The organism is Candidatus Woesearchaeota archaeon, from assembly GCA_021734105.1.
GTDB lineage: Archaea > Nanobdellota > Nanobdellia > Woesearchaeales > SKGA01 > SKGA01.
Genome location: JAIPJP010000002.1, coordinates 1 through 57,671 on the forward strand (window position 1 = coordinate 1; position 57,671 = coordinate 57,671).

A 57,671-nucleotide genomic window follows, 5' to 3' on the forward strand; every position below is an offset into this window, starting at 1 on the left:
CTTTTTTTACAAACATTTTTATTCTGTTAGTTCTTAGGCTGTTTTATGGGGCGAGGAAGACCATCTAAAAGCATTGTTCGTGACAGGCTTGTGGAGATTATTTTTGTTGCAGGCAAAATGACTGCTTATGATGCCTACAAACATTATATTAGACTTTTTGGCAAAGCATCTCAACGAAACATTTATTATCAGCTTCAGAGAGGAGAAGCAATGGGCATTTTTTCTCGAGAAGTCAAGGACGAACAAGGTGATTACACTTGGGGAAACACCGCTCAAAAAGTATATTATTCACTCACCGACCAAGCACAACCACGCATTAATAAAGAAGTAAGAAGTTATTTTTTAGAGGTGAACAAAAAAAGTGAAAACAATTAAACAACTCAAACTAACTGGTAAGCGAGTTTTTATTCGCTGCGACTTTAACGTTCCACTTAAAAATGGTAAAGTAACAGATAATTATAGACTTCTTAACGCGCTTTTAACTATTAAGTACGTGCTCAAACAAAAACCACAACAAATAATATTAGCCAGTCATCTTGGCAGGCCTGATTCGAAGTCAAGAACTAACCTGGCAGAATTTAGTTTGGCTCCAGTTGCAAAAGAACTTTCCAAACTACTTAAGAGAACAATTGAACTACACCCTATTATTGACGCGCCAACCAACCCCAAACAAAAAATAGTTCTTCTTGAAAATTTACGATTCTATGACGGAGAAAAAAAAGGCGATATCAAATTTGCAAAACAACTTGCAAAACACGCTGATGTCTATATTGATGATGCATTTGGCACCATGCACCGAAAAGATGCGTCTGTTTATGCACTACCTAAACTCTTGCCACATGCAGCAGGATTACTTGTAGAACAAGAAATAAAAAATGTTCATCTCAATCATAAAAAACCACTCGTAGCCATTTTTGGCGCAGCAAAAATAAGTGATAAATTACCACTTTTTAAAAAACTCCTTGCAAAAGTAGACAAACTCATTTTAGGTGGTGGTGTGGTCTTTACGTTTATGCGTGCAGCTGATATTGCTGTTGGACATTCACTCGTCGAAGAAGACATGATTCCTGAAGCAAAAAAATTGTTAAAAAAATATGGTGCAAAAATTATTTTTCCAACAGACTTTGCAGTTGCTACACCAGCTCATTTTAAAGGGAAAACGAAGATTGACAAAAAACAGATTACTATTGTTGACTTTGCAGAAATTCCAAAAACGAAAGCAGCATACGATGTTGGTTCTAAATCAGTGAAACTTTTTTCAGCAGTTTTAGGTTCGGCAAAAACCGTTGTATGGAATGGACCGCTTGGTGTCTTTGAAGTCAAACCATTTGATAAAGGAACAAATACTATTATTAAATTCTTAGCAGAACATAATATGACGACCATTATTGGGGGAGGCGATACTGCAAGTGCAGTGCATAAAACAAACTATGCAGAAAAAATGACGCACATCTCCACAGGTGGCGGTGCTAGTTTAGAACTTTTAGCGGGAAATAAACTTCCCGCAATTGAGGTGCTTAAGTAAATTATTTATTCTTGAGTAATTGCCCCGCATGAACAATATTTTTATAGAACTCAGGCGTCTTTTTTGCCATACCTAGTACTTCGCCTTCTTCATTTTGCACAATAACTTGTTTTGCGTCCATATCACCAGATAAAACATTATTTGGAAACGCGTCTCGACCACATACAAAGAGCCATGCAGCTTTCTCATTAAGCACGATTTTCTGGCTCGTATGAGGTGTAATTAAACGTAAGAGATTTATTGAAGGAGTAAAATGATGTTTGTTTCTCGTTCCCAAAAATAAGCCTGTTGCAACAGGCTCTTCTGGTGTCTTCTCCAAAAGCGGTTGGGCACTAGAATGAGGCATATATACGGCCTTATGAATACTTATTGCGCCATTTAACGGGATTTCTAATTGAGTAAATTTATGTATAAATGTATTCATATCTTGAATTGCTGAGTCCATACTTAAGGGTAAGAAACAAGTTTTTTTATATACTTGTGTTTTTTAACAATTCTTAATGGCAAAACCAAAAGGTCCTGCAAAACGAGCACAATATCATATTGACGAATTATCTGTTATTTATCAGCAAGAACGCCAAACGGCAGGGCTACGATCTGAACGTTATCTTTATCTTATTAGACGGTTAGGTATGAAATTTAGACTATCTCTTCCTCGAGACGTTAAACACTCTTATTGCAAACACTGTAAAACTCCTTTTTTACCTGGAAAAAATTGTCGTATGAGAACTCGTGGCGGGATTCTTGTGTTTTATTGCTTTACTTGTAAGAATTATACGAGATTACCTTTAAATAAAGAGCATACGAAGTAATAGTTATATCTTTTTTTTCTTTTTTTTACTTCTACGATGGGTTAATGCGTAATCTGTATGATGAATAAAGAAGAAATATAGTCCTGTGAGGACTAAAAGTAAACCGAATAAGAATATAATAAAATCAATAAGTTGAGGGATGATAACTACCAGGCCAAAAAGAATTAGGGTCGCACCTAGCACTCTAAAAGTCAGCTCTTGATAACGTTCTTTATCTTTCATAGTTCATTTGCTACAAGGGGTTTGCAGCCCCGTGAACTCATCCAACATCATTATATTGCCTGAAATGGCCATTTTCAGTGGTTTTAAGGCACGGGGCAAATTGTTTATTATTCGCTCGCTTTTTAAATGTTTTGAAATTAACTATTAGTTGTTACTATAAAGGAATAACAAAAAGGAAATATTTATAAATGAGCTCTTCATAAAAAGTGCTACAATGGAAAAAATTGTTATAGATTTAGGAAAAGGCGTAGTATTAGTTGCGCCTGTAAAACGCAAGATGACCGTTGATGAATGGAAACGGATGAGCTCTTATGTTAGTAGCTTAATTAAAGATTCTTTACTACGAGTAAAATAAAGAGGGCTAGTTATGGAATATGATGAAGAACACGAAGATTATGATCCGGATCTGTTTGATGAATTTGGAGAAGGTTTTGAAGATGACTTTGACGTTGTTGGGGAAAAAGTTTACGAAAAAGCATTCGAAGAAGCAAGCATGGATGCAAGCGCAACAGAATCTGTTGCGATAGATGAATCTGTTAATGAAGATGATTATGAGTTTGACTCTGTTGTTGGCGGTCGAGATAAAAAGCCAGTTATGAGTTTACTCAACAAAGGAAAATTATCTAAATACGAAATGGATGATCTTTTAAACACTATTGATGAATAGGTGAAATCTTTGCTACCTCCTATTGATTTTATTCAATTATTAAATGAGCTATCTCCTTTGCAGATTCAACAACGTTTTACTTTAGAAAAAAATTTGTTAACTCCTCCGTCATGCTTTACTTATATTACTCTTTTTGAAACCGAACTTCCTAGACCATTGGGCGTTATGGAACTTTTTTATTTTAGTTTTCAAAAAAATATTTGTTGGCAAGATGTATTACCTTTAGATAATGCTCGTTTTCTTACTTACGATACTTCTCGATTGTATACTTCTAATCACGAACCAAAAAGTTTTGGCTTAGGAACATTGGCTCATGTTAAAACTCTTTTGAAAGCTGTACAAGAAGACTCTTCAGTTTTAGAAACAACCATAGAAAGTTCAAAACAAGTTTCTTTAGAACGCATTGGTCATTTAGCAGCAATGGGTTTAACAACGCAACCGACACCCTTTAGAAATTATTTAGAAAAATCAATTAATTACGCAAACAGCAAAGGGTTTTTATTCTAAAATGACACAAACCAAAACGACACCATTTCTAGAAGACGTCATTTTAAAAATTTCTCCTCAGCTTTTATCTCAAAAAATTACTTTGAATTATAATTATTTTGTTGATCCTATTTCGTATGAATTTTTTTTTGATGATGTCATTAAATTAGGAAACGTTTTTTTTAATTTTGATGTGGTAGAAAATCATCTTTTTTGGTTGCAATTCTATCCTCTCAGTACAGCAGAAGCTAAATCTCTTCATAAAGGAAATCTTTATAATCCTCACAAGAAAAGTTATAAGTTGGGAACGCTTGCTCACGTTCTTTCATTATATGGAATACTTCAGGATATACCTGAATTATTTCAAGGTTCTATTTCTCATCCTGGCATTCCCTCAAGTGGACGAATAGCACATCTTGCGGCGATGGGTATAGATTATGAAAAAATATATTCTTTTAAAGATTATTTTAGCAAGTCACTTGAGTATGTAAACAGCAAAGGATTTATTTTTCCAGAGAAACCTTTTTAATGTTGACTTTTTTCTTTTCTTTTATGGCTATTATTTCACAAGGTGCAGAAGCAACACTTACACTAGTTGATGATAAGGTGTATAAAGAGCGAACACCAAAATCATATCGATTATCTCAAGTTGATGACGCGCTTCGACTTTCTCGAACCAATAGGGAACGCAAAGTTTTGATTAAAGCAAAAGAATTAGGCTTGCGCGTTCCAGAAGTATTTCCTAGTGATAAAAAATTCACTTTGGTTTTAGAATATATTAAAGGTGGTCGACTTAAAGATTGGCTTAATGGTGATGGAAAAGAAAATCTCTCTTGTGCAGAAATTTACTTAAAACAAGTAGGAATTTGGTTAGCGACGCTTCATAATAATGATATTTTACATGGAGATTTAACTACTTCAAATGTTCTTCTTTCAAAACAAGGTGAGTTAGTATTAATTGATTTCGGACTTTCTTTTTTTTCAAAAAAAATAGAAGATAAAGCCGTTGATTTACATTTATTTGAGCAAGGACTACGCAGCACCCATTACAAACATGCAGAAACATTTTTTCACTTTTTTTTAACAGGATATGGGGCAAGTACAACCTATACTGCGGTGTTTGATAGATTAGAAATAGTACGTGCTCGTGGAAAAAATAAACATTAATTTTTTTTGGGTGATTATTGCGTGTGCGAACATTTTTTTTACTTGTTTTAATCAGTAGTTTTTTATACTCCTTAAAACTTCTTCTTTTCTATGAACAGGGGGATTTTTGTTGTCATAGTCTTACTTTTTATTCCTTTAGTAAGTGCTGCAAATACGGATGACGTTTTATCTATTACACTTCTTTCTGTAAGTGAACAAGACAATGGTACATTTATTGGCGGTACTGCAGAACTTTATTTACAACTACGACCTGGACATGGTGCTATATTTATTGAAAGTTATCCTTTATCAAAACTAGATACGCAAGTAGCAACGCGACTTGCAAATGAAATTGCTTGCGAGTTTACTACACAAGATTGCAATGCTTATGATTTTTTTTACACATTACAAGCTGATGCTCCGCTTATTGGGGGTCCTAGTGCAGGTGGTGCAACAGCATTACTTACTCTTGCGGCTTTAGAAGATCTTGCACTTAAAGATACTGTTGCAATGACTGGCGCAATAAGCTCGGGAGGAATAATTACTCCTGTTGGGCGTGTGAAAGAAAAGATACTTGCTGCTTCACTATCTGGACATGAATTAGTCATTGTTCCAAACTTAAGTTTTTCAAGAAATACAACTCCTTCCACGACTTATTGGTTAAATGATTCTGAAATTAATAATTCAACGGATGATTCAGTATCATTAAATTTTAAAGAATTTGTTGATTTACCTATTGTGGTAGAACCTGTTATTACTTTACCTGAAGCATTAGCAATTGCAACAACTGATGCAGTCGATATTTCTTCATCTCCCTTTTTTGTTGATAAACAATATGCTCATCAAATGAAACTTACATCGAGCATTCTTTGTAATCGTTCATCAGAAATACAATCACAGCTAAAAAATGAAACAGTGAACACTTCGCTTTATTTTCTTGTTGAAGACTTTTTGAATAAGTCACAAACTGCATTACGCCAAGAAGATTATTATGCTAGAGCATCATTTTGTTATTCAGCAAATATTAACCTTCGAGAATTACTCGTTACGAATTTATCCCAAGATGTTAAACAAGAAAACTTACGGCGACTACAAACTTCAATTATTTTTTTAGAAGAACAAATTGATACCCGCGAACTCAAAGTTTTTTCGGATTTAGAAACATATTTTATAGTGAAAGAACGATTACTTGAAGCTCAATTTTATATTGATGAAATTAATACTACAAATATTTCATCACGATTACTTGCACTAGGCATAGAGCGATATTATAGTGGTGTTGCATGGAGTTCTTTTTTTAATTTGCCTGGAGAGCCACTTGTTATTAACGAAGACGAATTATTGCTTGCAGCACTCCAAGAATTTTCTCAAGTGGAAAGTAGAATTAATTATTTGAAACTGTATCTTCCTGATTATTTTTTACAAAGCACTGAAGAACAACTTACGCAAGCAAAAAAATATTTTAGGCAAGAAGAATATGGGTTAGCACTCTTTAAAGCAACAAAAACGCGTGCAGAACTAGATGCATATTTAGCAACTTTTGCTTTAACAAAAGAAAATATGAAACCGTTACTTACTGCAAAACTTGCTCGCGCACAAGATGTTATTGCCTCACAGCAAGAATTTCCTCTTTTAGGATATAGTTATTTTGAATATGGTACTGCCTTGGCAGACTCAGAACCATCCACTGCTTTGCTTTATAGTGAATATGCTTTAGCATTTAGCGACTTAGATGATTATTTTTCCTCACCTCAGACTCAACTAATACCTATTTCTTTTGAAACAGTTAATTTTTATGTGTTTTTTACAGGTTTAGGTCTTGGTCTTCTTATTCTTGTGTTAAGGGAAAACTTTATTAAGCGTCGCACAAAGAAATGAGTTATGAAAAGAGGTGTTGTGCTAGCTTTAGTAGTTGTACTATTACTTTTTACTAATACTGTTCTTGGTGTAGATCCCGCTCCTGAAACTCCAGGAGAAATTACAACGCCTCCCGTTCCAGATGCTAATGATACAGATACAACAATCACGCCAAGTTCTTCATCTAGTTCAAGGAATAATAATAATGTTGAGTATAATGATTCAACAATATATCCTGATGATAATTTTACTTTAATATCTTCTGCTTTAGGCACATCAGGAGAGTATACGGCTGCAACTACTGATGTTGTTACTGATACAAATGCACTAAGCGATTCAATTGTTTCTGGAGATAATGATGTTGACGCAACAGATAATGCATATGATACTGATTCTAGCGAAACAAACTCGCAAATGACTTCTTTTTCAGGTCTTACTCTCATACTTATTGTTATCGTTGTTGTTTTAGTACTTGGCTTTGCAGGATTTTTAATCTATTTTTTTCATTCTAAAAAATCAATACAAGCTACGAATCAAGCACAAGCAACAAATCCTACACAATCTATGAATCAGACGCAAGCAGAAGGTTTAGGGCAAGTTGAAGTATCGTTTGAACTTACACAATACGTGCTTTCTTGTCAAGCAGCTAACATTCCCAAAGAACAATTATTTCAAATATTACTAGAAAATGGTTATGATGCAGAAACAGCAAATGCAGCCTTACAACAATATGTGGTGCATTCCTAAATATTTACTTTTAAAGAGTAAATTTTATATAGTATTTAGCTGATAACTCCTGTTGTAGTTACTTATTGGTATACTTACTATACATATTATTGAGGTTGAATATAATGAAAAAACATGTTCTTTTAGCACTTCTTGTCGTTTCTTTACTGGCGTTTTCAGCGTGTACAACAGAAAACCCTTACGGTTCTTTGCCTGACGCTCCAGAGGGCTTTGATGAGTCAAATGGAAATCTTGCAGGTCAAGCAATAGAAGGTTTCTCTGCTGTTGAAATAGGTGTTGTGCCTGTTATTAATTGGGATGTAGACCCGTCTGATATTGAATTTTCCTCTTTAGATGATGTCCTAACTATGACTTTACATTTGGTTCCTGACGATGAAGTAGTTTATAAAAAAGGGTATGTTGCGTTACAAGATGGCTCTTGGGAGTCATTTACTTTTTCAGGTGATTTAATTGGACCTTGGGCGTTACGAAACGTTCAAAAAGAATTTTCCTTTTCACCTAGTGATTTTGGCCTTACATCGGATAACCTTTCTGAACTAGATAATTATATTCTTCTTTACTCTTGTAAAGCAATCTATAACGAGAATCAAACAGTGATTGAATGGGATTGTAATGAAGATAAATGGCAAGTACTTAAGTTTGATGCGCAATTAGTTATAGAACCCGTTTGCACTAATGAGCTTGATTGTGTTCATGATGGTCAATGTATACCTAATGAATATTACAATGAAACAACTGCCTATGGTTGCTTAAACGGAGTTTGGACTCATTTCCCTGATGGTCCTGAAGATAATGGCACAACTGAAGAACCAATTAGTTGTATTGATTCTGATGGTGGCATTAATCCAGACGTGAAAGGAGAGATTTCAGGGGATGTGCCTCCTAATTTAGGTATATTTGTTGACAGGTGTTTGGATGCAGGTGATAATTCTATGGGTTATAACCTTCGAGAAACATATTGTGATGTTAATGATAAGAATGCTGACGGTTATGCAGGTACTGCAGAACTTATTGCTTGTCCTCATGGCTGTGAAGATGGTGCTTGTTTGCCTGAATCAACCTCTGATGAGCTTATTGTTTGTTATCCTGATGTTGATAGTGATGGCGAAGGATACATTTATACAGTCGGTGATAATCAAGATGGTTATGATTGGGAAACTTCTCTTCTTGAATCGCAGATAACATCGTATCCTGAAAATCCATCAGCTCTGCCGGTTAATGTAACGCTTGATATATCATCATCTTGTGATGATTTAAGGCTTGTTGTTTCTTATGTGAACTCATCATCTGATTTGGCTAATGGTACGCCGTCCTCTACAACTGAAGCTTGTTCTGGAGACTTAACTTCTGATCCGAGTCATGATTTATCCTTGGATATGTTTTGTTCTTTCTTTTCTCTTGATAATTGTTCACTTTCAGGACTATGTACTGAAGTTAATGGTGCTTGCGCCCCAAAAGAAATTACTTCCTGTGGCGAAATTAGAGATTCAATCCTTTGTGGAGCTTCAGCGTCCGGTTGTACCTGGTCAGGAGACGAAAATAAAACATGCGCTAAAACGTGGTTTACTGATTGTAAGGATTGGAGTGATTGTCAGGATGGTCAGCAAAAACGAGACTGTATGTTAAACACTTGTTATGGTGCTGAGGCTGCTATTGATTCTCGAGCTTGTAGTGAAACTTACACCTGTAAACCAGACCCTGCAGGGTTTGATTCTCTTCTAGAAGTTAGCGGTGCGGATGACGATTTCATTACCAACTTTTTGGTTGAATCTAATGCTTGTCTTGTAGCTTCAAATACAACTGATGAAGCATCGCTGTGTTTTGAAAATTCTGAACATTACGCTACTGGAAGCGTTATATCGCATGCACTTGCATTAATTGATGCTTGTTTTACTCAAACTTCCGAAGGTGATTGTTTGAATGAGATGTATTGCGTTTGGCAGTAAGTACTTAGTGAGTCGTTTCCCAAATGGTCTTTTCTTTTTTTTCTCTTTTTTTTGGTTTCTAGTTTTTTCAGAAATAAAACCCTGAGAATAACTCGTTGTCACTCCTCATCTCAGCATTTGATTTCTTTTAGAAATAAAACCCCGAGACAAACTCATTTCATTCGTAGTCTCAGGCTTTTATTTTGCATAGCAAAATAAAACCCTGAGAAGACCACAAACAGAGTTTGCGGTCCTCCCGGGAAAAAGAGGTGAGTGTAAAAGTGAGATTCACTTCAAACCAACCTGCTTAAAACATGAAAAAACTTTCCCATATATAAATGTTTCTTGATTGTAACCATTTTAAAATGAATACAAAAATAAGATAATTTGCCAAGCAGAAGCTTTAAGAAGGCGAAATACATTCTAACATATATGGTGGATTATATATCTGATTTCACACAAAAGACTTATACTTCTAAAGCGTTTGCAACGCTTGTAGAACATCGTATTCGAAAAGACTGGAGAATAGGTAATATCTTTGATAAACGAAAAAAATATGCCCTTGTAGATGATAATACTCTTACTACTAACCTTCTTAAGGAGTTTGTACACAAGATTTTTGCTGGACATCTTACTATGAAATTAGTCGCTTCTGCAAACGAAATTTCTCAAGATCAAGAACTACTCATTAGCGATTGTTTAGATACTTATCTTGCAAAACGACTCGATGTATTTTTAGATAAAAAAGATTTTAAGGTCTTTTCTGAACTCGTTCCCTTGCGATCACTCACCAAACAAGAATGTGAACAACTCGCAACGATATGGAATATTTCTGGAACGTCCATTCCAGAAGAACACACGTTCATAAAAAATTTACATGCACAATACAAGCAAACAAAACAAAGCATGCTTAAAAGTTTCTTAGCGCTAGAAGCTATTGAAAAATCTTCGGAAAAATAGTCGTTGTATTCTTAAGCAAGTTTTACACATATATTTTTTATGCGACGAATCATATTTTTTACACTCTATATTATTATTCTTTTATTATTATATGTTCAATTACCAGAACGAATAATCTATGAAGATGATGAAGGATTCACTGAAGTATTTTTTTGTCAAGAAATAAATTGTAGTGCCTTTTTAGTTGATTTATTTGAAGCAAGTAATAATACTTTCTGCGCATTTTATGACTTAGACGAACCATCGATTATCGCAGGGATTAAACAGAATAATGCGCGTGTTTTATTATTTGAAGATAATTATGAATTTGATTTTTCAAAACAAATTGTTCCAGTAACAAGTAAAGGACTCATGCATAATAAAATATATTCATGGAAATATTATTATATTTCTCTATCTGATATGAAATATAAATTTTTAAATGTTTAAATATTTAACTACTAGTCGAGAATTGCCTTCGATACTCAAAAATACCTTCGCTGGAGTTATACATTTTTAGTAATTTTTCGTTATTCTTTCTATTGTCTCTTAATTTCTTTACAAAGTATTTGATATCTCCAGCAGGTTTAAATTGCTTAATTGCCTTTAGAAATTGATCTGATGCAATTATTGAACCTGTGAGGATGGTTACTGTCTTGAATTCCCTATCGAATGCCATTTCTTTCTCTTTGATATTGATAAGAAGTGCTTTAAAATGCTTAATCAAGTTGATTTGTTTCATAAATGCGTTTTGTCTTTGTGATGTTTTATAGAGAAACTTACTTGTTTTTTGTATATTCTTAAGACTTTGAACAATTTTTCTCTTTAAAAAGTCCTTATCCTTATCGTGAATCTTTATTTTTTCATTGTCTATCAAAGAACCAATATGTTTTGCAATTACTTGTCTTGTCTTAGAAATATCTATCAAATCAATAAATTCGTCCCATCTCATTTTATTGATTTTAGCTTTAGAATAGCTCATATTTTCTTTGTAGATTATTTGCTTCCTGAACAAATCTTTCATATCTTTTGTGAATAACTCTGCCAAATCAGGATTTAATCTGTTGAGATTTCTTAGAAATTGCTTAATGCTTTTCTCATGGAGAATATTTTCATAGAATTTTCTCATTAAATTAGAGTTTTCTTTTAAAGGATAGTAGAAGAGTAATTGAATGATGTCTTCAATTATTTTTTCTTTAAGTACTACGAATCGTATTGGTTTTTGATGTGGTTTGTCTTTAGGCGGTTCAATCCAACCTAATTCATTAAGAATTGTATAAAACCCTTTGATGTTACTTGTTCCATAAAATTTACGTTCACCCATGCAATCCATTAAATCGTTTTTACAAGTTACTTCTTCAGTAAGCATCTTAATAATGGCCTTAGTATAGAATTTGTTGTCAAGAATGCTTTTTTTAAGAATATATTCTTCTGAGCCACCTTCTTCGACTATTTGTTCTTTTTTCTCTCTAGTCATGTAACTCATTCCCTTCCGAGATGCATTCTTTTTTTGAGCCATAATAGTTAGGTTTGATTGTTTCCTTATAAGTATTTTTCTATTTGATATGAAATCGTGATTTTTTTTATTAACTCAGCTTCTTTTAATTTTACTATGGAATTATCCAAACTTAAAGAATTTATCAATTCTGAATTTGCAGAATTGTTTGTGAAATGGGCTAGAGAGTCTGATAATCAAATGAATGGGGGTGAGTATCATGAGTGAAGAACCTTTTGCAAAGAAAGTTGATACGAAGAAATATCTAACGCTATCTTTCTTTTGTCAAAGAAATGATTTCCGTGTTTGTCCAAATTGTGGTTGTGTTACAATTTTAGATGCTGACAAGTTAGACAATTTAACTACTAAAGAGAGGATTGATTTTGTTTTTGATAATAAATTCAAAATACATCTAGGTCTTTGTTCAGATTCATGTGCTAAAGAATTTTTAGGAGGTCTTTATGATGTCTACAAATGATAAAAATGCACATGAGCAAAAGGACAATTCTTCTTCGGAAGAATTTGTTCAATCTGATTTTGGTAAGTTCTATATTGAAGCACAAGAGGATGGAAATTATTTGATGAATTATAAAGAAGATAATTCTGATACTGTCTCCTCAAAGGTTATAGATGGGGTTTTTAACTTTTTAAAGTTTAGAAGGTTTGTAAGAGAAAACATGATTGACCTTGGAAGTCGTAATAATAAAGAAATGTATGATGAAATTTGTAAGCTAAAGAAACTAATTAAACTAAATAAAGAGAATACAATCAACCCAATAGACAGTTTCTTTGAAGATAGTGAGTTACTAGAAAACAATCAGTTGGTTATAGATGAACAGTTAGCATATACTATGTGCAACGGTTACAATACTATTCTTGTAACATATGAAAAGGGATTCGAATTTATTGATGAAGATGATAGATTTAGAAAATATCCCAAGATGAAGTCAAATTTATTGACGAAACGAGGTAAACAAAAATTAGAATCAAAACTAGTTAATGAAAATATCTTTAATGATTTAAAGCAATTGTTGCTAAAATATGCAGAATTGCCTGAAAGCGATTTGAATATTGTTTTATTTTACATTTTTCATTCTTACTTACACAATATACAAGGTAGTACAGTCTATCTTTATTTTACAGGAATGCCTGGAACTGGTAAATCTTCTATTCTAAAATTTCTAAAACTTGTTACTTGGAATGGTCAGTATGTTTGCAATCTATCTGCTTCATCTTTGTTTAGAGAAGTGCATGTGCTACAACCAACATTAAATATTGATGAAATTGACAAGGTTGGTCAAGACATGTATAGTTCTATTCAAGGACTAATTCATAGTGGGTACTCTAAAGGAGGTGTTGTTAAACGTACAGAAAGAACCACTCTGGGGAACTTTGTACCTACTGAGTTCCGTGTATTTTGTCCCAAAACGTTTACCAGTAATTCTCCAATTTTTGTAGATAGTTTCAAAAGTAGATGTATTCAGATAATACCTCAAAAAACTAGTAGGTTCATCTACCCAATAGACATACTTTCGAAAGAAGATTTGGATACCTTCTCGGACATTCGTGATGATATTTACATATACATGTTAAAATATGGTATGGATATTTTTGATATTTTCAAAGATGAGATTGAAAATCCTCAAAGAATATCTACTAGAAAGAATCAGTTAATTTCTGTTTTAAATTGTTTTAATAAGCATTTCAATGTTAATATGGATATTGAGAAAGCACTTCAAAAAAAAGAGGAATTTACACATCCATTCCAAGACCACTACTTTCTAATTTTGGAAATATTAGCTGAGAATATAAAAGATGGCTACTGTACTATACGGCCTAGTGATTTAGCTAAAAAAATGAATTACAAATTAGAAGGAGAAAACTTGCTAAGACACCATGTAACTTCCATCAGTGCTGGAATGAAAATGACCAATCTTGGTTTTTCAGAATTTAAAAGGCTAAATACCTCACACGGTTATCATTATGATATTCCGATGGAAAGAATAAAAAGAGCCATAATGATTAATGGATTTGACATTCAGATTCCTGAATAATATTTTTATTTGAAATTCTGGAAAGGTATTTTGTAAATAAACCAGTTCCACTGGTTATTATTTCTTCTTTATCTCCTTCTTCAAAAGCAAGTATTAGTCTTGATGATTTTTCTTGAGAATCAAGTAGCCCACTTATATTTTTACTAAGATTATTTCTTTGCAACGGATCGTCACATCTTCTAAAATCTCTTAGTAGTACATCAATCATGTATTGTCTTGTGTCTTTAACTCTTTTTATGATTGTATCTGGATGTATATCGAGTTTTTGATATGCTGTTGGAAGATATTCTCTGAATGTAAATCTGCTTATCTTTAATTTATCTAAATCATCTTCAGTAATGTCTATATATGGCTTTTTTGTTCTTTCCCCCAATACTTTCATTAGCCATATATGTGGGACAATAGAACGAGGTTTACACCCTCTTTTGGTTAATGATGAATTCTTAAATTGTTCAAGTGTTGCTTTTTGTTCATCTGATAATTTAGAATGATAAATTGTATTCTCAATTTGGTCTATGAACTTTTGTTCTAATTCTGCTTCCTCATCAATAAATTGATAATTCTTATTTAAGCTCTGAAGATGCTTCTTTCTTTCTATTCCTCTGGACATTCTAACCATATTTAAGCCCTCTATGTTTATATATGAATTTAATATTTCATATCAAATAGAGAGTTTCAATAATATTTCCATGAGTAAATAATATGCATCATAAATTTTGTGTGTTTGATAACCGCTATGTACTTACAGGTACTTGGAATCCAACAAACCGAGGAACAAATGTAAACGATAATTATATTATGTTTATTGCTTCACAAAAAATGGCTGCACGATTCTTGCAAGAGTATGCGTTTATCGTATCTGGTGAAGTCCAGCCAGAACCACTTTTTCTGCATCTTGTAGAACAGCCTATTCAACTCTATTTTTGTCCAACACATCATTGTGAAACTCGGGTGCTTAGTGCACTCTCAAAAGCAAATGAATCCATACAAGTACTCGCGTTTTCATTTACGAGTAAACCAATTGCAGAACTTTTAGTGAATAAATCATTGGCAGGAGTGAATGTGAGTGTTGTCTTTGAGAAAACAAGAATTACTCGGTATAGCCAATACGAATATTTATCTGCAAATGGTGTTTCTGTCTTTAAGGATACAAACAAATACACTATGCACGAAAAACTATTTATTATAGATAATAATACAGTAATAGCAGGATCGTATAATCCAACACAATCAGCAACAACAAGAAATGAGGAAAATATATTAATAATACAAGATAAAGAACTCGCACAAGAATTTATTAGAGAATTTACAAGAATACTAAACCTTGCAAAACAATAGTATTAAGGTTTCTCGTTATAGTTCTTTAAAAACAACTAGTTTTCTTCACAGCAAACTTTAAATACTCACCAAGGCTCTTTCTTAGAGCGTGAAAACGCAATAAAGAAATGAACAGAAGGGTGGATATATGGCAATACTAAACTTTAATTTTAATAAAATTCTTGTAGAAAGAACGGGAAAAGCATCTAAACAAATGAATATCAAATCAGGCATGAATATTACTGATGTTATTTCTTCAGATGTCGTTAAAGGAACAGGTCAAAAAGCATACGCAATCAAATTTACGTTTGAAGTAAACTACGAACCAAAAGTAGCACAAATACTCCTGGAAGGAGCAATAACTTATCTTGCAGACGAAACACTTGGTAAAGAAATAGAGGAAACGTGGGCAAAAAATAAGCTCCTCCCCAAAAGCATTACGCTTAATGTTTTTAACAGAATATTACATAATTGTAATGTTGAAGCCTTAATCTTAAGCAAAGAACTTAGTTTACCAGCGCCAATTCAATTACCAAAAGTAAAAATGGCTGAAAATACTCAAGCTCCAGCTTCAAAAGATGACTCTTTAACTACAGAAGCAAACAAATAATTTTTTAGGTGAATATGCATGACCGATGTTCAACTCAAAGTAGCAGAAGCATTCCAAGACGATATTAGTAAAGGACTTGTTCGTATAGATAAATCTTTTATGGATGAACTAGGTGTAACCCCTGGAGATGTTGTTTCTCTTGCAGGCGAACGAATGTCTGTTGCAAAAGTAGAACGAAGTCTTCCAGGAGATATAGGTCTTGCAATCATTCGAATGGATGGGCTTACCAGAAGAAATGCAGGAGCAAGAATTGGCGAGTATGTTAAAATTGAAAAAATTGAAGCAGTAGCTGCACAACAAGTTACCATAGCACCAGCACGAGAAGGTATCAAAATAAAAATAGATAATCCGGAACTTCTAAATAGATTTTTACTTGGACGAGTTATGCAAAAAGGAGATCTCATCAGTTTAGGCACACACCAATTTCAATTCGCATTCGGTGATCTTAAATTTGTTGTCGCAGATACCAATCCAAAAAAACAACCAGTTTTTATTGGATCAACATCACAAGTAGATTGTTTAAGCGAAGCAGTAGAACTTAAAGATGAACCTGTCGTGCCAGAAGTAACCTATGAAGATATTGGAGGACTTGCCGACGAACTTGTTAAAATCAGAGAAATGATAGAACTACCTCTTCGACATCCAGAACTCTTTGATAGATTAGGTATTGAACCGCCAAAAGGAGTGCTCTTACACGGACCTCCCGGAACAGGAAAAACGCTTCTAGCAAAGGCTGTTGCAAACGAAACGAACAGTAATTTTTATGTTATTAATGGACCAGAAATTATGAGTAAATTTTATGGACAATCAGAAGAAAACCTCAGAAAAATTTTTGAAGAAGCAGAAAAAAGCGCGCCATCAATAATTTTTATTGATGAAATCGACGCGATTGCACCAAAACGAGAAGAAAGCAAAGGTGAAGTAGAACGAAGAGTTGTAGCACAACTCCTCACTATTATGGATGGTCTTGCATCTCGAGGACGAGTCGTTGTTATGGCAGCAACTAATATTCCTAACTCTATTGATCCCGCACTTCGAAGACCAGGACGATTTGATAGGGAACTAGAACTTGCAGCACCAGACGTTTCTGGGAGAGAAAACATTCTAAAAATTCATACAAGAAATATGCCTCTAGGTGGAAAAGTTGATTTGAAAATTCTTGCGCAATTAACCCATGGCTTTGTTGGTGCAGACCTTGCATCACTTGCTAAAGAAGCCGCAATGAATGTACTTCGAAAGTTACTTCCTGAACTAAAAGTTAGTGACGATGATACTGCTGTTATCCCACCAGAAATACTAGATAAAATTGTAATTACTCAAAAAGATTTAATTGATGCACTTAAAGTCGTACGACCAAGTGCTATGCGAGAAGTACTTATTGAAACACCGAGCACCAAATGGGCTGATATTGGTGGACTTGAAGATGTGAAACAAGAACTTATTGAAGCAGTAGAATGGCCGCTAAAACACAAACCCGTCTTTAAGAAATTAGGCGTTCGACCACCAAAAGGAGTGCTTATTTATGGTCCTCCAGGAACAGGAAAAACACTTCTAGCAAAAGCTGTTGCAAACGAAGCAGAAGCAAACTTTATTGCCATTAAAGGACCTGAATTATTATCTAAATGGGTCAATGAAACACCGCAATTGGTAAAAAAAATTTTTGATAAAGCACGTCAAGTAGCACCTTCGATAATTTTTATTGATGAAATTGATGCCATTGCAGAAAAAAGAGGTTCTGATGGTGGAAGAAATGCATCTTCGGGACATATGAATGCAGTAAATCAATTATTAACTGAAATGGATGGTTTACAAGGACTTAACGATGTTGTTGTTATTGCAGCAACAAACAGACCAGACACCATGGATACAGCTTTACTTCGACCAGGACGATTTGATAGAATAGTTTTAGCTAGTGTTCCAGATACTAAAGGTCGAGAAGCAATCTTTAAAGTTCATACTGAACACATGCCGCTTGCAGAAACAGTGGATATTAAAGATCTCGTTGCAAAAACAGATGGCTATGTAGGAGCTGATATTGAAGCAGTATGTCGAGAAGCAGCAATGTTTGAACTACGAAAAGATATGGATGCAACAGAAATTTCTAAAAAATCTTTTGATAAAGCACTTAAAAAAGTACGACCAAGTGCAAGCAAAGAAATACAAGCAGCATACGCCTCGCTTCAAGAACAATTTACTAGTGCTCGAGGTAAAGAGTTTAAAGAAGAACGTCCAAGTTATTATGGTTAAACATTAAGTTAAATAGGGCGTGTTTAACGCTGACTATAATTTGCTGATTAGGAGACTGGTGTTATTATCTTCTTGCTTTGTTCTATTTTAACGCATCATTTATAAATGAAAACGTGTTCTTTGTTTTTAATGGCCACTTTTAACGCTGTGAAATCAAACAGTTAAATACTTCTTTCTAGGTTGCATAGGCTTAATTTACTAGTGTTTTATTACTAGTTTATTATTTTATTTCTTAGAAAATATTTTACGAAAGAGGAGATTATAATGGTTGAACGATATGATGCATTAACAGACGAACAAATAAAAAAAGCGCATGACGCGAATTACGTAGTGCCAACCATGACACTTGATGACTGGACGAGCGTTGCAGGATATGATTTTGAAGGGGAGTTTGACGCTAACAAATTCTTTGAAAGTTTTTTTACCACAGGCTTTCAAGCAACAGATTTAGCGCGAGCAATAGGAACGCTTAAAGAAATGAAAGAAACGGGCGCGACCATATTTTTAGGATTTACGAGCAACATGGCTAGTTGTGGGGTGCGAGACATTATCACGTATCTTTGCAAACATAAACTGGTTGATGTGCTTGTTACCACCGTTGGTGGTGTTGAAGAAGATATTATGAAAACCATGAAGCCCTTTGTTTTGGGAAACTATGATGCGCCAGGAAAATTCTTACGAGATAATGGTATTAATAGAACGGGAAATATCTTTATTCCAAATGACCGCTACTTGTATTTTGAACGATTTATGCAACCATTCTTTAAACGTATAAATGAAGAATATAACCACGTTATTTCTACAAAAGATTTTTGCAAAGAAATAGGTAAAGAGGTAGATGACGAATCATCAATATATTATTGGTGTTATAAAAATGACATACCTGTTTTTTGTCCAGCACCAACAGATGGTTCAATTGGCGATCTTATGTTTTTCTTTAAACAAAAACATCCCGAATTTAAGATTGATTTAGCAGACGATATTGTAGACATAACTAAGATTGCAATGAACGCTGAAAAAACAGGCATAATTGCAATAGGCGGGTCAGTTCCTAAACATCATATTGCAAATGTTAATCTTTTTCGAGATGGAGCAGACTACGCCATTTATCTGACAACTGCCCATGAATTTGAAGGAAGCAACGCAGGAGCAAACCTTGAAGAAGCAATTAGCTGGGGAAAAGTAAAAGATAATGCCAAACGCGTAAAAGTTGTGGGTGATGCAAGTATTACTTTCCCGCTCTTAGTTGCAGGAGCCTTTAAACTGAATATGACTTCTCCTAATTCGAAGAACTTTGATTCTCAGTCACCACAACATTAATAAAGTAAAACTATCAAAAAGCTCTTATTATCCTTATGAGGTAGGTAAAATGTGTTTCCTAAAAAAACTATTTAATTGTAAAAAACGGTCTATAAAGACTAAATCTGTTGTGAAAACAACGAGTGTAACTAAAGCCAAGACTCCTAAAAAGAAGTCTGTTAAAAAAGCTCCTGTTAAGAAGGCTTCTATTAAGAAAGCACCTATAAAAAAAGTAAGCAAAAAAGCAGTAGTAAAAAAAGCAACTCCTAAGAAAAAGGTTTCTGTTAAAAAGAAGACTGTTAAGAAGAAAAACTAATTTTTTTTAAACTTTCTTTTTATACTGGCTAGTTAAAGAATTTTTTCTTTGGGGTTTATTCTTTTTTTTTAAGTTATATATTTTTTTTATCATAACTATTTGTTAATTACTATCTTGAGTAGAATGTTTCTTTTATAGTTGAGTGAATGTATCCTATTTGAAACTATTTCTGTTATTTTGTTGTTTTTTCATATTTTTTTAGTAAGCGTCTAAACGCGGCTGAATTTTTCTTTAACTCATTATAACTGCCACTAGCAATAATCTTGCCTTGTCTAAAAAAATAAATAGTATCAAACAACGGCAATAAGTGTAGTCGATGAATGGATGAAATAATTGTTTTTTGCTTAAACGACTTGAAAATATTTTTATAAATTTCTAACTCATTTTTAGCATCAACGCTACTTGTTGGCTCATCAAGCAGGATGATTTCTTTTCCTTCACTGGCAAACAAACCTCGGGCTAAAGCAAGCCGCTGCTTCTCACCACCGCTTAAATTGACTCCTTTTTCAACAATTGAAGAATTCCACTTATGTGGTAAGCGATTAACCACATCAGTAAACTTTGCAATATTGGTGTATTTCTTAATGTGCCCAAGACTTGCATACATGCCTACACTAATATTATCTTTAATTGTTGTTGTGAAAATTTCAGGATCCTGCGGAATGAGTGAAATATTGGTACTTAATTTACTAAAACCCTTGGAAATATATTTATCATCAACAAACACTTTTACCTTTCTAGGTTTGTAAAGTTCTCTAATAATCTTAAGCATCGTGGTTTTACCACTCCCACTTTCACCGATAAACGCAATTCTTTCTTTTCGTTTAATAGTTAAATTAATATTGTTCAAGTGCAAATGATGTCCCTTTATATCTTCATATTGAAAGTCTAACTTGTCTATACGAATAGTCTTCCAGTTATCTAGTTTTACTGGTTTAACTGTTTCTTTTTTAGTAAACAAATCAGAGATTTCTTCAGCATTAGCAACGTCAGCCCGCCATTTAACAATATCTCCATACCGATAAGCAAAATGATAAAAGAGGCTACCAATTTTTCCTGTATAGGCAAAGAGTGCAGAAACTGTACCAACCATGACAACGGTTCCAGATTTCATATTCTGATAAAAATATACGCCAATTACTAAAAAACTCATGATGACTACGCACATGGAGACAAAAAACCATTTGAGTTCAATAAGCTTATTAGTTTTTACATCATAATGATATGGCTCAATCATCTTGCGAAAAATAGCGCCTGAAACAAGGCGTTGAATACGCAAAATAATAACTGTTGTGATGTTACTTAAGGTATCAAAGATTTTAGCAGCAATACCATTATACATTTTATTCAATTTCTTAATTCGTTTGATAAGAAACTTATCCATTTTAACAACAATGAATAAGGTGATGATTATCATACCAAGAACAATGTAACTAGAGCTTACGTTAAAATAAACAAGCGCGATATATGAGGTTAAAAATTTAACAATGAATTGGACCACTTCAAACGTTCTTGTACCGAATGCACGCAAACCCTCACTTGCTTTTTCAATTTTGTCAATGGTATCGCCAGAATGATGATCTGCATGCCACTTTGCAGGCAAATCCATAGTGCCATCAAGCAAATGTTTTCGGTAATTAATTTTAGCAATAAAACCATTGGCCATTTCCATGACTCGAGCAGGACCATGAAACACCCAAAATAACATCTCTATTCCAATAAATGATGCAAGCCACCATAATAACGTTTTAAAATTTTCTTCTATAATGCCTTGCACTTGAATAATATTAAGCACTTTTGCAATGATGAGGGGTTCTAGAAACATTAAACTCTGTGCTAGTATGAATAAAACTAAGTATATGACAAGATTTCTTCTATTGCCTTCAGAGAACTCCCAGAGTTTTTTAAACATAAAAACAATAGGGCCTTGTTTAGACTTATCTTTAACCATTACATCCACACAACCATTAGATGATGCAAATCCTTTAAAAAGATTTGGTAGCTACTGGGCAACACTGCCGCGCAATATTTATAACTGAAAAGAATTATCTCTTAACAATATGGATATATCAAGCATACCCCTACTGTCCAAAGTTTCTCTTCAAACATCCCAACATACTTACGAGGGCCTCTTTATGCCTTTGGATGGCGATTATGTAGTTATTAAACTTACTTCAGGCTATAATGTTGGTATTCACCCAAAACACATACAACAGGTGAAGATTTTAGAAGAGTCACGAGTGCCTCGTCAAGAAACATCATTATCCATACAACAAGACACCTCGTTGCCTGTTGTCAAAATATTGCATACTGGAGGAACTATCGCCTCAAAAGTAGATTATACGACAGGTGGAGTGAATGCAGCGTTTGACCCTGCAGAATTACTACAACTATTCCCAGAACTAAAAAATATTGCTCGCATTGAAAGTGAATTCTTAGGAAACATGTGGAGTGATGACTTTCGATTTGCGCATTTTAACCAAATAGCAACAAAAATATTTCAAGGAGCACAACAAGGCATCACAAAATTTATTGTAGGAAGTGGTACAGACTTCTTGCATTATCTTTCGGCAGCACTCTCTTTTATTCTCAAAGACGTTTCTGTGAGCGTTCTTGTCGTAGGAAGTCAACGAAGTAGTGATCGAGGAAGCAGCGATGCTGCAATGAATCTTATTTGCGCGACACAATTTCTAGTTAACACTCCCTGTAGCGGTGTAAGCGTTTGTATGCACGGTTCGCAAAGCGACGATGCGTGTCACATTATTTCAGGAACGCACGCAAGAAAAATGCATAGCTCAAGACGAGACGCGTTTCAACCAATTAATGATGAAATCATTGCAACTATTCATTATCAAGACGGGTCAATTATTCTTAATAAAGAACTTAGTCAAACACAAACAAAACAATTACCAACAGCGCTTCCACTTTTTAACGAGCAACTCAAAGTAGGATTGCTTTATTCAAAGCCACAACTTTTTGAAGAAGAACTTGCAGTTTATGAAACGTTTGATGGACTAGTGTTAGCGGGCTCGGGTCTTGGACAATTTCCTGTGAGTGTTCCAAATGATAACTGCGCAGAACACGAACAAATTTTCAAAACACTTGTAATCTTAGCAAAAAAAATACCAGTTGTGATGAGTGTGCAAACTATTTATGGGCGAGTGCATATGAACGTGTATAGTCCTGCACGACGACTTCAAGACATAGGTATACTTGGCCACGGCTCAACAATGATGCCGGAAGTAGCCTACATTAAACTTGCATGGCTCTTAAGTAATTACTCGCCAGAAGAAACTAGAAAACTCTTTATGCAAGATATTGTTGGTGAATTGAATAATTATGAATCAAATAGAATATAATCTTTATACTTGTAACGAACTATGAAACTTAAAACTGACATTACGGAAAGCGACCATAAAGAACTCGGTCTAAAGTGTGGACTAGAAATACATCAACAGCTAGAAGGCAAAAAGTTATTCTGTAATTGCCCCACAGTTATTCGAGATGATACGCCTGACTTTGAAATAATCCGCAATCTTCGAGCAAGCGCAGGAGAAAGCGGCGATGTTGATGCAGCAGCACTAGCCGAAACAAAGAAGGAAAAGTATTTTTTGTATGAGGGTTATGATGATACCACTTGTCTTGTGGAGCAGGATGAAGAACCGCCAGGGGAAGTAAATTCAGCCGCTCTGCGTTCTGCTATTCAGGTTGCAAAGCTACTTAATATGAACATTGTTGATCAACTCCGCTTCATGAGAAAAACAGTTGTAAATGGTTCAAACACATCGGGCTTTCAACGAACAGGTCTTGTCGCAACACAAGGTATGCTAAGAACAGGGAAAGGAAAATTTTGTGGTGTAGAATCACTTGGCCTTGAAGAAGACTCCTGTAAAGACATAGAAAAAACAACTGATTACACCAAATATAATTTATCTCGATTAGGCATTCCTCTCTTAGAACTTGCAACAGCACCAGACATTAGCACGCCAGACGAAGCAAAAGACGTTGCAGAATATATTGGTATGATTATGCGAAGCCTGCCGAACGTGAAGCGAGGACTAGGAACTATTAGACAAGACGTGAATATCTCCATAGCTAAAGGTGTTCGCGTAGAAATTAAAGGAGCGCAAGACCTTAAGATGATTCCAACAATTCTGCGTAATGAAATGCTCAGGCAACATAATCTTTTAGACATATTTGAAGAACTTAATAAGCGAGGAGCAACAGTTGGTAAAGACATTATTGATGTAACTTCTCTTTTTACTTCAAGCACATCAAAAGTAATTACTACGGCCCTTGCAAAAGATACTGGCGTGGTGCTTGCGCTACCTCTTTATAGTTTTGGAGGACTAACCAAACTAGAAACGCAGCCAGGACGACGTTATGGAAGCGAGCTTTCTGACTATGCAAAAGTGATGGGCGTTGCAGGATTATTTCATGCAGATGAATTACCAAACTATGGCATAACTCAAGCAGAAAAAGATAATGTATTTGCAGAGCTGAAACTTGATGCAACCAAAGATAATTTTTTACTCATTGCTGATACTACAGATGTTGCACAGCGAGCACTTAGTAATGCCCAAGACAGAGCAGCAGACTTTACACTACGTAAAGAAGTAAGAACAGCAAAACCAGATGGCACAAGCGTCTTTATGCGCCCCATGCCAGGTGCCTCGCGTATGTACCCAGAAACAGATGTGAAACCAATTGTTATAGATGCAGATGCAGTTAAGATTCCCGAACTACTCAGTGAGAAGATTGGAAAGCTTGTTAAACAATTTGGCATCGCAGAAGATATTGCAAAACGATTACTTAAAGACGGCATTGATCTACCTGCATTAACAAAGAAATATCCGAACCTAAAAGCAGCCTTTATTATTGATACCTATTATTCATTACCTTCCATGATTAAGAAAAAACAAGGTGTGGATGTAGATATTATTTCTCATGCAGATACACTTTTTGCAAAACTTAATGATAATAAAATAACTAAAGATTCTTTTGAAGAATTACTTGCTCTTTTATCGCAAGGAAAAGAAGTTGATTGGTCTACATATGAATTGGTTGATATTGCAGATATTACCGATGATGTGAAAGCAATCATTGTAGAGATGAAAGGAGCGCCAATGGGCGCAATCATCGGCAAAGTCATGAATAAGTATAAAGGACGTGTAGATGGTAAAGAACTTGCAAAACTTGTTGCGCAACTTCATAAATAATTTTTTTAAATTCTCTCTTTTGGTTTTTTAATACCGCCTTGCTCTAAACTGTTCATATATGCTTTTCTAATGTTAAAGCCATAGATACTCAGGATACCTACACCTATTAACGTCCATAAGAAATCTCGAGCCCTAATAACAATAGAAAGCGCAACACCTGCTGCAACATTAAGCCGAAGCATTGCAAAGACAGAAATTTGAGCAGCTTCTAAAACACCTAACGCTAAAGGTATGGGGATTAAATAAGCAAAACCAAGAACGGTAATAATAAGAAATAATCCTGCAAAGCTAATTTCGCCGATGCCAAAAATCATGAGTACGCTTTTGTATTCAATAAACATTAAAAGCCAAGCAGCTGTGGTAATAAACATGATTTTGTTAAACACTACTTTATGATCTTTTCGAAATGCAATCATCCACCCATCCATTTCAATAATATTCTCTTCCCACTTTTGTAATTTTTTTATTCTATTGAGTCGAAGAAAACGAAACAATCCCAAAATAAGATTTTTATCACTAATAATTAAAAAATAAAACCAAGTTAATAATACAATCATGATAACTACTAAAATAACCATGCCAATAACTAAGTTTTCAGGAAGGGCTAGTGTTAATAATGCAATAATAATGCCGAATACAAATAATACTCCAGTTATTGCAAGTTCAGCAATTTTATCAATAGCAACTGTTGAGAAACCTCTGCGAAACGTAGCTCCTTGTCGTTGCAGAAGCATTGCCCGAAGAGGCTCGCCGCCAACTTTAGCAACAGGAGTAATAAAACTAATACCAAAACCAACAATACGATACAGAAATGTTTTCCAAAACGAAATCTTGATTTGTGCAGTCTTAATAATTAAATGCCAACGCCAAGTGTGGAGCAACATAATACTTATGCTCGCAAGAATAAATCCCCACATAGCAAGACTGTTTCCATGTTGAAATGAATTAATAACATTAAGTAAAGGAATTTCTTGAAAAACCTTTGCAACAATAGCAATACCAATAAGAACTGAAATAACTACCGTGGCAACAGTCCAATGCTTTTTCATGCTATTTTCCTGAATTCGTTTATTTAAATAGTGCTAGGATAACGGACCTGGGAGGATTCGAACCCCCGACCTATTCCTTAGGAGGGAATCGCTCTATTTGCCCCGAAAACAGAATTCTGCCTTTCAGTGTTCTGCATTCCGTCACTCGCCCAGGGTGAGCTACAGCTCCATGATTTTAAGGGACGTTGTTTAGCTATTAAAGTTACTTATTTTCTTTCTGCTTTTAATCGTTAGTTTTATAAATGAGTTCACCTAAAATTAGGTTTGATTAGGGTGGGTAACACGATGAATGTACATATAATGAGGCGAAGCATAGCTTTTTTTATTGCAACTCTTGTGCTGCTTTTTGCAGTTCAAGGAGCTCTAGCTGCAGAAGACCGCTCATTTACCGTTGTTAACTCTAAAGATTGGCAAGATTTATTTTTAGGAACAATATATGCTTCAGCAACAAATTCAGATATTATCTTTTTTACCAACCTTGCAGATACACAACTCAAGACAAAAATGATGACGCTTGATGATTCCATTATGGTTTTTGAATCAAAAAATAATCCTGTCGTCAAAAATTATCCTTCTCTGCTTAAAGTTAATGGCTATAATGACTATGACTCCATTTTTTATGATTCATTTCACGATTTGCAAGAAATTATGGTTGATGATTTAGGAAACGAAATAGAGGGCTATTTTGTTTTTGAAGCATCCTTTGGAATGAACCCTGTTGCAGCAACACCTTACATTGTTAAAAAAAATTATTTTCCTCTTTTTTTAGATGAACAAAGTAAGCGTTTTATTAAATCAACAACGAATAATGAAGAAACATTTATTGTCGGGCGTGTACCTATACGTTTTGCACAAGATTTGCAAGGAACACGCATAGATGGTTTTTCTTATGAATCATTAGAAACAGTGACTAATTTAGTTATAGATGAATTTCCTGATTCTGAATGGGGATTGCTTACACGTATAGATCTTGTTGACTTAGAATCCATTAAAAAACCTCTTCCAGTTCTTGTTTATTATGGGGATGAATATATAGATACATTAGCTAATTTAGTTAAGCAAACAGATATTTCAAATTTTGAAGTAATCGGCGGTCCAACAGTTGATATCGCGCGAACATTAGAAATTCGTTCACAACGAAACCTCAACTTTATGTTAAAATATGGTCGACGGGTGACAAACTATCCAGGTTATACAAACGAAGTACTTGATTTAGATTCTGTACGATTCGCTTACCCTGTAGAATTATTAGATATTGTTAATGCGACCTACTATGAAGCAATGGGCATTTTAGCAATTACCTATGAAAATCAAGGAAATGTAGATTTACTTCACTTTTCAAACTTAGAATTTGCAGGTTCAGCACTTTCCGATGTCATGACGCATTTTATTCTAGAGCAAGAACAAAAAACAATTCCTTTTCAAATACTTCCCGAAACAGAAAAGTTTGATTTAACAGTAACTACTCGATATGGAGAATCCATTCCTTTAAAATTTGAAATTGGATCAGATAAAGATACGCTTTTTTATCAAGAAGAGGTAGCTGTTATTTCAGATTATCAAGAAACAGCAGAGATAGAGTATGTTTCCTCAATTTTTGATACGACTACAGGAGAACTAGAACTTGTTTATAACAATCCAACAGCAAAGCCAGTGCATATTTATGCTGAACTTATTGTTTCTAATGCCGATGTAGTATCATCCCCTGTCATTACCATTCAACCTGGCGAAAAAGAAGACTTGGTTGTTGCAACACCATTTATTTCAGATGAATTCATTGTTGGGCAAACTATAGATGTTATTACTTATTATGGTCACCGAGATACGCTTTTAAGTCAAACAAATAGTTTTGTAGTGAAAGCAAAAGGACCTTTTAGTGCGCTTACTGGTTGGGTAACGCTTGATTATGATAATAAACCTGTTGGCGCGAGCGTGACTACATTACTTATCTTAGCAATCATTGCAGGCATTATATTCTTTATTTTGAAACGAAGAAAACAAGATACTGCTCCTAAAAAACCAACAAAATCGCTAAAATCATCAACAAAACGTTCTTTACCTAAAAAAAAGTCTGCGAATAAGTCATCAAAGAAATCAACAAGAAAGTCTTCGCGCAAATAATTTTTTTTCTTTTTCTTACTGTTTAACTAATTTATTTCTTTGTAACATATTTAACCATTATTTAATTAGGTTCTGTTGCTAGCGTGCTAACTTGAACAGTGTAATGGATTTTTGATGATTTTATTTATGTATGTTTCTTTTTTTGTCCGTATTCATTGATGACAACAAAGAATTTCTCTGTGTTCTTAAGCGTTAAATTTATAAATGAAGACCATCACAGTAATAGTAATTAACTTTTGTGGGAAGTAGTTATTGGAAGGGTGTGGATGTAATTTTCTTCTAAGACTTTACCACGACAAAATATAGCGAGAGCTATGTGCAAAATTCCTGTTTAGAGGTGGGTGTACAATTAATAGCGTCACACGCAAGTATAGTGTATTTATAATAGTCTTTTTCATGCTTTTTCTAGCTACGGCGACAGTCTTTTCTTTTACAGAACAAACATCCTCTGAGACTCTTTCTGTACATTTTCCACAACTTTCTGAGCGTACTCTTGAAATAACTTCTCAGGCAAGCAACTACACTATAGAAAACCTTACTCGAAACCCCATAGTGTTTGGAAAACCAGTCAGTTGGGAACTTCTTCTTTCTGATGGTGTTCAATTATTTAACGTTGAATATACTACGCCTCCCGTAGTTGTAGCATCCACACAAACTAATACTGCAACGACCTGGCAAAAAGAATTAACTTTTAGTACTAATTTCACCGAAGGTTATGCTAATATTTCTTATGAGGATGTTCTCCCGCATTTAACAAACTTTACTATTACCCCTCCTATTAGCTATGCAATAGGTTATAATAATGCAATTAGTTTTACACTTCCACAATTAGTGTTAGAAGAAACAATTCTTTTACAAGCATCTTTTTTAGATACTAATAACTCAATTTTTAATACTACAAACACTTCGCCTTTGATTAACATAAATACAAGCCACACCAATCAAACAGTTGTTGTTAACCACACCTTTCCAACCCCACAAGAAACACTTAAAACTCAACAAGCAAAAAGTAAGCATGGCAACTTTGCTTTAACTCTGGCTAAAGGTCAAATCAAAAAAATAGCTATGGCTGATGATTTTTTCCTAACTGTAGAACTAGAAAATATCACTCAACCAGAGAATACAACAATTGATATTGAACTACCTAAACCAGTTCATAAAAATATACATCTTTATCTTTGGTATGAAACACCAACTGGTGATTTTAAATCAATTCCTTACATCTTTTCTAAAAATAGAAAAACACTCACTTTACATTTAGCGGACTTAGCACTCGCACCAAGAGCAGGCGCAATGAAATTTAGACTCAAAGTTGGCCTTTCTGACTATGCTGTTTCTGTGAATAAAAAATCTGCACAAGAAGTAGATGCAGTTATTGATTCAAAACTAGTAGTATTTGAAACGGCATTTGCAGATGTACAATCATTTTCCATTGTTGATCCAGAAAACTTGCCAGAAGTTCCACAACAAGCAGGCGAGTTTACTCACAAACTTCTCAAATTCACGTTAGAAAATCTCACGCAACCAAACGTTACTATTAACTTAACATTTGATGATTTACCTGAAGATTTCCAACTATGGAAATTTAATGCAAACACAGGCAACTGGTACACTTTCCCTTACACACAACTTGACGCAAATACGCTGCAAATTACTCTTGTTGATGGAGGACTAGGGGATGATGACGGAATTGTTAATGGAATAATTGTTGATGACTTGGGTATCACCTTGGGCTGGCAAAACGATAGCTTTGACTGGCGAATTGCATTTAACGTTACTGCAACATCGGGAAGCCTAGTTAATTATTCAACACTAGTACTTCTTAATAACACAGTTTTTAATTTTAGCAACGCGCAAGACGATTTAGCAGACCTTCGAATAGCTTACTACAATGCAACAGCAGACACGGAAACGCTCGTTGCTCATTGGGTGGAAAACTACGATCAAAACTTTAGCTCAGGAAGCACTGCTGCACGTGTATGGTTTAAAGCACTCTACTTGGCAAACAATACTAACACCACCTTCTTTGTCTATTATGGAAACCCATCAGCAAGCTCAACTGCAAACGGAAGCGACGTATTTCTTTATTTTGATGACTTTGAAAACGGCATCGGATTTGATACAGGAGAATTATCTTTAGTACAAAACACTAGTTCAGCAAAAACAGGAACCTATGGAATTTCAGGAGATGGAACTGAAACGTATGATCAAGCATTTAATTCAGGTGTAAACAGTGGACAAGATATTGTTGTTGAGTCATGGGTGAAAAGTTGGGATTGTGATAAATCTCAAGACACTTCTCTTGCAGGTGTCATGGTTGGCCATCCAACAGTAGGAGTGGACCAAGATGGCTATCAAGCATATCTTGATGAACGAGGAAGTCCTTATTTAGGAATTAGACAAGATTATGACAACGGAGATGTTATAGCAAGTGCAACATCCCCTATAACAACATTTGACACGTGGTATTTTCATAGCTTTACTTGGACAACAGCTAATGAACTTATTTTCAAATTGTATGATGAAGACAGATCATTACTGCAAACAATTTCTGCAACAGATGCAACATATACAGATGGAGAATTTGGAATTGGCGCTTGGGGATGTGCGAACTGGGACGAATTTAGAATGAGACCATACACTGCAACAGAACCAACCATAACATTTTATTCGGGAAGCGATTTTGTAGGTATAGCAAACATATCTATAGATAGACCAGTTAACGAGTCAAATCAAACACGTATACAATCATTTACTATGAATGGAACACTTGTTTGTTCTCGAGGACAATCATGCGGAAATGTTAGTACTTATTTTCAATATTATACAACGGCAGCACCAACACAAAGCTGGTTTGAAACATCCTATACTGATTTTAATGATTCTGATTTTGAAAATACTTATAATATATCCTCATCACAAAACGGATTTATTTCTTTAGATGTAGTTAATTCAGGTCATGAATGGTGGAATGTTGACTGGTCAAATAGAATGCCGCTAAAGATTTCAAATGTAACAGCGAATGCAACAGCAATTCCTGTAAAACTTATTATTAATTCTTCAATGGTCGGTACTTCTTTTGACTGGACTACTGATTATAACTCGTCACGTTTTATTTGGATGAATGAAACAAGCGGTCTAGCGCAATCAGCAGATTACTGGATTGAAGAATGGAATACAGGTGCTCAAAATGCAACTATTTGGGTAGAAATTCCTTATCTTGAAGAAAATACGAATACCTCACTATATTTGTATTATGGTAATGATGCAGTCACAACACTTTCAGATGTGGATTCAGTATTTTTATTCTATGATGACTTTAGCGACGGAAATGATGATGGTTGGACTGTTCGAAGTGGAACATGGGTCGTAGAAAATAATGAGTCATACTATCAAACAACAACATTAACCACTTATTTGATATCTGAAGCAGGTGATTCCTCTTGGGAAGATTATACTGTTGAAACATCAATAAACATGACTGGCTTTGGAGGCTCAACATTTTTTGCAGGGCTACTTTACCGCTATCAAGATACAAACAATCATTATGCAGTTATTTTGGATGACCGTGCAGATGATAGCATTTGGCTTCGACAATGGATAGAGGGAAGCTACGCAACAGAAGATCAAGAATGGAATGATGTAAATGTAGATTTAAATGTTTTTTTACCCTTACGAGTTGATATATTTACTAACGATGCAGGAACGCATACCAACAGAATACATTTCGATAACACGATAAAAGAATATAACTACTCTGCGTTTGGAGCTGGTAATATTGGATTAATTGCTCATAACACGCAACCACGATATGATTTTGTTAGCGTAAGAAAATTTACGCCATCACAACTTGTTGTTACTAATTATTCTTCAGAAGAACTCAACGTTTCTTCAAACGGAGAATATTATTCGAATATTTATGACTTTGAAACAGAAGACGTAACTTTTGAGAAAATTTATTGGACTTCATCAGTTCCAGGGCAAACAAGTTTTTCAATGCATACGCGCTCATCAGTAGGACTTGCAGGCGCATGGTACTCAGCAGACTGGCCATACCAAAAAGAAATAAACATCAGTAACACAGCAGGACCACTTTACGAATACCAAGTATTTGTACAAGCGAACCTTTCAACTGAATACGCAGCAGGAAAAATACAAAACAACTGTAGTGATGTACGATTTATCTATCTTAACCAAACGTCTTTAGAACAACAAGAAGTAAACTTCTTTACTGATGCTTGTGATCTCACCAATGAAGACATTGCAGATTTTTGGGTGAAAGTTCCTTTCCTAAAAAATGGTACTATAACTAAACTCTACTTATACTATGGAAATAACTCCTTGCCTTCAGCAAGCAATATTGCAAACACGTTTACCTATACTACCAATAGAACAGTTGGTTATGTAGTAAGTAATATGAGCGCTCGAAATGGTATTCGCGTCACGAGTTTAGAAGATAACAATGAAATAGCAGTTGGCAGCGTAGGACATCAATTAAATGAATTTGACAACGAACTTGTCGTAGGAGGAAGTCTTACTATTGGCTCGGCAATTAAAGCAAAAAACCTTATTCAAGCAGAAGGAAACGGTGATGCAGACGACATGATAGTTCCACTATCATGGGCAGCGACACATTTTGTCTATGAAGGTATGCGATCAGATAATGATACGTATTGTTTTGTCTCGCCATGGGGCACAGCAGAAGTTAATTTGAGCGAAACAGGAGTTTTGCAATGGACTGACAATGTAACAGCAGCGGGCGTTTGCTATCAAGCAGATTTTGCTTCAAACACTGCAACAACAGTTGATTCATCTATTCCAATACTTGCCTACCACCACGGAAGAGATATTTCTCAACCGCCACGAGACTCATGGCCATTTTATCCAGCATCAACAGGACCACTATATCACCCTTCACGATCTAACGCCATTTATATTGGCGTTGGAGAAAATATCACTACGCTCACTTGCTATGGGAGTGATGGTACTTCACAAACAAGAAGTAATGTCGCTGCATTTGGCTATACTGATTGTACATCTCTATCAAATGGAAACTCGGGAAGCGGTGCTGCAGCAAAAATCGTTTCAGACTATCCTATTGGTGCTGTACAACAAGCAGATCACGACGGGACAGAATCAACTGTCTTTGTACCTCGAAAAGAAATGGGAACCGTCTTTGGAGCATACCACGACGCAGAGTACATTGCTCTTGTTTCTCCTTACTCTGGATTTGACTGCGACTTATATGATTCCTCAGGATTTGATAGTACAGCAACATTTAGCACATCCTCAACAGAAGGCGTTGCAAAAGCGTGCTTTGGCTGTGGATCAGATGCGACTTACATAACAGGTCCGTGGAAAGTTGTGTGTGAACAACCAGTCTGGATATACTATGAAGAAGATAGTGATGGTGATGAAACAAATCTCTTTGGCTATAAACAAATGAGACAATATGTCTATCCAGCACCAACCGTAGCTGTTGAGTTAGATGAACTTAATTATACGTATGTTTCTGGAAATCCAGATGATTTTTATCAGTGGTCGCCATGGTTTTTAGAAACAGATAACACCTCAATTAGTTCACCAGATAATAGATATTTACAATATCGAGTCACACTTTCCACAACAAATTCTACAAAATCACCAATTCTAGATGATGTTACTTTAGAATATAAAATCATAGCAAACGCTTGGAAAAATATGAAACCTTCGGGAACATCATTTACTGCTAATAGTCCATATAGTTCTCTTCTTAATCAAACAGTAAATGTCACACCATCGCTAGCAGTAACGCCACAAGAAGTAGGAACCTATCTTGTCAGACTCCTTGCAAACAGCAGTTCACTTAGCGAAACATTCATCTCAGAAAATCGAAGCATTACTATTAATTTACAACCAGCATTCTCAAGCTTTACAACATCATCAAACTTAGTTGCGCGTGATGGAGAAATTACGTTATCAGCACTGTTTTTAGATGACGTGGCTTCACCAATAAAATACTACAACGTTAGTTTTTATGATGAAACAGGAAATGGCAGTCGCTATTTTATTGGGTGGGCAATTACTGATGAAACAGGCTATGCAACAACAACCTACACGATTCCAAGCGATGCAACCTACGGCACGCATATACTTAATGTTTCCTACAACGGCTCAACAACAAATTATATTAATAAAGCAGAACGAACAAGAACGATTAAAGTTTCTTCATCACCAGTAGTTCATGACGTTTTTACTACTCCTGCAAATTTCGGCTACGGATTTAATATTTCTATTCAAGCAAATATAACTGACGGTGTTGGTCTTGATACAGTTCTAGTTAATATTACAAATGAATCAGGACAAACTGAAACTCATGAAATGACTTTGCTTGATGGCTTCTATGTTTATAATTTTAGTCAACCATGGCTTAAACAAAATTATAATTACACTATTATTGCAAATAATACTGATAGCGTTACAACAATAGCAACAGGAAATACTTTTGGTCTGGTTGTTCAATCATATGTTGATATAAAAACAGAAAAGGATGCTTATAGAAATAATGAGTTAGTAGAACTTTCCTTAACTAAAGGTCAATGGCCTGAAATGGAAGGTTGGCTTTATCGACTACCTGTTAATATAACTTCAGAAGCAAGTCTGACCGATTATCAAGTTCAAATTAATTTAGATTCTTCGAATTTTAGATTTAGCGAGTCAAATAATGGCTCAGATATACGATTCACTTATTATAATACAACAACGGGCAATGAAACAAACATTTCTCATTGGACTGAAAGTTATAATGCAACAGCTCAAAGCGCAACCATTTGGGTAAACGTACCTGAAATTTCAGATACCGTTCAAACAAAAATCAATCTTTATTATGGAAATGATAATGTGAATTCATCAAGTAATGGAACAAACACCTTCATTTACTTTGAAGACTTTGACACCACGCCATTTGATTGGTATAATAGTCCTGCAGGAAGTGGTGTTGTTTTAGATAGTACTCGCGCATATAGTGGCACATACTCAGGTCATAAAATCGGAGGAAATGATTATCGAGGAGCTATAGAAGATGTAGGAACGACCTTTGGTCGAGATGTCATTATGGAGTTTTGGGTAAATAGAAATGCAGCTTTTGGTGGTGGACAAGTTGATCGTATAGGTTTTATTGAAGGAACGGGGGATGGTTATGGTTGGGCATTTGATCATAATGCAGACGACATTTTAACCGATGTACGAACAAACTACGGGCCCGCTACATTGAATCCAACTTCAACACCAGATGTTATGGATGAATGGGTCTTTGGACAATTTGTCGTTAAAGCATCAGGAGTTGTTGAAGCATATCGATATGTTGATGGTACGCTTTTGGGAAGCATGGCAACAACTAGCTCAACACATAACGCCTTTAATCGCGTTTATATTTTTGGAGGGTATGATTATTGGGTAGATGATATACGAATTAGAAAAACTAGTGACACTGCTTTTCTAACAACCTCATTTGGCACTGAAGAAGTTGATGCTCTTGGCTTAATTAATGAGGAAAATACAAAATTTAAAGGAGACTTAAAAATGATAGTCCAACGATGGACTGGCTCTGCGTGGCAGAATCTAAACCCTCCTGTCATCGAAGATGATGAGCAAATTCTCGATACTTACGAAGTTGTAGATCTAGCATCCATTTGGGACGCAGCAGGTGCATGGAACACCACAACAAGAGCACCAGGAACCTACAGAATTTACGCAATTATGGAAGACTCCTCAAATAACCTCCTTGAAAATATTGACGGCACTTATATTGTAGGTTCAGCAAACTTTACTATTAAAGAATCAGAAGTGCGACTCGTTAACCTTACTTACGAAAATGAATTTGAACAAGGTCTCCTTGCATATGAAACAGGCGATGTTATAGACTGGATAAATGCAACCGTTCAAGCATTTGAAAACATTGCGTATGACGCGAACGCGACATTGAGCCTTCTAGATAGCTCTAAATCATCTGTTGGCTGGGGACCACAAAGCGAAACAAAACTCTGTGGGGATCTTTTAGAAAATCAGACGTGCGAACAACAATGGAATAACGCAAGCAATGGATACATTATTCCAACTGATGCAGCATCAGGAACCTACACGTTTTACTGGGATGTTCTTTCTACATCGGAAAACGGACAAGAATACAGCAATAATTCTATTTCCTTTGCTGTTCACAACATTCCTCAAACAGCAAACACTAGCCTTTCACAAACAAGAGTCTACAAGCCAAATAGTACTATCTTTAATGTAACTTTTACCAATTTATGGAATGAAAACTTAAGTGGTGTTTCAGCAAACATTAACTGCCCAGCATTCAGCGGGTTTACCTGCCAGAACTTGACGCCAACAACGTTTAGCAGTATTGAAAACGAAACAGACTTCACCATACAATTTAACGTGAGCGCAAATGAAAGCGTGCCGTCAAATGATTATAACTTAACTGTAGAACTTAATTACACCAACCCGGGCGGAGAAACAAAATCTTGGAATGCAACAGCAAACACTTTGCTGGAAGTGCGACTTGCAGGTATACTCGTTATCACTGATTACTTGCACCCAATAACGGTAACTAGAAACAATAATGCAAACTTTTACGCATACATGAATAATAGCGGCGACACCATAGCAACAAACGCTTGGCTAAACTACACGTTCCCGACAGGCTGGACTGTAACAACAGGAAATCAAGACGAATCATTTGCAAGCATTCCAATTAATGGAGTTGTATGGAACAATATTACCGCGCAACCAGGAATTAACGCACTCTTAGGGTCAAGAACTATTCGACTCGATTCAAACGCAGATGACGGAAGAAACGACTTTAAACAATATACTGTAACTGTTTATGCAAACACGTCACTTTCATTAACAAAAAACCTTAGCATTGTAAATCGAGGAGAACACATTGGATTAACAGGAACACTTACGTACGATAATGGAACGCCTGTAACTAACCGCTGGATATATTTTTACGATGAAACAGAAAACACTTACCTTGGCGCAAATCAAACAAACGCACTAGGACAAGCAACACTGGCTTATTATATTAACTCCTCTTCAACCTTAAGTTTGCACACACTTAATGCAAGCTTTAACGGCACAACAAGTCTTTACCTTCGGCCAACAGCGACAACAACAAGTATTGACGTTCATGAAAAACCACAATTTTCAAACGTGCTTATTTCACCAAACCTTTCTGGCTATGGAAGCAATGTCTACATAAATTCAACTGTAACAGATATTGACGTCTTTGACGAAATAGATACCGTCTGGGCAATTATTACTTATCCAGACGCTTCAACACAACGAGTAAACCTTACTAATGTACCTCCCGATGATTTTTATTATATTTTTAATGAAACATGGGAATTAGGAAACTACGCTGTAACACTTTATGCAAATGACACGACTGGCGCGCAAAACAATTCAAACAGCTATTCATTTAGCGTTAACGCAAGCCTTCTTCTTTCTATGCAAACAGCACAAAACAGCTATTCTCAAAACGAAGAAGTAAACTTAAGTGATGGCGGTCTAACTTCTTGGTGGAATACAGACTGGCCATACCGAATAGCAATCACTGCAGAAAACACCGCAGAAAACTTAACTGACTATCAACTCTTTATCAGACGAAACCTAGGAACAGCTTATACCAACGGAAACATCCAAGCAGATTGTAGCGACGTACGATTCACGTATTATAACACAACAGCACAAACAGAACAAGAAATAACGTTTTATACGGACTATTGTAGTTTAACATCAATTAACAACGCAGACTTCTGGGCAAAAATACCTTTTATGCAAAACGCAACCAACACAACAGTTTACTTATACTATGGTAATAATCAAGCAACAGATGCAAGCAACCTTACAGCAACATTCACCTATGACTCGCCAAAAACTATTGGGTACGTTGTCGGCGAAGATCACGTAAGCAATGGACTAGAAATTATGAGTTATGTTGCAAGTAACGAAGTTAATGTGGGTGCAAGTACGTATACTTTAGGAGAATTCGGCACACAAACAGTGAGCTCAGGACTTTCTCTTGCAACAGAAATTCAAGCAAAAGATGCAGTGCAAATAGAGGGAGCAGGAGCAGACGATGACATTATCGCGCCAGTATCATGGGCATCAACCGAATTTATTTTTGGTGGTATGCGATCAAACGACCGATTTTGTATGTTGAGTCCATGGGGCAGTGCGAGCGTTACTATTTATGATGGTGGAAGTAGTGATTGGTCAGGAACAGTAACAAGTAGCGGAACATGCCAAACAGTTGATATTAGTAACGGGAATGCAGCACGTGTTGTTTCAGACATACCTATTTTAGTAGTAAAAACATCTACAAATAGTCGAGACGCGTATACCTTTTATCCAGCAACAACTGATGATATTTATGGAGGCTCAGCATCAAATGCTGTTTTTATCGCATCAGGACCAAGCGTTACTGCAGTAAGCTGCATTGGCGCAGATGCAACTTCAGGAAGTACATCAATTCCTGCAAATGATGAATATGACTGTGGTGCAGATGTAACTACGGGAGATTCAGGTTCGGGAACAGCAGTAAAAGTAGTATCTGATTATAAAATAGGGGCAATACAACAAGCAGATCATGATGGGACGGAATCTACTGTTCTTGTTCCAACAAAAGAATTTGGAACAGTCTTTGGCTCAGGACTTGACGCACAATACATTGCAGTAGTTTCACTCACGCAAAATAATAATTGTAGTATTTACACATCAGGCGGTCTTTTTGACTGGGATATTTCAACTGGAACAAGTGCTCTTTCTCAAGCTTGCTTTGGTTGTAACTCGGATAGTGTCTTTGTATCGGGCCCATGGAAAATGGAATGCGAACAACCTGTTTGGGCTTATTATGAGGATGATAATGATCATGAAACAAATATGCTTAGTTATAAACAGCTCAGACAATACGTGCACCCTGAACCAAGCTTAACGTATTCTAGCGAACAAAGCAGAGGATCAAAAGTTTACAATCAACAAACAAACACGCATAAAGGATACGTACTCTTAACTGTTCAAGAAAACTCAACAGGAAGTTGGAATCACGTCGCAACTATTAGTAATGACACGAGCACACTGCGAAGTATTCCTGCAACAGGATTAGACTTAGCAACTATTTGGAATAGTGTTTCTTGGAACACAGGAACAATTGCTGCAGGAACCTATCGTGCATACGGAGCATTGCAAGACGATCAAGGAACAACATTAACAAACTATGATTCTTCAGAAATAACGGGCGATTGGGAATTCATTCTTGAAGCGCCAGACCTACACTTAGCAATTGATGATCTGCGCATTTATGATGTCACTGAAACAGCACAAGCAAACTGGAGAATTTATACTGGCGACTTAATTGGATCAGGACTAAACAACTCGCACACGCTTTACAAAGATGATATCTACCGAATAGAAGTCGATGTAGAAAATATTGGATCAACAACATGGACAATTAATGATACAACTATTAATTACTCGAATTTTAATCAGAATTGGACGATTAACGAAACGGATTATATTTGGTACTCGACACTTGCTACCATTGCAAATCGACGAGCAGACACGTCAAAACTTTCAGGAAATTTCACTGACACAATCACTTGGGATATTAGTAGTAATCAAGGAACTGTCGCTGCAGGAGACGTTGCAACATTCTTTTTTATTATTAATATGAGTGAGGAAGATACGAAAGGCATTCGATTTAGAATAGAGCACCCTGACTTTGACATTTCAGACTACTCCACCTTAGAAAGTATTATTTTTACAGTCAACGCCCCAGCACTTTACAACGACATCTACAATTTTACTGATACAAAAGTAATCAGAGGAGACAACACAACACTTTACGCGCGATGGGATAAAACAATTGGAGAAGCAAATTTTACCTACAACGTCGTTACACCAGTAGGCTACGCCACCTATCAAAACACTACTCCTGCAAATACGAAAAATTGGTCAAATTATACTATTAATACTGGTTCCACCTGGTTTTTAGGAAATCACAGTGCAAAAATAATCGTAGAAGATCAAAGTGGCAATACCAACACCTCTTTACCTTACTTAACGTTTGGAGTTTGGGGCCATGCACAACCAACATCCATACAACTTAACACTAGCAATATTGCCGTAGGCGACAATGTTTCTATTCAATGTAGAATTACAGACGCAACAAACGGAAATAGCGTTATCGCAGGATATAACGTAAGCTTTACTAATGGAACAGATACTCTTGGCTGGAACACAACTAGTGCTACAGGATGGGCAGTATTTAATTATCATGATCTTACAGCGGGCTCAGAGCAAGTCGGTTGTTTTATTACCGAATCAGCCGCAGATTTTTACACTATTGGTGCTCTTAATAGCACTATGACAACACTTCTTACAACAGAAGAAGTACTTCCAACTTACTCATCGCTATCAGGACCAACAACTGCACATAAAGGAGATGTTGTTGGACTTAATAGTTATTGGCAAGATAATTTCGGCCTTGACTTTGCAAACCTTTCAACAAACGCAACAGGAACCTTTGCAAATGCTAGTCGCTTAGAAATTTCAGGACTTGCTGACTGGGCAAATTTTAGTTATACGATTCCGACATCAATGACCCCTGGGACTTTAGGATGGAAAGTACATGGTGTTGATACTTCAGGAAATGTGAACACTACTTATGTTTCAACTATAGCTGTCTGGGGATATTCTGAAATTGGCTCTTCAACACTTAGTCCTGCAAGTGTGCAAGAAGGCAATCCAACAACTATGGGTTGTCGAATTGTAGATGAGCAATCTCTTAGCGCACTTTCAAATTATAACGTTACTTTTTATTATCAAAACAAATCAAACCCTGGCTACATTTATCTGGGTTACAATCTAACCAATACGACAGGATGGGCAAATTACAATTTCATACTTCCTAATGCATCAACCTATGATATTAAATGTAATATTACTGATGATGCAACGCAACAATACAACTCTTCAACACCATTTTTTGCAGTAAAAGAACTTAATGTTGTATCGAGCGCAGACGTATATCCGCCACTCATTATTAATGGAAATTATGGTATAAATGATACTGAACTTTATAGAGGACAATGTTTCATGGTCTATGGTGAATGGAACGAATCAATTAATGAATCTTGGATACAATACAATAACACACCAACAAACATCACTGAATTTAATGGCACTGCACCATTCACTGCAAACTGGACAAACATATCTATTTGCACCAACAATACCTGGGTCCCAGGAGAATATACTGTCCAACTCTTTGCAAAAGACCAAGAAGGAAACCTTAACAACACGTTATCAACACTATCTTTTGAAGTAAAAGCACGAGCAAACCTTTCGTGGATAGGACCGATAGGCGACCTTAATAGAACAACAATAAATTTGAGTTGTCAAGTACATGACTTTGATACAGGAGACCCTATCAGCGGATACACTGTTCGATTCTACGATGGAGATGAAGGAAGCACCTTAGGTAATGTAGCAACTAACGCAAGCGGTGTTGCAACACTGGAATATGATTATACAATCATTAACTCAGGAAATCCAGTTAACGTAGGACCAGACGCACTTTCGTGTCAGATATTTGTATCAGCAGGCTATGAACTTGCAACCAGCTTTGTAGAAGAAACTGTCTACTTTTACGGCGACCTTGCTGCAAATATTACAACGCCAGTTTCAGGAGCAATTATGCACACAGGAGTTGCAGAATCATTAGTAGTTAATGCTGAAGATGAATTTGGTAACACAGTAAGGGATATTAATGGTAACGTAGCAACCATAGATGCAACTTGGAAAAATAGCACGCAAACAACACTTGCAACGGGGGCTAGCACTACTTGGTCAATTCCTGCAACGTACGCAACAGGAGTAGAAACCATCACAGTAAATATTACTGAGCCCTATTATCGATGGAACACTGATAGTGTTAATGTAAATATCTGGGGCTATGCAGATGTGACCATTTCAACACCTCCAGCAGGAACTTATGCGAATAATACGCCTTTGATGCTGACGTGTCGAGTAACTAACAGCGCAACAGGACAAGGAATAAACACGTACCCTATCGCATTTTATAATGATTCAACACTTCTTACAACAACACCTGCAAACGCAACAGGCTATGCAACCTACACGATTAACACTAACACCATGCAAGAAGGAGACCGTGTTCTTCGATGCGAAATTGATAACAACGCTCCACTTCTTTATAACAAAAGCAGCGCATATCAAAGTAATGTTAGCGTCATTGTAGATGCATCAGCACCCGTAATTATGTATACAGCAAGTAGTGATGCAAACAACACTTATAATAGAAACTGGATTTACGCGCGAGTACTTCTTACTGAACCAAACCTTGACACACTTTACTTAAATTGGAATGGAACAAACGAAACATTCACCGCAAGTGCAGGAAACGAATACTGGACAAACAAAACAGGACTTGGAGACGGAAACTATACGTACCTTGCTTGGGCAAACGACACTGCAGGAAACACAGGTCAATCACTTCTTCGAAAAGTAATTGTTGATACAACTTCTCCAGTTGTTACCATTTATTCTCCGCAAGAACAACCATACAACGCAACAACACTTCTTATTAACTATACAGTAACTGATGCAAATGTTGACGCTTGCTGGTATAACCTTGATAATAACGCAACAACAAATAGTACTTTAACTGGATGTCAACTAGATAACTTAACGAGTCTAAGTGAAGGAAATCACAGCATCATAATATATGCAAATGACACTGCAGGAAACCTTGGACAAACAGCAATTAATTTCTCTGTAGATACTACCTTCCCAACAGTAAGCATCAGCCACCCAGTTAATACTTCATCTTACTTTGATGATAACGTACAAGACCTAAACTTTAGCACAGGAGACGACATTGCACTCGACTCTTGCTGGTACACCTTAGATAACGGCGCAGAAGCACCTATACCTGGCTGCGCAAATACCAGTATTTCTGGATTAACCAATGAAAACCACACGTTAAGTGTTTTTGTTAACGACACAGCAGGAAACGTAAACAACGAAACAATTTGGTTTATTATTAACTTAAACAAACTTATTCCTCTACCAGTAGCGCCAGAAAATAATTCTTATCTTAACAACCAAACCATTTATGTGAATGCAACAACAAATATTAACGCAACATCTTGTAATTACTCTATTGATGACGGCGTACCAAGTAGTATGACTAACTCAACAAACCTTGATTGGTATGCACTCACGCCAGCTTTAACAGAAACATTCCATAATCTCACCTTCTATTGTTGGAATGGTAGCGCAAATATTCAAACCGAATATCGATACTTTACTATTGATGTAACTGCTCCAGTAGTATCCTATGAATTACCTACTGATACTGATGGTCTTGGTGTTGGACGAAACTGGACGCTTATTAATATTTCAACAAACGAACCAACAAACGTAGGTATCTTAGAATGGTATAACGGCGCAACCTATCAAAATTATACGATGAACAAAGCAAGTAACACTAGCTACTGGATAAATATGTCGGGACTAGCAGATGATACTTATTCGTATAGAGTCTTTGCAAACGATTCAGCAGATAACTTTGGCAACACCACGTCAAGAACAATTATTGTTGCAACAACCATTCCATATATTATGCTTACTTCCCCAGTTAACACAACCGAATACACGTCTAATCTACTTTGGCTTAATGCAACAGCAAGCAAACCGATTAGCACCTGGACGTTTGAACTTAATGAAGAGAACTACACCTTCACACCAGATATTATTTTCCCAGCAGAACTCTTTGAAAACAATTTAACTGTCTACGCAACAGACGCAGACAACAACACAGGAAAAATAACTATCGCATTCACTGTTAATAACACGGTAACATGGACAGATACCTTCCAGACATACGCAGGACTTACAGCAGCAGAAAACTTAGCAGTAGATACCAACGCAAGTGTAGATTTTTGTTGGCCAGTTCTACGAAACGAAACTTTCTCTGCACAAAATAACATGGAAGCTTGTTGGCATTACCGTCAACCAGTATCAGTCACATCAACAACAACGTTAATAGATTATCAAACAGTATTGCACTTAAACATTAGCAGTTTGGTAAGTAGTAGTAAAGCAAATGCTGACTGTAGCGATTTACGATTTACCTATTATAATGAAACAACAAATCAAGATGAACTCATTGATTACTTCTTAGATGATTGTAGTAATACTGACGATGTACAGGTATGGCTAAAATTACCTCTTATTAATTCATCATCAAAAGTGCACGTCTATTATGGAAATCCTCGCGCAGAAGACAAATCAAACGGAACTGCAATCTTTGAACTTTTTGAGCCATTTAATTCAGTAACGGTAGGAAACTGGGGAAGCAACGCAGCAAACTGGGCTAGCTCAAACGGCATTTCTTATCCAACAACATCTGGCGGTTCATCGCAAATTACTTCAACAACTGCAACATCCACTCAATATGCAATAGAACTAAAACTAGCAGGAAACTCAACATCGGGGTCTGCAGGACGATTCTTCTTTGGACGACCAGCAGGCGCAAACAAATACATGGGACTTTACATCGACCCTCCAGGAAACAGAGTACGACTCTTTAACAACGCATATACTGATTATACTATTAATGCATCCGAACAAAATAAATACTCCTTAGTAGCAGACTTTGTTAACAACAACTATACCCTTCATGTCAATAACAGTGTTTCTCCACAAATAGAACTTTCCACTAGCGCAACAGGAAGCATTCCAAATCCAATTTTTTACTCTTACTATACACAAGGTCTTCTTTTAGACTACTACGCACTTCGTAAATATTCGCCAAACCATCCAACAGTAGGTAGTATGGGTGGAGAAGAAACACCAATAACTAACGCGACCTTTAGAAGTAAACTTATCTCGCCAAACCCATTTGGCGCATGGGTTAATTTTATTGCTTCAGGAAATTTCCCTGCTGGAACGGACGTAACATTCCAACTTCGAAATGCAACAGATGCAAATATTTGTGGTAATTTAACATATGCTCAAGTATCCGCAGGCTACGAGCCATGCATGAATGCAGCATTTTTTACAGATGTTTACCTTTGGGCGCAATTAGAAACAACAGCAACATTGAGCACACCTTATTTATTTAATTGGACGATAGAATGGAATACTTCTATGACTGATAACATAGTTCCGCAAGTAACGGTGACTTCGCCTTTAGCAATTACGCAAAACCAATCAACATCAGTTCTGCTTCAAGCAACTGTTATTGACAATGTTAATATGAGTCACGTTTTTGCTAATGTTTCTTGGGATGCAGGAGTAAACTGGGAGAACATAGAACTTATCAAACAAGGAACAAGTAACACCTATAATGCAACATTCACTAATACTAGCTTAATTGGTGTTTACAACGTAGCTTTCTTTGCAAATGATTCCCGAAATAATATTAATGATACAGAAACTGGCAATTTTACCATTCGAGACTCAGTGGGACCGACTATTAATTCTCATAACGCATCACCATCACCAACTGCATATGAATTAAACATTACTATTCTTGCAAACGTAACTGACAATCTTGGTGTTGGTGACGTTTTCGTAGAAATTGAAAACACTAACTATACTATGCAACCGCTTGGTGGTCAAGTATATAGTTATGAATTTAACACAACAGATTATGCAGCAGGAACCTATAATTACTATATTAATGCAAATGACACGAGCAATCCTACTAACTGGGCAATTGAACAAACAGGAAGCTTTACCATTGCTCAAGCAACCAGCAACATATCGCTTTTTATTAATGGCACACAAGGAAACTACGAAACAAATCAAGACTATCAAATAAATCTCAGCGCAATCATTACCAAGCCATCGCCGACAACAGACTATATTGCAATCTTTGTCAATGGCACATTATCGGCAAACGCATCAGGGACAGCAGAAAACATCACCAGCTTTACACCAGGAACATATAATATCTCCGCATCTTATTTAGGAAACGAAAATTACACGAGCGCCAGTGTATGGTATACGTTAACTGTTAACGACACCGAAGCACCAATCATTAACAATTATAATGCAACGCCAAACCTGACTGCATATAGAAACGAAATTACTATTTTTGCAAACATCACCGATAATATTCTTGTAGATACGGTACTTGTAGAAATCGTTGGTGTAAATTATAGTATGAATGGACCGCCAGGAGATATTTATAATTACACGTTTAACACAACTGATTATGCGGCTGGCTTTTACAATTATACTATTTGGGTTAACGACACCGCAAATAATAGCGCAACAAAACAAACAGGCAACTTCACCATAATTCAAGTAACAAGTATTCTTGCACTCTATTTGAATGGCACGCAAGGTAATGAAAATGCAACGACAGCAGACATTATTAACATTACTAGCGTGTTAACACTACCAGCAGGAACATCTGACTTTGTACAAATCTACAGAGAAGGTTTGCTTATTGCAAATAGCAGCAGTCCAGCAGTAAATATTTCGCAGCAACCACTCGGTTATCATAATATCACAGCTGAATTCTTAGGTAATGTCAATTTCACAGGAACTAGTGTGATGTGGTTCCTTAATATCACGGATGGCACCCCTCCAAGTATTAACTCCCACAATGCAACACCAAACAGTACCATTTACGGCAACAACATAACGCTTTATGCAAACGTCACAGATAATGTTGCCGTTGATACTGTTTATTTTGAAATTAATGGCGTGAACCAATCAACAACGCCTGCTGGAGATATTTATAGTTATGAATTTAATACAACAGATTATGCTGTCGGATTCTACACGTATCGAGTACTGGCGAATGATTCATCAGATAATTTTGCAACACCACAAATAGGAAACTTCACTATTTTTCCGGCTACTAGCGAGCTTCATCTTTATTTGAATGGTACCGAAGATAATGTAAGCTTTGATGAGGACTTGTTGATTAATTTGACTGCTGATTTGAGTGTTCCTGTTCTTGGTGAGAATGTTTGGATTTTGCTAGATGGTGTGAGTGTTGCTAATAGTTCTAGTCCTGCTGTAAATATTTCTGCTCATCAGCCTGGAGTCTATAATATTACCGCTGTGTATGCTGGCAATGAGAATTATTCTGGAACTCGTGTTACTTGGTTTATGACCATTAACGACACGACAAATCCAAATGTAACTGCATTATTACCAACCACAGGATTTGTAATCAATGATTCTATGCCTATTCTTATTAGTGCGAATATAACTGATAATGTAAATGTAAGCAAAGTCTTTGCAAATGTAAGTTGGAATGGTATGTATAATTACATTGAATTAACAAGCACAAACAATTTAACGTATAATTACACGTTTACTAATACTTCCTGGGTAGGAAATTATGGTGTACTCTTCTTTGCAAATGATTCTGTCAATAATATTAACAATACAGAAACAACCTGGTTTAATGTTACGTTCTCAGATGATCAAGCACCAAACATTACTAGTTTTAATGCAACTCCAAACGTAACCAGTTATGGTAACAATATCACTATTTATGCAAACGTGACTGACAATGTCGATGTGAGTGATGTATTTGTAGAATTTGATGGTACGAATTACAGCATGACTAATGATAGTCTACCTGGAGTCGGTGGTTCAATTTATGGTTATAGATTCAATACAAGTAATTATGCAGTAAACATTTATTCATTTAGAATTGTAGCAAATGACACAAACAAAACCCATCTTCTTACGGCAAACTTTACACAACTAACAACAGGCGATGCACTTACTGGTCTTTTAAGTTATTGCGAACTACGCGAAAATAGTACGAATAATTGGTCATCACCAATAAAAATGTCTTATGATTCTGAAACAACAACCTATAGCGCAACACTACCTTCCCCTAAACAATATTGGTTTCAAATAACTTGTGTGGATACAAAACAGGAAACAAATTTATTTATTATTGGTGATGTAGATACTAGCAAACCAAAACTCATTGATTTACCAACAAATGAATTGTTTATTGAGGATTTATATGAACCGGTTAATGATACTAATTCGCCAACAACAATCACCTATCAAACAAGCAATGGTAATTTTGTTTTAACAACAACAGAAGGTATCTTAGAAGAATTTGGCGTTACTGATACTTTGGCTCTTTTTTTTACTATACGTAATGTTAGCAGTAAACCGGTTGCTGTTGATTTGGCATTACCTTTTGCATTACCTAAAGGATTACATTTCTATTTATGGAAAGAAGTTAACGGTGAAACAATTGCTGTACCTTATGAAATTTCTTCTGATAGCAGAAGTCTGACGCTGATTTTACAAGATGGCGTTATTGATGAAGATGGACTTGTTAATGGCGTTATTGTTGATCCTTTACAACTTATGTTACCTACCTACGATTTCTTTGTCTCAAAAACCAATACAACTAGTACACACGTAACGGTTGCTGAGCGAGAATTTTTCGTAACAACACCTAAAGGAGCATTGGAGTCCGTGGCATTGGTAGATCCCCTCAATCTGCCAAACTTGCCCGGTACTCCAAACTCCTTTACACATAAACTCGTGCGCTTCACAGCCGACACGCTTGGTGCTGAAGCGCTCGATGTTTATTTGACCTATGATGACTTACCAATAGAATTTGAACTATGGAAATTTAATTCTCAAACCATTGCATGGTATGAGTTTCCTTACGAAAGAATTGATGAAAAAACTATTATGATAACTTTGTATGATGGCGGCTTAGGAGATGATGACGGAGAAGTTAATGGTATTATTGTTGATGATGTGGGCATAATTAGTTTAGGAACAGAACTGCGCATTGGCGATTTGAGTGACTCACAAACAGTTTATTCGAATGAACAAAATTATTTCTATGCTAATTATACGAACGCATCAGACGGTAGCGCAATTAACGACACTATTGGCTATTGCGAATTCACAGAAAATAGCACTGGTAGTTGGAGCGCACTTGTGAATATGACGTATAATTATGAGAATGGATTGTATGAACTTAATAGAACAATAACGACAGGTACGCATATGTTTAATGTGAGTTGTTTTTCAACAGATGTACGTTATCAAAACATAACGCTTAATGAAACATTCAATATAACGCTCTTTGTAGATGAAGCGCCAGTAATTGAAATACAACTACCTGCAGCAAACGTAGTGACTACAGTTCAAAATGTTAGTTTTTCCTGTGGATTTACTGATACACTTAACTTAGCAAACATTACACTTTACTTAACAAATGCAACAAACGAATCATTTGGTGTTAACGATACAACGATTGTTAGCGGACTTTCCAATAGTTCCTCTTGGGAATACGCGCTAGATAGAGGAACATATACTTGGAATTGCCTTGCAGAAGACAATGCCTCGCAAGCAACAGGAGGAGTGAATAAAACAATATATGTGAATGAACCAGCAAACGCAACATACACAGGATTTAGTGGGAATACTACGGCATTTAACACCTATCCAACACCTGAAGCAATACTTGGCGCAACACTTGACGCACCTGGCGATGCACAAATAGAATGGAACGGTGTTGTGAATGCAAGTAATCAAGACTTCGATAGTTTTGTTACGCTCGGACAAAATGTGGTGAGTGTAGATATTGGTGGATTAGATACTAGTTTTAACAGCAGTGCAAATGTCACGCTTCGAAATATTTCTTGGGCGTATCCAGTAGTTTATCGCAATGGTGTGCTTTGTACTGGTTGTGACGTACTGAGTTATGCAAATGATGTATTGGTCTTTAACGTCACAGGATTTTCATCTTATACAACCGGCGAAGGAACAAACCTGTCTATTTGGGATACCAGTGATAGTGTGGAAGTCTTTAACGACGAACAAAATATCTTTTATGCAAATTACACCAACATTACAGATGGTAGTGCAATTACTGGTCTTGACGTATATTGCGAGTTCACAGAAAATAGCACGGGAACTTGGAGCGCACTTAATAATATGACTTACAATATAACAAGTGGTCTTTATGAATATAATAAAACACTCCATGATGGTATTTCACAATTCAATGTAAGTTGTTATAATGATCAAAACTATGCAAACCTATCGCTTGTTGATAGCGTGAATATCACTCGACGACCAACAAGAGAACTCCATATCCTTAACATTACGTACTCATCATCATCGCCAATTGAAGGAACAAGCGTCACAGTATATGTGAACGTTTCAAATACAGGAAATGAATCAGCAACAAATTTCACACTCGATGTAAATGTTTCCTTATGGAATGGAACAGCTGGCGTTTTTGATGAAACATTATCTCTTGTTAATCAAAATATTGCAGATGCAACAACAACACTGTTTGAACTTTCTTGGACGGCTCAACCAGGAACCTATATTTTTGATGCTTATGTTGATAGCGAGTTTAACGTAACAGAACTCAATGAAACCAATAACACGTTTAGTACTAATGTAACAGTTGATGCATGGGCATATCAACACGGAGAAATAAACCATACTGTTGTTTTAGGGGCGGGTACAAATGAAGTCTTGAACTGGTCAGATGACTCTGAAGACGGTTATGTCTTTTTTTATGATTATGATTCTTCTATTAATCTTCTTGCGCTTGAAGCATTAGGAACAGGAAGCAATGATTTTATAGAAGCAGATGAGGCGCTAGGCATGACTGGATTTAGTGATTCTATAGCTGAACTCTTTGATGCAGACGGTAATGATATAGCAGATAGCACAACAAGTGTTACGGTCTTTGGCACCACCTATAATGATGTGCCAACAACGCTCTCAACGAACTCCTCCTCTTCATTTACTACAGGAATAATGTGGGATGCAACAGGAGGGGGCGAATATGACGGTAGTCAAGACCTTGTCATCGTTGCAATAGTAAGCGCTACTACTGCCGGCGCTTATGGCACTTATGATTATGAGGTTCGCGTGCCTGCTTTACTTAAATCATGGAAAGGCAGCAACGACTTTTTTGCTTACGCAACAGAATTCACCTAAAAATTTTAAGCAAACACGTTTTAGAGCTTCTTCTTAAGGAATTTAATTGTTTTAAGCTTTTTCTACAGTATTTTCTTGTTGTTTTCCCTCAAAAAAGAAAACACATCTTTAAATACTAATGTATTCAAATATACAGATAACCATACTAAGATATGGTCGATATTGATTACGATACACGGGGCATAAGTCCTATCGTAATTCATGATTTTGTAAAAAATAACAACCAAAATGAGGTGTGTGAGACAATGAAAAAAATTGCAATTTTAATGGTCGTTGCTGTTCTAGCAATTGGAATGGTAATGGCAGCAGAACCTGGTCAAATAGACTCAGTTACTTCGGTAGACTTAGGAGAATATACTTCTAACGCAGGCCAAAGTATAAATCTTCAATCAGGTAATGTAACAGATGCAGACCTTTCAGCAAGAGTATCCACTTTTGTCTGGGCAGGTCTTGTTGGTGACGTAGGCGGTGACATCGTATTAGGAACCGGAAATGGCGCAGGACAAATTCTTTACAACTGGTCAGCACAAGGTGCAGTTGTCTATGCAAGTGAAGCAGCAGCAATTGATTGGACTGATGGTAACATAATCCCTCTTGCGGTAGGAAATATTCCACCACAGGTTAATACAGGTGCAGCAGATGATTATACCAATACTTTTACTGGAAATGAAGCTATGACTGCTTCAGCGATTTATGATACGGTAGCACTAGTGCCTTTTGCAACAACCTGGGACAATACTACGACTGCTATATGGAAAACGTATTCATTTGAAGATGATGCAGCTGATGAACCTATTTGGGCTGGCGAAGTGCAAACAGGCGGTACGTCATTTAATGGAAGTGTAGTTGATTACCAAATGATTCTTCCGGAAGACGGTCGTTCTAACGATGTAAGTCTAACTCAGTACTTCTTGTGGGCAGAATTAGTCTAAGCCTTACGGCTTTTTTTCTTTTTTTTCTTTTTTTTATTCTCTCATTCTTTGCATTAAGTAAAAAGTTATTTAAATAGAAAAACTCCAATAACTCGTATGAATGAGGCGCAAACCATGAACCGACCTACCATCCTTTTACTAGTGGCTTTGTTTTTTATTACAGGTTTAGCCTCGCTAGCTTTAGCAGAGCCTACAGGCGCAACGATTACGCCGGGTGTCTCTGAAACAACGGTCCTACCAGCAGCACAAGCACTTAATATTCAAGGAGGTTATGTTACCTACGTTGATGTTCGAGGAGGAATTGTGACAACGCGATGGGGAGGCTTTTTTGGAAACATCACAGGAGAAGCAAGGCTCGGGGATGGCAGCGGCAATTACTATTATATATGGACGGTAACTGATCCAACAAACGCAGTTGTTTATGTTTCAACAGACTCCATTACGAGCTGGGACTTTACCGATTTTCGACCAGCAAACGCAGGCGATATGCCTGCATATTTACAAGCATCAGTAACTGATAATTTTGCCTCAACATTCACGCAAGCTGAAGCATTTGATAGTGCAAGTCTATTTATTCCTGTTACACCTTACACGACCACGTGGCAAGACGGCACGCAAGGAAGCTTACGCACCTACGCACTGTATAATTCAGCAGATAATGCAGTAATTTGGGCAGGAAAAGCGCAAGGAAATGTACAAGGCTTCCAACCAGGAAAAACCGTTGATTATCAACTCCTCGTTCCAGCGTTTGGCACCGAAACCTATAATTTCTATTTAGAACTGCCTTAATGTTTATTCTATGCAAGCTTAGGTTATTAATTGTAACAGCACTTTCTAGCGAAATGTTTATAAATCCTTAGCAAGGTTAGATAGTATATTAAAGGGGAGTTAACTAGTATGCAACAGAACACTATAACATTGTTTTTACGAGTCTTTCTTTTGGCTTTACTACTCGTTTTTTCCACCGGTATTGTCAGCGCAGAAGACGTTACTGTAATTAATTCGGAAGACTGGGTGGATGTGTATAGCGTCATGCTTAAATCAGCTCTTGAAGGACGACGAGCACTCTTTGTAAATGGGGACTCGGCAACAGGATTTGCAAACATCATAAACCCTTTAGACACTTTACAAGTATACACTTCTGTTGATACGCCTTATATTGATCAACTAGATAAACAATTAACAAGTATAGGTTATGATGTACGTACGGCATACGCAAACACAAATTTTAACTACGATTTAGACCCTGGAACAGGAAATTACATTCTTATTTCGCTTGATAATCCTCGTATTGCAGCATCCATCGCGCCACTTGCAGTAAAGCAAAATGCGTGGGTGTTTATCGTTGATAAAGAAAATGCAGCAGATATTGCAAAAGCAACAAAAGGAGCTACATCTGTTATCGCTGTAGGAAACTTTGGGCGAGACGTACTAAAAAAAATACAACCTCGATTTACTACATGGATTAACACCGGCGATTTATATGCCGATAGTCAAGAAATAGCAACGTTATTAGGTGTTAAAAAAACAGTTATTTTAACAGACGGATCATTTATTGAAACAGAATTTTTCGCCTCAAGTAATCCAGTACTTCTCTCCGGACCAACACGACTTTTTAGCAAAACATTTGCATTTCTTGAAGCAAACGAGGTAAGTTCAGTTGTTATTGTAGGTAATCAACTCGCAGCAATAGGCGAGCAAATAAGAGATAAAAGCAACAAAGAAATCAGCGTGTTTATTAAATTTGGACAAGGAGACACGATGAAATCAGCAAATATTTACGCACTCTCTATGTTTCCACTACCCGTTTCACGATTAGGACTTACCGTGCAACAAGCAATCTATAATCCCGCAACACAAGAACTCATTGCAACGTTTAAGAACACTGGAAATATCGGTGTATACGAACTTTCCACCATTGTTATTAAAAATGGCGAGGAAGAGCTTGCAAGCGTTTCTTTACCTGATGTAACGTATATTGCAGGAGGAGAATTATTACCTGTTATTTTCCCTGTAGCATTGCCCATAGAACTTATTACGCCGCAAACAAGTGTAGAATTTTATACTTCTTATGGTATAACGCCCACAGGACTTGATAGATTTCTTACAGAAGATAATATTTTAGGTAATCCATTCACCCTGCCTTTAACTTTACAAACAATTGCTGATGATGGAACGCTACTTTACTTGGTTGATTCGTCCTACTACAAAGGAATTGATCGTGTAGGTGTAGAATTACACAACCCAACAGACATTGATGCATACGTTTCTGTAAAAGTAAATGAAATTATGGTAAATGGTCTTCCTAAAACCTTGTACAAACAAGGAAAAGTAAAAGCAGGACAAACAACTATTTTGTACTTACCTGCAAAACTTGATAGAATTGATTTACAAGAAAATGAAGAACTAGCAATTGTAGTAACGTATGGTAAAGATGAGTCTATGCTCTTAAAAACTATTTCTGCAAAACAACCATTTAAAGTAGTCTCGGGAGGAAGAATAACAGGTCTTGTTACAGGAATCGGAGGAGGCTCTGCGGCAATAGGCTGGGGAATTGTAATGATTGTACTTTTAGGAAGCCTTTATGTTGCATATTTCTTCGTTCGAAAAAAGAATAATTCTTAATAGCGTGCTACAACTTATTAATCTTTTAACATAACTATTTTTTATTAACGCTAAATACATAAACCCCACTCACTTTCTTTTTATTATGCGCATAAAAGAAACCTGTGAAGATTTTCTTGTAGAAGAATTAATAGATACATCGCTTGTTAGTCAAGACTCTACTGCATATCATCTTTACAAACTTAAGAAAACAAACTATACAACCGAGCGAGCAGTACAACACATCGCAAGAGCCCTACATCTTCCAAGAAAATTTATAGGTTATGCAGGGGCAAAAGATAAACGCGCAGTAACCACCCAATATATTACCACAAAAGGAGTGAAAAAAGATAACGTTTTAAGTCTTGAATTAAAAGATATTGCGCTAGAGTTTGTCGGATATGCAACTGAGCAACTCACCCTGGGAAAATTATCTGGCAATACATTCACGATTAATGTACAAGAACCAGATTTTATTCCAGCAGTAATTCCTGAAACATTTGTTGTACCTAATTATTTTGACGAACAACGATTTTCAAGTAATAATGCAGCAATAGGAAAAGCAATCTTAAAAAAAGAATTTAAAGCAGCAGCAGAACTCATCATTGGAAGCGATACTGATTATGGTAGTATACTTGTTCACTATTTGCAAAACCACGAAAGTGATTATGTGGGTGCTATTCATAGACTCCCTAAAAAAATACTCCTTTTTTATGTGCACGCCGTGCAAAGTCTTTTGTTTAATGAATTACTTGCAAAAGAAATTAAAGACGGATTTAACGTACCCTATTCGCAAGGAATTTTTTTGTTCTCAAAAAACTTATTAGAGCCAACACCGCAAACACTTCCACTTATAGGTTATGATTCAGAATTAACAACAAAACAAGAAGAACTTCTTACTCTTCACGGCTTGGATAGACGAAATTTCATTGTTAAACAATTTCCAGAACTAACATTGGCAGGTGATAGTCGAGCAACAACAATACAGGTCACTTATTGTAAAGTATTACAACAAGAAAAACAACATATAACTATTGCGTTTACGCTGCCGAAAGGAGCCTACGCAACAATAGTACTTAAACAGCTTTTTGCCAGTCGATAATTTTTTGTAAGATATCCTCAGATTCAGTTCTAACATCGAAGTCGCCAGGAATATCTAAAACAGGAATTTCTTTTTCTCTTAAAAAAGTAAGCACGGGACTTGTTTTTTCTTCGTAAATAGCAAGTCTTTCTTTGAGCACTTCAGGAGTATCATCTTTTCGCTGAATGAGTTTTTTACCATCAATATCACATATACCTTCTACCTTTGGTGGTTTTGTTTTAAGGTTATATGTTGCGCCGCACGCACACACCCTCCTATTAGATAAACGCTCAATAATCTTTTCATTATCAATGACAACGTGAATAATTCCTGTGAGATTTGTAATTTTAAGTAAAGCTTCAGTCTGATATAAAGTTCTAGGGTAGCCATCAAGAAGAAAAGAAGTTTTATCTCCTAATTGTTTGAGTTTATGGCTGATTACTTCAATAGTTAAGCTATCGGGAACGAATTTTCCTGCTTGCATGAGCGGATTAATTTCTTCTCCAAACTTTTTTTGAACATCCTTGTCATATCTAAGTAAATCCCCCATGGAAAGATGGGTGATGTGAACACCTTTAATAAGTAATTCTGAAACAGTACCCTTTCCCGCTCCAGGAGCGCCCATGATTAATAATTTCATTGTCATAGTACCTATTAAAGAAGGAAGTGTTTTTAAGTTTTACCTTAAATAGATTTCAATCAATCAACATTCTGCAAAGGGTTATTTTTTGAGAAGACGCCTTGTTTTTATTACTTGAACTAATAATTGTCTGATGTTGTTATTCCTAGAGTTTTTCTCTGAGCGCCAAAAATTTTCGCTTTTTTAACGAATATGTTTAACTTAAAAATATTTAAGGTATTATTGTTGGTTGTCACATTTATTTTTTTGCGAAGAATTTTTGAATTTGTTCTTGATAATGATTTACTGATACTTTCATCTTCCACGTCTTTGGAAAGCAGCGATAATACTGAGGCCATGTGAAACGTTCATCAAGAAACACAATAACGCCCCTGTCTGTTTCGCTTCTAATACAGCGCCCAGCACTTTGAATAATTTTGTTAAAGGCTGGAAACACATAGCCGTAATCCCAGCCTTTACTGAATTTTTTATCATAATACTCAATTAATGCTTTAGTTTCAAGGTCAGGTCTGCCTAAAGGAAGACCCACAACGACAACACCTTTAAGCTCCTCGCCTGGAAGATCAATACCTTCACTAAAACTACCTCCCACAACAGCTAAAAGACACGCGCCGGTGAGTTGTTGGCGACGAAACGAGAGAATAACTTCCTCTTTTTCTTGCTTACTCATATCTTGATACTCATGCAGCATCGCTTTTTCTACTTTAGAAAGATAGGTATCAATAGCATCTTTCATTTGGTAACTAGGGAAAAAAACAGCTATATTACCAGGCACTTCATTAATAACACTAGTAAGGATTTTTGCTATTTCCTGATATTGCCCCTCATTTCTTGTTGTGTATTTAGTGCTTGTTTTTGCAATAATAAGATTAAGACTGTTTTTTTCAGGAAAAGGAGACGGATAGGTTTCCTCTACAGTTCCTGGAGGAAAACCCAAAAGCTCACTATACATTTTTGTTGGTGTGAGCGTTCCACTCATCAAAATAGTGCTACTAGCCTTTAACACAACTTCTTTAGCAATAATACTTGGATCAAGACAACGATAACTCAGCGTAATATTTTCTTGATTATACGCTCGTTTCTTACTAATAATGCGAGTAAAACCATCATCTTTACCTATCCAACTATCAAGAAAATCAGCAACAGCTCCAAGAGAGGATAATTTTTGTTCTTCGCGAATGTTATCGGCAATTTTGTACAATTCTTCAGTTAAAGGAATAAGAGAAGTTATTTTTTCTGCTTGGAGTGTGAATGTTTCTTGAGAAACAAATTTTTCATCATCACTACCTTTCATAAGATCACGCAATAATTTTGC

36 protein-coding genes and 1 tRNA gene (1 of these 37 running past the window's edge) are annotated in these 57,671 nt (G+C 36.0%); 28 read left to right on the plus strand and 9 right to left on the minus strand.

Annotated features, from left to right (window positions below; all coding sequences use genetic code 11):
* Positions 1–45: 45 nt before the first annotated feature.
* Both K9M74_00415 and K9M74_00420 read left to right on the plus strand, forming a co-directional pair.
* Complete coding sequence (locus K9M74_00415; protein MCF7798346.1) at positions 46–375, plus strand: hypothetical protein; 330 nt, start codon at positions 46–48, stop codon at positions 373–375.
* Positions 362–1,525, plus strand: coding sequence for a phosphoglycerate kinase (locus K9M74_00420; protein MCF7798347.1), 1,164 nt, complete (start codon positions 362–364; stop codon positions 1,523–1,525). Before K9M74_00415 ends, K9M74_00420 begins: the two co-directional genes overlap by 14 nt.
* Position 1,526: 1 nt before the next feature.
* Here the strand turns inward: K9M74_00420 and K9M74_00425 are convergent, their stop codons facing one another.
* Positions 1,527–1,970: a hypothetical protein gene (locus K9M74_00425; GenBank protein MCF7798348.1), complete on the minus strand. Its 444-nt coding sequence runs from the start codon at positions 1,968–1,970 to the stop codon at positions 1,527–1,529.
* A 55-nt stretch (positions 1,971–2,025) separates the two neighbouring features.
* On the opposite strand from K9M74_00425, the gene K9M74_00430 reads away from it, so the two are divergent.
* Positions 2,026–2,337: a hypothetical protein gene (locus K9M74_00430; GenBank protein MCF7798349.1), complete on the plus strand. Its 312-nt coding sequence runs from the start codon at positions 2,026–2,028 to the stop codon at positions 2,335–2,337.
* Between the two features lie 3 nt (positions 2,338–2,340).
* On the opposite strand, the gene K9M74_00435 is transcribed toward K9M74_00430, so the two are convergent.
* Complete coding sequence (locus K9M74_00435; GenBank protein ID MCF7798350.1) at positions 2,341–2,559, minus strand: hypothetical protein; 219 nt, start codon at positions 2,557–2,559, stop codon at positions 2,341–2,343.
* A gap of 214 nt (positions 2,560–2,773) precedes the next feature.
* On the opposite strand from K9M74_00435, the gene K9M74_00440 reads away from it, so the two are divergent.
* The 10 genes from K9M74_00440 (at position 2,774) to K9M74_00485 (ending at position 10,776) form a co-directional block, all read left to right on the plus strand.
* The gene (locus tag K9M74_00440; GenBank protein ID MCF7798351.1) at positions 2,774–2,914 is read left to right on the plus strand and encodes a hypothetical protein; all 141 of its coding nucleotides are present in this window, start codon (positions 2,774–2,776) and stop codon (positions 2,912–2,914) included.
* A gap of 12 nt (positions 2,915–2,926) precedes the next feature.
* Positions 2,927–3,226 carry a hypothetical protein gene (locus tag K9M74_00445; GenBank protein ID MCF7798352.1) on the plus strand — a complete coding sequence of 100 codons (300 nt, stop codon included), beginning with the start codon at positions 2,927–2,929 and terminating at the stop codon, positions 3,224–3,226.
* 9 nt (positions 3,227–3,235) lie between these two features.
* Positions 3,236–3,733 (plus strand): hypothetical protein, encoded by a 498-nt coding sequence (locus tag K9M74_00450; protein ID MCF7798353.1) that lies wholly within the window; start codon positions 3,236–3,238, stop codon positions 3,731–3,733.
* A 1-nt stretch (position 3,734) separates the two neighbouring features.
* Entirely contained in the window at positions 3,735–4,241 is a 507-nt protein-coding gene (locus tag K9M74_00455; GenBank protein MCF7798354.1) for a hypothetical protein, read from the plus strand.
* 23 nt (positions 4,242–4,264) lie between these two features.
* A complete protein-coding gene (locus tag K9M74_00460; GenBank protein ID MCF7798355.1) occupies positions 4,265–4,879 on the plus strand; it encodes a Kae1-associated serine/threonine protein kinase in 615 nt (204 codons plus the stop codon).
* A 90-nt stretch (positions 4,880–4,969) separates the two neighbouring features.
* Positions 4,970–6,736, plus strand: a complete 1,767-nt coding sequence (locus K9M74_00465; GenBank protein ID MCF7798356.1) for a hypothetical protein — start codon at positions 4,970–4,972, stop codon at positions 6,734–6,736.
* Between the two features lie 3 nt (positions 6,737–6,739).
* Entirely contained in the window at positions 6,740–7,462 is a 723-nt protein-coding gene (locus K9M74_00470) for a hypothetical protein (protein MCF7798357.1), read from the plus strand.
* Between the two features lie 104 nt (positions 7,463–7,566).
* Positions 7,567–9,408: a hypothetical protein gene (locus K9M74_00475; protein ID MCF7798358.1), complete on the plus strand. Its 1,842-nt coding sequence runs from the start codon at positions 7,567–7,569 to the stop codon at positions 9,406–9,408.
* Between the two features lie 411 nt (positions 9,409–9,819).
* Complete coding sequence (locus K9M74_00480; GenBank protein ID MCF7798359.1) at positions 9,820–10,347, plus strand: hypothetical protein; 528 nt, start codon at positions 9,820–9,822, stop codon at positions 10,345–10,347.
* Positions 10,348–10,386: 39 nt separating this feature from the next.
* Positions 10,387–10,776 (plus strand): hypothetical protein, encoded by a 390-nt coding sequence (locus tag K9M74_00485; protein ID MCF7798360.1) that lies wholly within the window; start codon positions 10,387–10,389, stop codon positions 10,774–10,776.
* Positions 10,777–10,780: 4 nt separating this feature from the next.
* On the opposite strand, the gene K9M74_00490 is transcribed toward K9M74_00485, so the two are convergent.
* Positions 10,781–11,845 (minus strand): hypothetical protein, encoded by a 1,065-nt coding sequence (locus K9M74_00490; GenBank protein MCF7798361.1) that lies wholly within the window; start codon positions 11,843–11,845, stop codon positions 10,781–10,783.
* Positions 11,846–12,041: 196 nt separating this feature from the next.
* Here K9M74_00490 and K9M74_00495 point away from each other — a divergent pair, with 196 nt between their 5' ends.
* Complete coding sequence (locus tag K9M74_00495) at positions 12,042–12,299, plus strand: hypothetical protein (protein ID MCF7798362.1); 258 nt, start codon at positions 12,042–12,044, stop codon at positions 12,297–12,299.
* Positions 12,283–13,875 (plus strand): hypothetical protein, encoded by a 1,593-nt coding sequence (locus K9M74_00500; protein MCF7798363.1) that lies wholly within the window; start codon positions 12,283–12,285, stop codon positions 13,873–13,875. Before K9M74_00495 ends, K9M74_00500 begins: the two co-directional genes overlap by 17 nt.
* On the opposite strand, the gene K9M74_00505 is transcribed toward K9M74_00500, so the two are convergent.
* Positions 13,844–14,485 carry a hypothetical protein gene (locus K9M74_00505; protein MCF7798364.1) on the minus strand — a complete coding sequence of 214 codons (642 nt, stop codon included), beginning with the start codon at positions 14,483–14,485 and terminating at the stop codon, positions 13,844–13,846. The two genes, K9M74_00500 and K9M74_00505, sit on opposite strands and share 32 nt — an antisense overlap.
* Positions 14,486–14,577: 92 nt before the next feature.
* Between K9M74_00505 and K9M74_00510 the strand changes: the two genes are divergently transcribed.
* From K9M74_00510 to K9M74_00530, 5 genes are all read left to right on the plus strand, one after another.
* Positions 14,578–15,213 (plus strand): hypothetical protein, encoded by a 636-nt coding sequence (locus K9M74_00510; GenBank protein MCF7798365.1) that lies wholly within the window; start codon positions 14,578–14,580, stop codon positions 15,211–15,213.
* A 127-nt stretch (positions 15,214–15,340) separates the two neighbouring features.
* Complete coding sequence (locus K9M74_00515; GenBank protein MCF7798366.1) at positions 15,341–15,802, plus strand: hypothetical protein; 462 nt, start codon at positions 15,341–15,343, stop codon at positions 15,800–15,802.
* 18 nt (positions 15,803–15,820) lie between these two features.
* Positions 15,821–18,049: a CDC48 family AAA ATPase gene (locus tag K9M74_00520; GenBank protein ID MCF7798367.1), complete on the plus strand. Its 2,229-nt coding sequence runs from the start codon at positions 15,821–15,823 to the stop codon at positions 18,047–18,049.
* A gap of 264 nt (positions 18,050–18,313) precedes the next feature.
* Positions 18,314–19,369: a deoxyhypusine synthase gene (locus tag K9M74_00525; GenBank protein MCF7798368.1), complete on the plus strand. Its 1,056-nt coding sequence runs from the start codon at positions 18,314–18,316 to the stop codon at positions 19,367–19,369.
* Between the two features lie 109 nt (positions 19,370–19,478).
* Positions 19,479–19,664 (plus strand): hypothetical protein, encoded by a 186-nt coding sequence (locus K9M74_00530; protein MCF7798369.1) that lies wholly within the window; start codon positions 19,479–19,481, stop codon positions 19,662–19,664.
* A 172-nt stretch (positions 19,665–19,836) separates the two neighbouring features.
* Here the strand turns inward: K9M74_00530 and K9M74_00535 are convergent, their stop codons facing one another.
* Positions 19,837–21,624, minus strand: a complete 1,788-nt coding sequence (locus K9M74_00535; GenBank protein MCF7798370.1) for an ABC transporter ATP-binding protein/permease — start codon at positions 21,622–21,624, stop codon at positions 19,837–19,839.
* 100 nt (positions 21,625–21,724) lie between these two features.
* Between K9M74_00535 and gatD the strand changes: the two genes are divergently transcribed.
* Entirely contained in the window at positions 21,725–23,023 is a 1,299-nt protein-coding gene (gene gatD / locus K9M74_00540; protein MCF7798371.1) for a Glu-tRNA(Gln) amidotransferase subunit GatD, read from the plus strand.
* Between the two features lie 21 nt (positions 23,024–23,044).
* A complete protein-coding gene (gene gatE / locus K9M74_00545; protein ID MCF7798372.1) occupies positions 23,045–24,883 on the plus strand; it encodes a Glu-tRNA(Gln) amidotransferase subunit GatE in 1,839 nt (612 codons plus the stop codon).
* Between the two features lie 5 nt (positions 24,884–24,888).
* On the opposite strand, the gene K9M74_00550 is transcribed toward gatE, so the two are convergent.
* Both K9M74_00550 and K9M74_00555 read right to left on the minus strand, forming a co-directional pair.
* Entirely contained in the window at positions 24,889–25,932 is a 1,044-nt protein-coding gene (locus K9M74_00550; protein ID MCF7798373.1) for a flippase-like domain-containing protein, read from the minus strand.
* A gap of 42 nt (positions 25,933–25,974) precedes the next feature.
* A tRNA-Arg gene (locus tag K9M74_00555) sits at positions 25,975–26,101 on the minus strand.
* Between the two features lie 116 nt (positions 26,102–26,217).
* On the opposite strand from K9M74_00555, the gene K9M74_00560 reads away from it, so the two are divergent.
* The 6 genes from K9M74_00560 to K9M74_00585 all read left to right on the plus strand — a co-directional run bounded on the left by K9M74_00560 (position 26,218) and on the right by K9M74_00585 (position 55,737).
* Positions 26,218–28,053, plus strand: a complete 1,836-nt coding sequence (locus K9M74_00560; protein MCF7798374.1) for a hypothetical protein — start codon at positions 26,218–26,220, stop codon at positions 28,051–28,053.
* 396 nt (positions 28,054–28,449) lie between these two features.
* A complete protein-coding gene (locus K9M74_00565; GenBank protein ID MCF7798375.1) occupies positions 28,450–51,099 on the plus strand; it encodes a DUF2341 domain-containing protein in 22,650 nt (7,549 codons plus the stop codon).
* Positions 51,100–51,251: 152 nt separating this feature from the next.
* Positions 51,252–52,031, plus strand: a complete 780-nt coding sequence (locus tag K9M74_00570) for a hypothetical protein (protein MCF7798376.1) — start codon at positions 51,252–51,254, stop codon at positions 52,029–52,031.
* A gap of 96 nt (positions 52,032–52,127) precedes the next feature.
* Positions 52,128–52,820 (plus strand): hypothetical protein, encoded by a 693-nt coding sequence (locus tag K9M74_00575; GenBank protein MCF7798377.1) that lies wholly within the window; start codon positions 52,128–52,130, stop codon positions 52,818–52,820.
* A 108-nt stretch (positions 52,821–52,928) separates the two neighbouring features.
* On the plus strand, positions 52,929–54,656 hold the full coding sequence (locus K9M74_00580; GenBank protein MCF7798378.1) for a hypothetical protein: 1,728 nt from the start codon (positions 52,929–52,931) through the stop codon (positions 54,654–54,656).
* Positions 54,657–54,741: 85 nt separating this feature from the next.
* A complete protein-coding gene (locus tag K9M74_00585) occupies positions 54,742–55,737 on the plus strand; it encodes a tRNA pseudouridine(13) synthase TruD (protein MCF7798379.1) in 996 nt (331 codons plus the stop codon).
* On the opposite strand, the gene K9M74_00590 is transcribed toward K9M74_00585, so the two are convergent.
* Positions 55,712–56,362, minus strand: a complete 651-nt coding sequence (locus K9M74_00590; GenBank protein MCF7798380.1) for a nucleoside monophosphate kinase — start codon at positions 56,360–56,362, stop codon at positions 55,712–55,714. The two genes, K9M74_00585 and K9M74_00590, sit on opposite strands and share 26 nt — an antisense overlap.
* A 232-nt stretch (positions 56,363–56,594) precedes the next feature.
* On the minus strand, positions 56,595–57,671 hold the final stretch of the coding sequence (locus tag K9M74_00595) for a hypothetical protein (GenBank protein ID MCF7798381.1). It continues 2,316 nt past the right edge of the window; 1,077 of the gene's 3,393 nt are visible here — the last part of the coding sequence; the start codon falls outside the window, past its right edge — the gene reads right to left on this strand; the stop codon is at positions 56,595–56,597.

Bases quoted from the DNA above. Each gene is read 5' to 3' on its own strand.
- K9M74_00425 (MCF7798348.1), bottom strand. From the start codon at position 1,970: ATGGACTCAGCAATTCAAGATATGAATACATTTATACATAAATTTACT.
- K9M74_00520 (MCF7798367.1), top strand. From the start codon at position 15,821: ATGACCGATGTTCAACTCAAAGTAGCAGAAGCATTCCAAGACGATATT.
- K9M74_00515 (MCF7798366.1), top strand. From the start codon at position 15,341: ATGGCAATACTAAACTTTAATTTTAATAAAATTCTTGTAGAAAGAACG.
- K9M74_00575 (MCF7798377.1), top strand. From the start codon at position 52,128: ATGAATGAGGCGCAAACCATGAACCGACCTACCATCCTTTTACTAGTG.
- gatE (MCF7798372.1), top strand. From the start codon at position 23,045: ATGAAACTTAAAACTGACATTACGGAAAGCGACCATAAAGAACTCGGT.
- gatD (MCF7798371.1), top strand. From the start codon at position 21,725: ATGGATATATCAAGCATACCCCTACTGTCCAAAGTTTCTCTTCAAACA.
- K9M74_00505 (MCF7798364.1), bottom strand. From the start codon at position 14,485: ATGTCCAGAGGAATAGAAAGAAAGAAGCATCTTCAGAGCTTAAATAAG.
- K9M74_00495 (MCF7798362.1), top strand. From the start codon at position 12,042: ATGAGTGAAGAACCTTTTGCAAAGAAAGTTGATACGAAGAAATATCTA.
- K9M74_00480 (MCF7798359.1), top strand. From the start codon at position 9,820: ATGGTGGATTATATATCTGATTTCACACAAAAGACTTATACTTCTAAA.
- K9M74_00415 (MCF7798346.1), top strand. From the start codon at position 46: ATGGGGCGAGGAAGACCATCTAAAAGCATTGTTCGTGACAGGCTTGTG.
- K9M74_00430 (MCF7798349.1), top strand. From the start codon at position 2,026: ATGGCAAAACCAAAAGGTCCTGCAAAACGAGCACAATATCATATTGAC.
- K9M74_00485 (MCF7798360.1), top strand. From the start codon at position 10,387: ATGCGACGAATCATATTTTTTACACTCTATATTATTATTCTTTTATTA.
- K9M74_00440 (MCF7798351.1), top strand. From the start codon at position 2,774: ATGGAAAAAATTGTTATAGATTTAGGAAAAGGCGTAGTATTAGTTGCG.
- K9M74_00590 (MCF7798380.1), bottom strand. From the start codon at position 56,362: ATGACAATGAAATTATTAATCATGGGCGCTCCTGGAGCGGGAAAGGGT.
- K9M74_00460 (MCF7798355.1), top strand. From the start codon at position 4,265: ATGGCTATTATTTCACAAGGTGCAGAAGCAACACTTACACTAGTTGAT.
- K9M74_00510 (MCF7798365.1), top strand. From the start codon at position 14,578: ATGCATCATAAATTTTGTGTGTTTGATAACCGCTATGTACTTACAGGT.
- K9M74_00455 (MCF7798354.1), top strand. From the start codon at position 3,735: ATGACACAAACCAAAACGACACCATTTCTAGAAGACGTCATTTTAAAA.
- K9M74_00525 (MCF7798368.1), top strand. From the start codon at position 18,314: ATGGTTGAACGATATGATGCATTAACAGACGAACAAATAAAAAAAGCG.
- K9M74_00560 (MCF7798374.1), top strand. From the start codon at position 26,218: ATGAATGTACATATAATGAGGCGAAGCATAGCTTTTTTTATTGCAACT.
- K9M74_00490 (MCF7798361.1), bottom strand. From the start codon at position 11,845: ATGGCTCAAAAAAAGAATGCATCTCGGAAGGGAATGAGTTACATGACT.
- K9M74_00465 (MCF7798356.1), top strand. From the start codon at position 4,970: ATGAACAGGGGGATTTTTGTTGTCATAGTCTTACTTTTTATTCCTTTA.
- K9M74_00470 (MCF7798357.1), top strand. From the start codon at position 6,740: ATGAAAAGAGGTGTTGTGCTAGCTTTAGTAGTTGTACTATTACTTTTT.
- K9M74_00445 (MCF7798352.1), top strand. From the start codon at position 2,927: ATGGAATATGATGAAGAACACGAAGATTATGATCCGGATCTGTTTGAT.
- K9M74_00500 (MCF7798363.1), top strand. From the start codon at position 12,283: ATGATGTCTACAAATGATAAAAATGCACATGAGCAAAAGGACAATTCT.
- K9M74_00580 (MCF7798378.1), top strand. From the start codon at position 52,929: ATGCAACAGAACACTATAACATTGTTTTTACGAGTCTTTCTTTTGGCT.
- K9M74_00475 (MCF7798358.1), top strand. From the start codon at position 7,567: ATGAAAAAACATGTTCTTTTAGCACTTCTTGTCGTTTCTTTACTGGCG.
- K9M74_00435 (MCF7798350.1), bottom strand. From the start codon at position 2,559: ATGAAAGATAAAGAACGTTATCAAGAGCTGACTTTTAGAGTGCTAGGT.
- K9M74_00570 (MCF7798376.1), top strand. From the start codon at position 51,252: ATGGTCGATATTGATTACGATACACGGGGCATAAGTCCTATCGTAATT.
- K9M74_00585 (MCF7798379.1), top strand. From the start codon at position 54,742: ATGCGCATAAAAGAAACCTGTGAAGATTTTCTTGTAGAAGAATTAATA.
- K9M74_00565 (MCF7798375.1), top strand. From the start codon at position 28,450: ATGCTTTTTCTAGCTACGGCGACAGTCTTTTCTTTTACAGAACAAACA.
- K9M74_00550 (MCF7798373.1), bottom strand. From the start codon at position 25,932: ATGAAAAAGCATTGGACTGTTGCCACGGTAGTTATTTCAGTTCTTATT.